Here is a 57671-nt window from a genome sequence, read left to right as displayed (position 1 = left end):
GCCGAGGGCCTCGCGCGCGGCGCCAACGCTGGTGGGGAGCGCACTGCAACGCTCCAGCCGGTCGCAGATCGCGGCGGCGATTCCCGCGGGCTCGAGCGAGACCGTATCGGAGAAGATCACGTGCCCGGCTTCGTCGCGCTTGCCGACAATATGCGGCGCGTCCGGCCGGTTGATGAAGATTGCGGCAGCTTGCGCTTCGACGAAGGATTTCTTCTCCTCGACGATGAGAAGCGTTTCCATGCCTTGCGCAAACTCTACAAGGCCGTCCGGCTCGAGCGGCCAGATGCAACCGGGCTTGTAGAGAGCGATGCCGAGCGCCTCGCACATCGCATCGTCGAGACCGAGCAGGTCCAGCGCCTGACGGACGTCGCCATAGCTCTTGCCCGCAGCGACAAGCCCGAGGCGCGGCGTCTTGCCGCGGATCGCGACACGATCGATGCTGTTGGCGCGAACGAAGGGCGCGATCAGGGGCATGCGGTGATCATTGACGATCTGTTCGTCGCGCAGCGGCGCGAAGGCCCGGCGCCGGGCGTGTATGCCTTCGGGCGGTGGTTCGGGGAGGGGAGGGAATGCCGGACTGAAGCCATCGAGATCGATGTCGAAGGTCCCGGCCTGTTCGACGACCTCATTGATGCATTTGACCGATATCCACGACCCGCTGTGGCGTGACATCGCATAGGCCAAGAGGCCGAACGCGATCAGCTCGCCCGGGTCCGACGGGTAAAGAATGGGAATGCTGCTGGCGACGATGGCCTGCTCGGACTGAAAGGCGACAGTCGAGGACTTGCCGGCATGATCGTCGCCGTAGAAAACGACCACCCCGCCATTTCGGTGAGCACCGGCGTAGTTTCCGTGCTTGAACGCATCGCCCGAACGGTCGACCCCTGGCCCCTTGCCATACCAGGCAGCAAACACGCCATCATAGCGCGCGCCCGGCACCTGGTCGAACTGCTGCGTCCCGGCGACAGCGGTCGCAGCGATGTCTTCGTTGACGCCGGGCTGGAAGACGATGCCATTTTTCTCGAGGCGGCCCTTGATCGACCAGAGCGTGGTATCGACCCCTCCGAGCGGCGATCCGCGGTAGCCGCTGATATAGCCTGCCGTGTTGAGCCCCGCCCGGCGGTCAAGTTCGGCCTGAGCGATGAGAACGCGTGCGATCGCCTGCGTTCCGCTCAGGAAGATTCGCCCTTTCGATTTGGTCCATTTGTCGTCGAGCGTTATCTTGCCGGACTGGTGCATCGTAGGGCCCTCTCCATTTTTGGCGGGATTGGGCGAGATGCTTCGCAATGTCTGTCAATTCTGCGACAAGATCAAATGATGGCGGATATTCGCAAAGCAGAATTTTGGCCGCCGTTAGGACGAGATACTGCGAATGCAATCGCTAGGTTCGATTGTGTCGTGACGGGCGGCACAAGAAATCGAGAAGATTAATCTATCACCCGCCCGAGTCGGCATCGCGCCTCCTTGTGGCCACTCCGGCGCGAATTTCGCACTCCCCAAAACAGCCGTTCGTAAAGATTTATATTGCCTTGCCGAGGATAGAAATGCTGCCTGTCGGCTTTCGATAACAGCACAAACCCTATCGATCATATTCTACCTTCGATCCCGATACGCGCCTTCTCGCGCAAGTTGTGGCGCAGGGTCCAGACCATATATAAATCTGGGCATATCGGCGAACTTCTGTATTAGCCTGCGCCTCTAGCCCTCGCAAATAATCCAAAAAGTCCTCCCGATTGTTCAGGGAGAATATGCGCGCTCGAAAGTCCAGTTCCTTCCCCGGTCGTCCCTGCGTGACCAGCAACGCACATTCCTTGTCAATGAACATAGCATCCACGAATGGCGCGTAGGCCGCAACAGCCTCAACATCGTTCATAAACCCCGCTGTCACGCCCTTTTTGCGCCCAGCTTTAACCTGGCCCGCGAGCGCAGCGAACATATACCCGCCGCGACATTCGCGCACAACTCTGACAAGGCTGTTGGCAGCTGGTCGAATTCCTTCACTCCCGAACTGGGGTGAAGAAGAAAGCGCTGCAATTCGGAAAGAAGGATCAATTGCTCGCGATCTTCGACCTCCTCTTGATCGCGAAGCAATTGGGCCTGGGTGATGACATGGCCCCACGACCAATGGAACAGATCGACCTTTCGAGTGAGTATGGGACTAATACTGAGCGGGTGATGCGTTGGTAGCGGCGTAAACTGATTCGAAAGCGTGATGACAGCGTCGATATTATTCGCCTTTGCGAGAGTGAGATAGGCCTCGATCTGATCGTTGGTAAGATTGGCATTGCCGACCTTCGCTTCCACCAAGGCGGTCCAAACCGATCGACCGGTTCGCATGATGACCAAACCATCGGGGCGGTTCTTTTCTTCACCAGGCGTCTTTTTGAACTCGACTTCGGTGAAGGTATCGATCTTGCCGCGCGGTCCGATCCGGACGCCGAGGCCGCCGAGCAGCGTATCCTCGGCGCTCGCGGTGTGGGGCGAGCGCCCGAGCCAGGTCGCGAACCGTCCGACGTCGCGAAGATAATTACGCTGCCTCTCCTTCGAGAACCGGCGCATGGTCATGTCGTCGATCAGCCGCTGACGCAGCGGGCTGATCGGGCCAATCTGAATAAGCTCGTTCATCGTTCGACTCCTCAGGTAAAGGAGCCGAAGGGTCTGCCTGCGGCAGCCCGCGTTCAATCAGGCGCGGCGTTCACTGGGCGGCTTTACATCGAGGCTAGCGCCAATCCGCGGAGCGGTTCGTGCATCGGCCAATAGCGTTGATTTCATATGTGGACCAGCGTTGGAACGGAACCCGTCCTCACAAGGACTACTGAATTGATTCTTATGCCTCATTGAGGTCGGCCGGGGTCCCGAACGGCGCCTATCGGGACCCCGGCTGGAACAAATTTCCGCGTTAGTTCAAGATGATGATTGTGCAAGGCCGGGGTTCCGCTTTCGATGCCTATCCACAAGTCTGAGCGACGATCATGCGGAAAATTGCGTCCGCAGTGGACTTTTCGTTTATCGGAAACGACGGTGGGGAGTATCGAATATGTCGTTGACCGGCCGGGCTTTGAAGATTCCGCGGCCGATCGGCGGCCATGCCTGCTCGGTGATGCGGTGGCTCAATGACGGCGCGTGCTGTGGCAATATGGCCGGACCGGAGGCCAGCTGTCGAGGGACTCGATGCGCCGTTTCTGAGACCGCCTCCGGCGCAGCCCGTTGAAAAGTCCGATTGGTGCGAGGCATATCGACATCGATCGGCTTCCGACAGCCGAATAATTGCGCATTTGGCGAGCGAGAGCCGTCCATTTCATTGCCAACACTTTGGCGTTTCCTTCATATTTTCGCGATTGCAGTTCACCGCCAAGTGAGGCACTTGGGCGCAAATATATGTAAGTTCAATGACGTGAGCTATCGCGAGATATGATCGAGATTATCCCACTATCAGGTATTGCCGAGGTGATGCCGGGTGACGATTTGCCGACAATCCTGTATGACGCGCTGGAACGCGGGGGCGTCGGACTTTGTCCGGGCGATATATTGGTCGTTACGCAAAAAATTATCTCCAAATCCGAGGGGCTCTTCGTTTCATTTTCGGAAATAGTGCCAGGCGAGGAGGCGCGGCGTCTTGCGTCGATCACAAGGAAAGATCCTCGTCTCGTTGAACTCGTGCTCACCGAATCCAGCGCTATCCTCCGTGCGGTTCCGAATGTTCTCATAGCTCGGCATCGCCTTGGACTGGTGATGGCTAATGCTGGTATCGACCAGTCGAACATTGGACCGGATCGAGAAGATAGCGCTCTTCTGCTGCCAGAGGATCCTGACGGCTCGGCAAAGCGTCTCGCCGCGGCGCTTGGCGCTAAAACGGGTGTTGCGCCGGCCGTTGTGATTTCCGATAGTTTCGGACGGCCTTGGCGATACGGCGTGGTCAACGTCGCGATTGGGGCAGCCGGGTTGCCTTCGCTGATCGATCGCCGTGGGGATCAGGATCGAGACGGTCGCATACTTGAAGTCACGCAGATCGCGCTTGCTGACATGATCGCAACTGCTGCGGGACTGGCGACGGGCGAAGGTGCCGAGAGCGTGCCTGCCGCGCTCGTTCGGGGCTATAAATGGAATGCTGAGATCTCACCGGCGACCGCATTAGTCCGGCCCTTAGAAGAGGATCTGTTTCAATGAGTCGGCGGGTTGCGGTGTTGACCGGCGGAGTCGGTGGCGCCAAGCTTGTATCTGGCTTGGCTCAGATTCTGCCTTCGGCGGATATCGTCGTCATCGTCAACACGGGTGACGATTTCAGGCATCTGGGCCTGTATGTCTCGCCCGATGTTGACACGCTGCTTTACACCCTGTCGGGTAAGGCAAATCGGACGCAAGGCTGGGGACGGGAAGGCGAAAGCTGGGCGTTTATGGCGGCGCTCAGAGAACTGGGTGGAGAGGATTGGTTTGCGCTAGGAGATGGCGATCTGGCCCTCCATGTACTGCGGTCCATGCATCTTGCGCGGGGCGGAGCACTGACCGGGATAACGCGGGATTTCGCGACCCGGTTCGGTATTGGATGTACGATTTTGCCGATGAGCGACGACCCGGTGGCGACATGTCTGGAAACCGACGAGGGCATGCTCGAATTCCAGCGCTATTTCGTCGAACGCCGCTGCGTACCCGAAGTAAGGCGAATCGTCTTTCGGGGCGCCGACGTGGCCAAACCGGCACCGGGCGTGACGGCGGCCATCGCCGATGCCGATGCGATTCTGATTGCGCCCTCCAACCCGTATCTTTCGGTGGATCCCATATTGGCGATTCCGGGCATTGGCGATGCCTTAATCAGTTCATCGGCTCCCGTCATCGCAGTGTCTCCGATCATCGGCGGCAAGGCGGTGAAGGGGCCGACGACAAAGCTCATGCGGGAGATGGAGATCGTGGTCGACAATGCTTCGATTGCCGCCCATTATGCAGGTTTGATTGATGGCCTGCTGATTGATGACGGTGACGATGCGCCAGAGGGCCTGGCAGTCATGCGGACAGCGACGCTGATGCGTTCGGTCGATGATCGCGCGCGCGTGGCCCAAGCAGCGTTGGCTCTTGCTGATGACATTGCGCGCGGATGAACCCGTCGCTACCGCGCGCTGGACCGCGCTCGTTCCGCTGAAGGGGGGCGACGAGCGCAAGTCGCGCCTCGCGGACCGTCTTTCGCTGGAGCAACGCTGCACCCTCAGCGATGCCATGGCCGATCATGTGCTGAAGTGCCTGTCTCTCATTCCTGCGATCGACCGGATCGTGATTCTGTCGCCGCGCACGCGTGTGCGCTTCGCCTGGCGCCCCGACCAGGGGCGAGGGTTGAATGGCGAACTCCAAGCTTTCCGCGCGGACGATCCGATAACGCCATTGCTCGTCATCCATGGCGACCTCCCATTACTCGATGTGCGGGAGGTGATCGCGCTTCTGGCGACAGCGGAGCGCACTGGACGTTCGCTGGCACCCGACCGGCACGGATGCGGGACCAACGCTCTGGCCCTGTTCGAACCAGGGCCGTTTCCCTTTGCCTTTGGCGAAGAAAGCATGCGCCTTCACATCGAGGTGCCGGGATCAATCGCGATCGTGGTGCGCCAAGGACTTGCGATGGATGTCGACAGCCCCGACGATCTTGATGCCGTTGGCAGAATTAAACCGCGACTGGCTCTCCTCTAAAAAGGGCCAGCCAAATTTTTGACATTCCGCCCGCCGATCGTCACCGCGAGCATGAGTCTCAAAACCCGAGGAACTGTTCCGCTCGCAGGGCGAGGCAGGTCTCATCAAGGCTGCGCACGACACTCAGTTGGGCATGAACATGGGGGAGTTCGTACCGAAAGAAATAGCGGCATGCAGCGTGCTTTCCGGCATAGAAGGCATCGGCGTGCGAGTTCGGAGCGGCATCGGCGACAAGGGCCTGCCAAAGCCATATCCATGCGATTACCGTCTGGCCGAAAGCATCGAGATACAGGGTTGCGTTTGCGAGCGCCAAATCGGGACTCGGGCATTCGAGGGCTGCCCGTGTCGCATCGAGAACGGCATCGAGTGCGACCCGCAACGCCGCAGCCTCGAAATCGAATCCGCCATGAGCATGGGCGGACTTGAGCGTTTGTTCGATCCGACCGACGAGCTCCGCGAGCGCCTCGCCGTCCTGCATTCCCACTTTCCGGCCGAGCAGGTCGAGACCATGGACCGCGAACGTTCCTTCGTGAATATGGTTGAGTCGATTGTCGCGATAGAAACGCTCGACCGGATATTCTCTGCTATAGCCGTAACCGCCGAGCACCTGGATGGCGAGTTTGTTCGCTTCTAGGCAATGTTCGGATGGCCAGGACTTGGCGATCGGTGTCAGCAATTCGAGCAGGAGATGCGCCTTTTCCCGTTCGGCCGGGTTTTCGGCAGTCTTTTCGATATCGACGAGGAGCGCGCAATAGGCGCAGAGCGCCAGGCCACCTTCGACTGCGACCTTTTGTGCCATCAACATTCGCTTTACGTCGGCATGCTCGATAATCGGTATCTGCGGAGACAGCGGGTCCTTGTTTCCGGGCTGGCGACCCTGAACCCGCGAACGCGCATAATCGAGCGAGTAGAGAAAGCCCGCCTGGCCTGACATGACTGAACCATGGCCAACCAGAAGGCGGGCCTCGTTCATCATATGGAACATATGTTTCAGGCCCGCATGCGGCTCCCCTACCAGCGTGCCTAGGCAATCTCCGCCTTCCCCGAGATTGAGAAGGCAGTTGGTCGTGCCGCGATGACCCATTTTGTGGTTTAGCCCGGCCAGCGCAATATTGTTCCACGCGCCGATCGAGCCATCGTCGTTCACGCGAAATTTTGGCACCAGGAATAGGGAGATGCCTTTTACGCCTGCCGGGCCGCCCGGAATCTTGGCTAGAACCATATGCACGATGTTCGCGCTGATTTCCTGATCGCCTCCCGAAATCCACATCTTGCTTCCGACCAGGCGATAGTTGCCGTCGCCCAACGGCTCGGCGCGTGTCCGGATGTCCGAAAGTGACGACCCCGCTTCGGGTTCCGATAGGCACATCGTGCCAAACCAGCGGCCTTCGAGCATGGGCGGAAGATAGAGACGCTTTTGTTCGTCGGAGCCAAATCTATCGAGCATATTGGCGTTGGCGATCGTCAAAAAAGCGTAATTGGCGATGCCGAGATTGGCACAGGCGAACATGCCATTGACGGCGATGTTGACAAGATGCGGCATCTGCGATCCGCCGAGCGCCTTGTCGAAGGCCGCGCCAAACAGGCCAGCGTCCGCATATGCCGCGAGTGCTTCGCCAACCTCTCGTGGCATTGCGACTTTCCCGTCGCGCATGACGGGTTCGTTGGCGTCAAGCATTGCCGCGCAGGGAAGATATTTCTCCTCCGCGATCGCTTGCGCCGCATCGAGTATCGCCGCGATGGTGGGGCGGTCGTAGGAGAGGTAGCGCGGGTAGGATAGAAGCCGCTGGAAATCCAGCATTTCCCACATAAGAAAATCCAGATCGCGGCGATTTACAATGTAAGACAAGGTTTTGGCCCACTCTTTCTTTCGCGGTCCTCGGCTCGCGGACTGCCGCTCCCCGCCCGTCCGCCATTTTCATTGTGCACCAATTTGCGGCAATGGGCGGCGCGCCATCGTCCCTATTGATTGCTGTCTGCCGCTCTCGGCGAGGTCGCAGCATATCGCCACTATGTCAAACGAAAACAAACTTGTTTGACTTTTTTCTGCCGACCGGTCATCATCAGATGAAATAGCGCGAAGCTTTGGCTTCATCCGGGCCTGCGCGAGTTGAGAGGGAATTCTGAAGCTATGAGTGATTACGGCAGCGCTGGAGAACATCCAATGGTGGATCTGACGCGTTTTGACGATGTGACCACCGTGTGGCGCTGTCCTCATACGTCCGTCCAAATTGGCGGAAAGGGGGACGAACATTACCATTTGGGTACGGTGATCCGGCTCGACGGCGAAGAGCATGCCCGCCGCCGCAAGGCGCTGGGTGTGTTGCTCGCGCGGCGCGGGCATGCTGTGTTCCGCGCGAAATGGCTCTACCCTACCGCCGACGCCGCTCTCGACAGGCTGCTCGCCGAAGCGGGGCCGGATGGCGCCGAAATAGAAGTTGTCACTTGGGGGCGGAGGATTAGTCAGCAACTCGCCGCTGCTGTCGCCGGCTATGACGCCGGCACGACCCCTGACGGCGCAAGCAAGTTGTTTGAAATGTCACAGGTGATGATCGCGGGCCGTCCATCGGTGCTCAAGGTCATTTCGGGTGGCATTGACGAAACGGATCCCGCCCATGTTGCAGGCCTCGAGGCGAAGCAGGCCATCATCGAGATGTTCCACAAGCCCGCTCTGCTCCGCCGTGAGGTCCTCGCGCGACGGGCTGAGGCGGGTGAGATCGACGCCACCGACTTGCCAATGGATTTTCTGATGCTTGCCGCACAGAAGATCGACCCGGCCTGGAATGATCCGACGCAGGTCGAGCGCGACGCGCTTTTGCTCATGGGCGCCGCCGTACATACCACGACGAATTCGCTGGTCTGGGCGTTGCAGGAAATATTCGCCTGGCTCAAACGCAATCCCGGTCGCGCCGACGATCTTCTCAACGAGAATTTTGTTCTGCGCCTGGCGCAGGAATCGCTGCGCCTCCATCCGGTTGTGCCCGGTCTTTCGCGGCTGGCGATGGAGAATATCGATTTGCCGAGCGGTGGTGTCTTGCCGGAAGGAACGGTGGCAATGCTGCGATCGGGCGAAGCCAGCGCCGATCCCGCGATATTCGGCGATGATGCGGGCGAATTCAACCCGGATCGTCCGTCGCCCAAGAAAATAAGCCGCTTTGGCCTCGCCTTCGGGCAGGGCACTCACATGTGCTGGGGCATGCCGCTCGTCATCGGCTCGGGCGGTATCGATGGCACGCTGGTCTATCTTCTCAAGAAACTGCTCGATGCCGGGGTTCGGCCGCTCGACGAAAAAAATGCGGCATTCGATCTCGACGGCGCGCGCGGTCGGCACGAATTTGGCCGCCCCGAATATCGGGTCCGCCTGACCGGCAAGCCGGTGACGTCCGCCGAACTGGCCACCGAATTGAGTCACTGAACCAAGCCGCACGAACACGAGAATAAGAGGAGTTAGGATGGCGGAACGTTTGGCGGGCGCGGCAAAGCTGCCGCGCGGCGAGCTGCAACGCTTTGAAATCGATGGTTTCCCTATCTGTGTTGCGCATGTCGAGTCAGGCCGGTTCCTGGCCGTTGCTGACACATGCTCGCACGAGGATCAGTCGCTGAGCGAAGGCTGGCTCGATGGATGCCAGATCGAATGCCCGCGCCATCATGCGATGTTCAGCATGGAAACTGGCGAGGCGCTGTCCTATCCCGCCGAAGAACCCATCGAAACCTTTACCGTGGCCGTCGATGGCGACGATTTGTTGATCGAGCGCGGAGCGGTCGCGGCATGAGACTGCAGGGAAAAAGGGCGCTCGTAACCGGCGCCGGTGGCGCCATCGGGGGTGCGATCGCGTCTAGGCTTGCGGCCGAAGGCGCGATGATCGTTGCGACCGATTTCGACCAATGGCGGGTTGACCAGCTCGCCAAAGATGTCCCGGGCGCGACTGGCATCGCGGCCGATCTTTCGACACCCGACGGCATCGCTGCGGTGGCCGATTTGGCCAGCGATATCGATATTCTGTCGGTCAATGCGGGCATCTCGGACGGCGGCGCGGCGCTCGATGAAATCTCGTCGGATACGTGGAACCGGGTGTTGACGCTTCATCTGGGATCGGCATTCGAACTTTCGCGGGCCGTGGTCCCGGGCATGCTCGCCAAGGGCGGCGGTGTGATGTTGTTCATGTCATCGGTCGCCGGTCTTCGGGGTGGACGCACAGGCATCGCCTATACGTCGGCAAAATGGGCGATGGTTGGCATGGCGCAGAATATCGCGGCGTCGCTTGGACCCGAAGGCATTCGCGCTTATGCGCTTTGCCCCGGCAATATTGCGGGATCGATCGGTTCCGCAAGCATCCAATTTACGCCGCGGGCGCTCGCGAACCGGGGGCGCGACCGGTTGAAGCCACCGCCAGGGCGTCCCGAAGATGTGGGGAATCTCGCCGCTTTTCTGGTGAGCGACGAAGCCAGGCACATGAACGGAGTCGCAATCCCCATCGACGGAGGCGCGCTTGCCTTCTGAGCCAACCGTTCCCGGCCTGTTCGACATGACCGGCAAGGTTTGTCTGGTCACCGGCGGGTCGCGCGGAATCGGCTTTGCCATCGCCAAGGCGCTGGGCGAAGCGGGCGCGCGAGTGGCGATCACGGCGCGCAAGGCCGACGAACTCGAACATGCCCAAGCCGAACTTTGCGCGCGCGGGATCGACACCTTCGCCTGTCAGAACGACGTGGGATGCGAAGCGGAGGCGGCCCCCCTCGTCACGCAGGTTGCGGACGCCCTGGGTCCGATCGATGTGCTGGTCAACAATGCTGGCGCTACCTGGGGCGAAGCCGCAGAAACAGTGGTCATGGACCGCTGGCGCAAAGTGATCGACGTCAATCTGAACGGGACCTGGGCGCTGACCCAGGCGGTGGCGACGCATTGCATGCTGCCGCGCACGACGGGGTCCGTCATCATGGTGGCATCGGTTGGGGGGCTGTTCGCCCAGCCGCCCGGTGCGGCACAGACCGCCGCTTATCACGCATCGAAAGCGGCGCAAATCAACCTCGCCCGCGCCCTTGCCGCCGAATGGGGCGGGCGCGGTGTGCGGGTCAATGCGCTTGCTCCGGGCTGGTTCGAGACACGCATGACCCAAGCGACGCTGGATGCCACGCGGGAAGAGCAGACGGCCCGCTTGCCGCTCGGCCGATTTGGTGACGTCGCCACCGATATAGCGGGTCCGGCGCTGTTTCTGGCGTCGGAGGCGTCGCGTTATGTCACGGGTCATGCGCTTGTCGTGGACGGCGGCATGACGGCCGTATTGTGATGGTGCTGCCATGAGCTTTCGCTACGCCGACGATAATGCCGAAGCCTATCGTTATCCCTTGACGATCGATCAGCTTCTGGAAAGCGCGCTGGCCACCGCGGCGACGCAGGAGATCGTCTATCGCGGTGATGTGCGCTTCAGCTACCGCGATTTCGCGGATCGGGTTTCCCGGCTCGCCGCCGGTTTGCGCGCAATTGGCGCGGAACCCGGTGTCACGGTGTCGATGCTCGACTGGGACAGCCACCGTTATCTGGAATGCTATTTCGCGGTGCCGATGCTCGGTGCGGTCCTGCATACCGTCAATGTGCGCCTGTCGGCGGACGAGATTCTCTACACACTGCAACACGCGCAGGTACAAATATTGATCGTGCATCCCGATTTTGCCGGGATGGTCGAGTCGATTGGCGACAAGCTGGGTGACTTCAGGATCGTGACCACGGCGGCGGACGGAGCGGACCCCGCCGCCAGCGATTATGAACGTCTGATATCCGCGTCGCGGCCGCATTGCTTTGACCCTGTCGATGAAGATGCCATCGCGAGCACCTTTTACACCACGGGGACGACCGGCCTGCCCAAAGCGGTCAGTTTCTCGCACCGCCAACTGGTGCTCCATACCCTGGCGACCGCGATCAAGCTCGCCAGCCAGGCCCCGTTCGGCATGGCGCTCGGCGATGTCTATATGCCGATCACGCCGATGTTCCACGGCCATGCGTGGGGAATGCCCTATGCGGCAACCCTGATGGGCCTGAAACAGGTTTATCCGGGGCGCTATGAGCCTGCCCGGTTGCTGGACCTGCGACAGTGTGAAGGCGTCACCTTCTCGCACTGTGTGCCGACCATTCTCCAGATGTTGATCGACGAAGCAAAGGTGCGTGGGGATGACCTGGGCGGATGGTCGATGGCGATCGGCGGAGCGGCGCTGACCCAGAATCTGCTGACCGAGGCCCGGGACGTCGGGCTCAACGTATTCGCTGGATTTGGCCTCTCCGAAGCGGCTCCCAACCTGACCCTGTCGCGGCCGTTGACCGGCGCGGCGGATTCAGAAGCGCGCTTGTGCTCGGCCGGTCTGCCCTTTCCGCTCGTTCAGGCACGATTGCTCGACACCGCAGGGAATTTTCTGCCGCACGATGGCGTCGCCGAAGGGGAGCTGGTGGTCCGCGCGCCTTGGCTGACCCAAAGCTATGGCGGCAATGCCGAAGCGTCGGCCGAACTGTGGCGCGGCGGATGGATGCACACCCAGGATGTCGCGACCATCGACACGCTTGGATATGTCCAGATCCGCGATCGACTGAAAGATGTGATCAAGACCGGCGGCGAATGGATTTCGTCGTTGATGCTCGAAAATCTCATCCAGGATATGGCCGAGGTGGACGAAGTGGCCGTGATCGCCGTTCCCGATGATCGCTGGGGCGAGCGGCCAGTTGCGGTCATTGTGCCCAGCGGTGATGCGCCGGTGCCGCTATCGGCGGTGCGTGCGCATCTCGATCCGATGGTCCATAGCGGGAAATTGAGCCGCTTCGCGCTTCCCGACCGGGTGGCGACGCGCGAGGAACTGCCCAAGACCAGCGTCGGGAAAATCGACAAGAAGCTGCTGCGCAAACAATATGCGGCCGAAGGGGTGAGCGAGTGAACGACGACCATGTGCGCCGACTGGGGCAGGGATTTTACTGGCAGGACCTAAGCGAGGGCGATCGCTTCGTCACATTTCGGCGGACGATCACCGAGACGGATCTGGTCAACTTCATTTCCGTCACCGGTATGCTGGAGGAATTGTTCATCGACGCCAGCCATGCCGGCGGTGCGATGGGCGGCCGCGTCGTTCCCGCCGCGCTGACCTATTCCTTGATCGAAGGCATGCTTCTTCAAACGATGATCCAGGGGACCGGAATGGCGTTGCTTGAAACGCATTCGAAGGCGCTCAAGCCGGTTCGCGTCGGTGATACCATTTACGCGCGCGTCGAGGTCACGAAGCTGAAGCCGACGTCAAAGGGCAATCGGGCGATCGTCGAATCCGCCGTCGATATACGCAATCAGGACGGTGATTCGGTGATGACCTATGTTGTGACGCGCATGCTTGCGGGGAGTCCGGCCGAAACTTGATCGGTTCGATGCATCCAGACGGCTACAGCCGCAGGATTGAGGGGAGAGAGAGCATGAAACCTGAAACATTATTTTCCCGGCCGTCCTTGGCTGGCCTAAAAAAAATGTGGTGCGGTATGATAGCGGCCTCGACTGCCCTTTTGGCGGTCGCCACGGACGCCCAGACCATCGACGGTCCGATCGTGGGCAAACCATCCTTGTCGCGCGGTTCATTGGCGCCGGTTCCCGACGACTATGTCGTTGAGGAATATTTCCTTTCGGGCAATGCGGAGTCTTTCGTCGAGGCTGCTCCGTTGACCAGCGACGGAAAATGGACGGTTCGACCGAACGCTACGCCGCGGGCGCCATTTGTGACGCGCCTGATCGTCGCGCGTCCTCCGGCCACGAAATTCAACGGGGCGGTGGTTGTCGAATGGCTCAATGTATCGGGGGGCGCCGACACATCGGCTGCCTGGGCCTATCTTCATCGCGAACTGACGCGAAGCGGATATGTCTGGGTGGGCGTATCGGCCCAGCGGGCGGGAATCGACGGCGGTGTTGCCGATGCGGAGGCGGTGCGTGCCTATCTCGCGCGACAGGCGCCCGCCGCGGCCAGCCACGCCCCGCCGGCCAAGCGCCCGCCGTCCGGCTTGACAGGCAAGCCGCTCAAGGAAAGCGACGAGATCCGTTATGGCAGGCTCGACCATCCGGGGGACGCCTATGCATATGACATCTTCACCCAGGCTGGCCGGGCCATTCGCGCCAGCGGCATATTGGGGTCGCTGAAAGCGCAAACGGTGCTCGCCACCGGCGCGTCGCAATCGGCCTCCTACCTTGTTACCTATATCAATGCGATCGATCCGTTGGCGCGTGTCTATGACGGCTATCTGGTGCAAGTTCGCAAGAAGACGTCGGCGCCGATCGACGGCGATGTATTTGCGGCGCTGCGCGCCGGCACGGGCACTTTCGCCCTGCCCTATGTACGCGTTCGTGACGACAGCCGCGTTTCGGTGCTGACCTATATTTCCGAACAGGATTTGATGGCGCCCGGCCTAGGCTATATCGAGGCCCGCCAGCCTGATAATGACCATATCCGGACCTGGGAAGTGGCCGGCACGTCGCACGGCGACATCTATGGCATGTCGGTAACGGCGATCGATACAGGAAAGGCCCCCATTGGCGAACTCGCAGCAGCTTATGCCAAGGCGGACATATTGGGAGGTCGGCAATTGGCAGCATCGATCAACGCCGCGCCGCAGGGCCATTATGTATTGCAAGCCGGTCTCTCGTCGTTGCGCCGATGGGTGATGGAAGGCGAGGCGCCTCCGATTGGGACAAAGCTGGCGACCGGCGAGGCTGCCGCACCCGCCCTGGTTCTCGACGCGCATGGCAACGCGACGGGCGGGGTCCGGACCCCGTGGGTCGATGTCCCGATTGCGACATATGCGGGGATCGGCGATCCGGGTCATGGCGCGCTTTCGATGATGGGATCGACTGAGGCGTTCGATGCGGCGCGTCTGGCGCAGATGTATCGCAACAAGGCAGATTATCTCACCCGTTTCGCCGCCGCGCTCGAAAAATCGATTGCGGCCGGCTTTATTCTGGCCGCCGATCGCGACGAAATTCTCGCCCTCGCTGCCGAAATATATCCCGCCGAATGACGCGCCGATCCTGGCTCGCGCTGATCGTCGTCACTGCCTGCTATTCAATGGCCATCGTGGATCGGCAGATATTCAATCTGCTGGTCGAACCGATGAAACGGGAATTCGGCGCCACGGATGTCCAGATCGGGTTCTTGTTGGGGCCGGCGTTTATGTTGAGCTATACCGCGCTTGGCATTCCGGCCGGGCTGGCGGCCGACCGGTTCAGTCGTCGCGGCCTGTTGCTCGGGGCCGGCACCTTGTGGAGCCTGGCTACGATCGGCGGCGCCTTTGCCAAAACCTATGACGCGCTGCTTTTGACCAGGATGATCGTTGGGGTGGCGGAGGCGTTCATGTTTCCCTCGGGTATGTCGCTGATTGCGGATCTGTTCGATCGCAAGCATCTGCCGATGGCGACCAGTTTCTTTTTGTTCGCGCCCTACGTCGGGGCCGGTCTTGCCATGATCATGGGCGGTGTCCTGCTCGGCGCGACGATCGATTTGGCGCCGCTCGAACTGTGGCCGCTTGGTTCTGTGCGCGGCTGGCAGATGACACTAGGTATCGTGGGTTTGCTGTGCCTTATTCCGGTCTTGGCGTTAACGCTGGTCCGGGAGCCGCCCCGTGCCTCCAGCGAGGCAGATATTCGTTTCGGATTTGTCGAAAGCTTTACCTATTTCATACGCGGCTGGCGCTTTTATGCGTTGTTTTTCTTCGGCATGGCAGGCTCGTCGCTCGTGCTAAACACCGTTCCGGCGTGGGCGCCGACTTTTCTTGTTCGCGAGTTCGGGATGAGCTCAACCGCAATCGGTCTTCAATATGGCGTTCTTGTTCTCGTACTCGGAATGATGGCGGGCATACTTGCCCCGCTGACGAACTTTTGGCTGTCCAAGCGCTTCGCGGATTCGACGATGCGAACCGTGCTCGTGGGGCCGGCGGTCGTCGTGGTATTTGCCTGCTTGCTGCTCGCCAGCGCGACGCAGTCCACGGCGTTGATCTGCCTGGCGATGATCACCTTTGGTTACAGCTTTCCTCTCAGCATGGCGGGCGCATCGCTTCAACTCGCCACGCCCTCGCGCCTGCGGGGTATCGCATCGGCCCTCTATTTCGTAATCGTCGGCTTGATCGGATTAGGGCTTGGCCCGATGCTGGTTCCATTTGTGTCAACGACATTGCTACACGATGGCGAACAGATAGGTGATGCGATGGCGATCGTTGCCATCGCTTTCAGCACGGTCGCACTGTTGCTGTTGTGGGGTGCCATCGCGGGATTTCGTACCGAGCGCGGACGGAGCGCTTAGGTCTTAGGATCACGCCTGTGATGGTGCATCATCGATGCAAGGATTGGACGCATGCACATGAGACAGATTGCACACGGGAGCGCTCGCACGGCAGTTTAAGACTTGCCGGAAGCACACGCCGCCGCCAGCCTTACTCATCCTATTTATTTTAATTCCAGATCCGGGGCTTCTGCCCGCCGGACGTCTTCCACGAAGGTTCTGCTTGCATAGATGAAAAGCAGGCCAGAGAGGGCCCAAAAAGTGGAAGCCGCCGCCAGAGAGTAACGGATCGCCTCATTTCCGAAGCGGGCCGCAAGGTGATCGCTGATTACCCCCACGATCAGTGGTCCAAGGCCGGCCCCGAGAGCAGTGACGAGCAGATGTTTAACCGCGGCAGCGACGCTTCTCATGGATGGTGGGACGAGAAACTGGACTACGGAGGCAATCGCGCCCTGTGATGACACGGCCAAGAAGGCGACTGCGCACCCGGTGGCCATCGCTATTGCTCCAGACTCGTTCAAGAAGGTGACCCAACCAAGGGGCGTTGCAAGGAGTAGGGCAATGGCGACCGTCCACAACATCCACCGCGGATCCTTGTGGCTCATTTTTTCAGCTAGATGGCCTACTACAAAAAGGCCGATTGCACCTGCAAGGCTGATCACGACCGCGAGAACCAAGCCGATCTGCGCAGGCGAAAGCTGGTAGGTTCGGGAGATGAAAGGTGCCGCCCAGAGCGCGACTCCGGCGCCAGCAAATGACCAAACACCATTCGCAAGGAGCAGCCGTCGATAAGCCCGCTGGGACCATAGGAAGTCAAGTGTCGCGCGAAAGCGTGGGCGCGTGGGCGTTTCCCCGGTCGCCGACGCTAGCATGTACGCTTTGGCCTTGGGGAGAAATAGATAGCTGGCGATTGCCACTAGGATGCCGGGTATGCCGATCACGATGTAGGTCAGCCGCCAGCCAATCGCCCCGCTGAGGAATCCGCCAAGCATGAAGGCGATAATCCCCCCGACGCTGCCGCTGATATAGAGTTTGCTCATCGCAGATGTCAGCTGGTTCTTCGGAAAGTGATCGGCAATCAATGCCTGCGAGGCGGGCAACATGCCGGCTTCTCCGGCTGCTACGCCCATGCGAAATAGGAGGAGATAGATGAAGCCGGGCGCCATACCGCAAAGTGCGGTCATGCCGGAGAAGGTGGCTAGCGAGAGACTGATTACGCCACGTCTGCTTATCCGGTCGGCTAGAACCGCCAAGGGCACGGCCAGCGCGGCATATAGGGTGGTGAAGGCTAGACCCGATAATAATCCCAGTTCAGTGTCGCTAAGCTGAAATTCGACCCGTATTGGTTCGAGCAGCATGCCTAGTATCTGTCGATCCAGATCGCTAAATGCCGTTGCCAATATGAGGATGACTAATATGCGGCGTCGTTGGCGGACCGCGTCAGAAGCTTGTAGGTTAACCGAGGATGGCAATTCAAACCTGTTCATTTATTTCGATCCAAAATTGGAGGGCGAAGCGAGCAAGATCGCCGACCAAGGTCCTTCGGCTGGCGGTTTTCCCTCTGTTCATATATTTAAGCTGTTCCGCTCAGGTTGATGTCAGCTCGCATCGTTTGGAATGCTCTTCGCCAGCCACGGAATGCGAAAGCTGGAAACATATAGACGATCAGCCTGAGCGAAAATTGGGTCGCCTGATAGCCGAAAAGCGGGCGCCGCCGCATCATTGGATAGCGGGTAGGAGCAATCATGGATCGGGGCCCCATGAGGTGTTTCGTGGTAGCCGTGGGCTTGCCGGCGCGCTCATCTAGGGATGTGCGGCCACCGGCCGCGTTTCGGGCGAGCCATGGTGCGTAACGGGGGGGAGGGGGTATTCGCCCCGCTCCAGCTTGCCGAGTAAATCTTCGAGTTCGTCGGGCCGGATCTGTACCTCGTCGAACAACTGGATCATTCGCACATGCATCAAAAGGTGCATCGTAAAATAGGCCAGTTCGACCACGCCGCGTTCGCTACCCATCCGTTCGACCATGCCGGCCCACATGGCGTCGTCGACGGTGCCGTCCCGAACGCCGCGAATGAAGGCGATGACCTGTCGGTCTGCTGCCGACAGTTCGCTTTCGCGGCCGTCGCGTAGCGCCCGAACAGTCGATGTCGGAATTCCCGACGCGATCGCGAACGGAACATGATTGGCGAGCAGGCCCCAATGCCCTGCATCGAAGGACAATACGAGATCGATGAATTCGTGGTCAGCCGCGGTGAAGGAGCCCGGTTTGCCTTGCTGCAGCATCGCAGGCTTGCCTGCCGCAGTCATCTGCGCGGCAAGGCGCGGACTGCACCACAGGCCGAAAAAGCCGCCCGCGATGCGATGCCGATATTCGAGTTGATATTTGTCCATGCGGACTTTTTCAAATCGCGCTTTGAAGTCGTCCCAGGCCGATTGCTCTTCCTCGGCGACATCTTCGCGGGCCGGAATTGCCGGGAACCGCAAGGCACCTGACCGCTCGGCGAGAATGTCCCAGTCATAGGGGTTGTCGGTTCGCTCGGACATTATCATGATCCTCCTTCAATGATGAAAAGCAGCGTCATTGGGCGGGCGGCGCGTCGCCCGTGTAGAACGCCCGTGCAAAGCGATTGAGGTGGAAATCCATGAAGCGGGCCGGCGACACATCGGCTGCCCGCGCGCGCGCGTTCATCTCGACTGACGAAGTAGCTGGCCACAGGTTCGTCGCGATCCGCCGATCGACCGTTTCGATCGCCGCCATACTCTCGGCGATGCTGAACGTGCAGTGCCCCGCGGCCTGAACGATGGCCGTGCGCACGAGCGTTGCGGGCGCGCGGCGGATATAGGCCTCGAGAGTCGCAGCGGGGGCGAGCGAATCGCCACTCGTATGGAGGAGCATGACCGGGTTTCGCGGCTTCGCCGTCACGCCCATCAGGCTATCCGCTTTGATTACGGCTGCAGGATTTGCGGTCTCTCGCGGCGCACGCCTGAGCATCTGCAGGTCGGCATCGAGATCAAGTCCGGCTATTTGGTAGAGTTGCCGAACGGCGTCGCGTTGCGCGGGATCTGCATTTTCTTCGAGAATCTTGCGATAATCGATGTCAGTGTTCCATGAGAGCGTGCCACCCGCGCTCTCTTCGAAATCGCGTCGAACGCGTACATGACCGCCGATCGTCGCGCCGAACTGGCTGACTAGCGTTTCGTACATCGCTTGCTGAATCTTGGGCAGATCACCGGCAGCGGGTTCGAGCGTATCGGTGCGACTCCAACTGGGGAGTTGCCCGATCGTGACTGCGAGCGCGATACGTGCGCGGCCTTCGGGGGTCGCCTGCGCCTTCTCCAGCATTTGGGTCCACGCCTGCGAAACCGGCGTGAGGTCGCGTGGCATGTCCTGAAGGCGAAGGTCGCTGCCCGGTGCGATGAGCGTCTTTGCCACGAAGGCGGAATCAAGCTTGGCATTGAACCAGCCCACCGATCCCGTGATGATGCACGCCGCGACACCGCCATCAATATGTTCGGGCGCCGCTTCGACGAGCGCAAGAGCGAGGCCCCCCGCTCCCGAATGGCCGAAGGAGATCACCCGCTTTGGCTTTCCGAATCTCTGCTCGAACAATCGCAACACCTCGAGCTGACGCTTGATGCGCGCAGGATTGTCGACGGCGGTGCCGCGATTTCCCGCATCGCCCCGCGTCGATCCAGCCCCTGCATAGCCGAGTTCATGCATTCGCTTGTACAGCGGAGAATCCGGCCGCGCCGCGAAATCAAGGTCGAGGATCAGGACACCGTTCCAGTTTGCCGGTTTTGCGATGCGATAGGCGCCGCCATCGGCATCAAGCGCTCCCGCGACCTCGTCCAGCGCAGATAGGCCCTGCCCTGAAACGGGCGATGCAAGAGAGATCAACGCCGCGGCGGTCAGCAGGACGATTTTGTTCCGAGACATAAAGAATCTCCTGATCTAGGCGGGAATGATCGGCAGAGTGATCGACGAACCGTGGACCTGATTTCGATGGATGCTCATCACCGGCGGCGGATCGATCTCCGGCGAGACGGCGATGGCGGTCTCGCTGCCGGTAATGGTGACGCGAAACCGATGTCCCTTTTGCAGGATGTACGAGATGGGAGTCATCGTGATGGCGAGTTCGGCGGGTTTTCCCGGGGCCATATCCGCGCGATCAGCGAGGCGACAGGTTGGCCATGGCAGTCCCATGAAGTCGTAAGGCGGCTCTCCGGTCTTGCGGCAGGATGCACGCAAGGCGCCTTCGGAGACATAGGTCGACGCGCCATCGGGACCGACGTCCTGAAGCTTGACGAAATAGTCGCAATCCTTCGCTGTCGACGATGTCCATAGCGTCGCCACCGGGTGGCCGGTAATTTCCAGATCCTCGAGCAGCGGATCGCTGGTATAGGTCAGTCCCTGAGCGTCGAAACCGGAATGATCCGCAGGCGTCTGACCGGGGCCGGCCGGGTCGGTGGGCAGATTGGGTCGGGTAGGACCGTAGGCGAGGTCGAACCTGACCGGCTGATCGTCCCGACCTTCGCTCGCATTGGGCCGTTCCAGAGCGAGCCTTCCGTCGTTGATCGACGCCACCGTGCCGCTCTTGCCTTCGCGGAAAAAAAAGTCGGTGCGTGTTTCGCCCGGAAGTGGCCATTTCTGGAGGCCACGCCATTTCGTTCCCGCGCGGCTGTGCGAATTCGGCACCGATGAGTGAATCGGGGGATCGTCCATGATCCCGTTCGGCACATCCTTCAGCCAATAATCAAAGAAGCGCAGCCCCTCGGTCGCCCACAGATCAAAGGCTTCCGGCGGAACCCCGCGCCCGCCCCACGGGCCGACCATCATCTTTTTCGGACCGGCCTTTTGGTTGATGTACCAAGCGAGCTGATCAACCATGACTCCCGCGAACCATCCGACACGATGATAAACTGCGACGCCCGATTTCGAGAGATCGTCCGCAAATATTCCGCCGTGGCGCTCCATCCAGTTCCGGTGGCCCGTGACCGGGTCGGAGCTGTCGCGTGCGGGCAGCGCTCCGGCGGTCGCCCGATAACTGTTGCCAGCCTTATGTTCCGCGATCGCAGCGTTGAGAAGCGACTGGTCGGCGTCGGCATCGACTGCTCCGTTTTTGGGATCGAGGTCGAGTTGGCTTACATGCGCACCGAAATTATTGAAGGAACTTCGATGTATCCCGCCGGTATGGACGATCCAGTACCAGTCGAACGGGGATACTTCTGGCATGATGGCCTTGAGGTGTGGCGGCCTGGTCCCGGCCACGCGCAACTGCATCTCGCCCTCATAGGATGCACCGAACATCCCGATTTTGCTATTGCTCCACGACTGTTCGGCGAGCCATTCCGTGATATCGTATCCATCCGTGGCGTCGAGCGGATCGCTGAGTTCGTCGCGTGTGCCGAAGGATGCGCCGGTTCCCCGCCTGTCCACGGAAACGACGACATATCCGTGCTTGAGGAAGCGGGGCACATCGGTAAGGTCGGAATCGATCGTCGTGCGCAGCGAACTGTCGGGCTTTACGGTCGCGCGCTGATAGCGTTTGGGCTCCCATATGACCGGCAGACGCTCAGCATGAAGTTTCCCGCCGAGAGTCGGGCGGAATATATCGATTGCCAGGCGTGTTCCGTCGCGCACCGCTACATACTGCGACGTTCGCTGCCAACCGTCATATCGTTCTGACGAATAGCCCCGATAGACGCCGAAAGCGGATTCCCGCGAAGAGGATGCCATCGCGGAGGCCGCGGCAGTGCCGGCACTCGCCACGAATATGCCGGCCGCAGCGGCTTTCAGTGCCTTGCGGCGGTCATATCGCTCTCTGGTCACAAAATCTTCGATACTCGGCATAGCGGGTTCCCTTTCGGATTATTGTGGATCACCATCGGGTTGTTTGAACCGCAATTCGCCGCGAACTCACCCATGTTGCGTTCCGACGGAGTCGGGCCGCCTTTGTGGGCGGCCCGAGCAATCGGTTCAAAAACGATAGGAAAATCCGGCGTAGAACATGCGCGGCTCATTATAGTTCGACAGCACACAGTCACAGGCCGCGGTCGAATCGAGCACGGCGATCGCACCTTTGAAGTTCGTCAGATTGGTGACGGCTGCAAAGATGCCGAAGTCGGCGCTCGTCCAGGGGAGATCGCTCCAGTCGAACCGCAGATCGACAAGTGTGCGCCTGGGCGTGAGCACGTCCTTGCGCTCCAGTCCGCGCATCCAGTTCGAGTCCTGTGCGGCATAAGGCGAGGAGTGGGTGATGTTGGCCGTCAGTCGAGCACCCTGAGCACCCTCGCCCAGAAAGCCGAGATGAAGCACCGGCGTTAAAGTCCAACGGACTTTGGGAGCTTGCGCAAACAGGTCCGGCTTGTAGGTCTGTGTGATTCCGTTCGCTACGACAGTCCCCGCCGCATGATCGATAGTCACCGGCACGACCGCGGGATTCGCCACGCCGGCGCAGCCTGCCCTGAAGCCTTCCCGCGCGCAGGTCGAGACCTCGAGCCATGTGTCGAATTTTGCATCCATATAGGCGACCGAACCACTAAGCTCGAACCAGTCGGACGGTTTGAAATTCGCTTCGAATTCTAGGCCCTTGATGGTAGCTTGGGCTACATTCTGGGTGATACCGACATAGGCCCCGTCGATAAGGCCGAAGGTGCCGCGCTGGATGTCGTCATACTTGCTCTTGAAGCCGACGAGCGTCGCGCTCCACGGCATATCCGCGATCCGGCCGCTGGCGCGCAGTCCCAGCTCTATGTCTTTCACGGTTTCCGGTCCATAGGCATAGTTCGGATCACTGGTCGCCACGCGATTGACGCCGCCCCCTCGATAGCCCTTGCGATGCGATGCCCACACCAACACATCATCCGTGATGCTCCAGTCCGCCGAGAGCGTGTAGCTGTTGCCCGTGTTTTTTGGCGTCTCGGTCCGAGTCACGGTCGCCCCGCGCAACGGATCGGCACCGAAGGGCGAAAGGTTGATCGCAACGCCATCGAATGTTCGGGTGACGACAGGACCGCCCGTGGATTCGGTGATGATGGGCTTGTCCCAATTGCGGCGGAGGCCGCCCGTCAGCCGTACATCCTTCACGATCTCGAAGGTAGCTTGCCCATAAACAGCGTAGCTCTTCGACGTTGATCGCGTCATCGTGAGACACGGTGTTCCGGCAACATCGAACGCTGTGCAACTCGCTGCAGGGACGGCTGTTGAATTGCCGGCGATGACGAATTGCGACGGACCAAGCCAGGGCGCTTTGCGTGCGGAGCGATAGTAAAGTCCCCCCTGCAGCGACAGCCGGCTGTCGAACAGCTCAGCTTGCAGTTGGGTCTCGTTCGTAATCGTGGTCGGACCTTTCTGGCGGCAATCATCAGGCGAAACACCCTGAATGCAAATGCCGCCCCGGTTGCCCATGTTGTCGGCAATGGGGTATTCGCTCGCATCCGGATTGAGCCCGCTATTCGGGCCATAAGAGGATGATGTAATGCCTGTAATATTCTTGAAGGTCAGATTGTCGGTGATGTTCCAGCGGACGATGTTCGACAATCCGAAATATCGTTGATCGGTGGCCTGGGCACTGCTGGCGAATGTCGTCCGCGGTCCCAATGCCTGCTGTCTTTGATAGCCTGCGAGCGCGAGCTGGTAGAATGTCTGACCCGGTGGCGGCGTGAGTCCCGAAAAATAGCTAAACCGCGCGGCGGTTGCCGGATTGTCGGCGGGAATGACCCGAAGGTTCGGCAGGTAATCATAAACGCCCGATGTGATATAACCGGTGCCGTTCATCTGGTTTCGAGTATAGGCAACAACCGTCGAAATCTCCAGGCCATCTACCGGCGTCAATAGGCTGGATAGCCGCAGGCTCGTCGTGTCGATATTGTCTACGTCGGTCGAGCCGGCACCAACTTGGCTGTAGAAAAGGCGCGTGAAACCTTCCCGTTTGCGCATTTGGCCAGCGACCCGGACACTCCAGATATCGGGAATGACAGGAATCGTTACCGCGCCTTCGATCGCAAAATAATCGTGCGAACCGGCTTGGCCGCTGACGTAACCTTCGAATTCATTGCCTGGGCGGTGCGGCGTGAATAGTATCACGCCGCCGGTCGCGGTTTCGCCGAAGAGTGTTCCTTGGGGACCCTTGAGAACCTGTATGCTTTCCAGATCGAAGAATTGGGGCTCGAACTGCGGAACTTCGGCGAAATAGGAGATGACACTCCGCGTGCCGGTTTGCGCACGGATGGCCGGCGAGAAAGTCTGTCGCGATCCTCCCGACGTGGTTATGACGAGTGCCGGATCGAGCCTATCCAACGTTTCCGCATTGGTGATAGACTTTTCCGTCAACTCGGCTTGCGAAGCGATGGTGATTGATACGGGGACGTCCTGAAGCGATTCTTCGCGTCGCCGCGCCGTAACAACGATCGCGGCGTCACCGGAATCGTCGGTGGCTGCGTCGCTTGCCTCTGCGGTCGGCGCGGACTGTGCGAACGCGATGCCGGGTGCCAGGGCCATCAGGCTCGAGCCGGCAAGTCCCCAGCGCATCGCACGTACGAATGTCGTATTCTTCATGATCCTCTCCCTCCGAATTTTCTGACGCGCGGCGTTGCCGTCTTCGCCTTATCCTGATCCATATCGCCCTCGGCGCGTCGCCCCGCTCTGTCTGCTGAGCGGCTATGGCACCGAGCGCCGGTGTCGGTTATTTCTGTTCCCTTTGATGCCCCCGATCTCGGTGCGGCGCCTTCCATTTAGGATTGGCTATCCCCGCCTGTCGATAAAGGTCGTACAATCCTGATTGCTTTTTTTCGAATCGGACCCTAAAACCATGCACATGATTATCCTAGAATTGTCGGGGTGTTGTCAAGCCGGGTTTGCTGTGGGTCCGGCGGTCAAGAAATCGGGCGGCCGGCTTGACCGTCGAGGCGGGGTGCACGGTACCCCATGATGTGACGTTCGACGCGAGCGCACGAAACCGGCCATCTGGCCGTAATAGAGGAGAGAATTGTGGTTGATCTGGTCAGTCTGGAAAAGCGTATCGCTGAGCTGGAGGCTCGCGAACAAATCAAGGAACTGGTGGCGCGCTACGGCTTCACGGTCGATAATCGCGACATGGACGGCATCGCCGACTGCTTCACGGAGAATGCGCGCGTGTTGTCGAATGACGGACGCCACGCGTCGGTCGGCAAGGAGGATTGCGTCAATCAATATCATCACCGGTTTTCGTTTCTTGGCCCCACCAACCATTTCACGCACAATCATGTAATCTGGTTCGACAAGGCCGATCCGACCAAGGCTTATGGCCAGCTCAATGCGCATGGCGAAGTGTTTCGCAATGGCCAGGCGATGATGAGCGCGCTGCGCTATGATGACGAATATCGCCTCGATCCCGATGGGAAATGGCGCTTCGAACTGCGCCTGATGACCTATTTCTATTATCTGCGGTTTGATGAGATCCAGACCTATCTCGGCGATCCGATGCGCGTACGCGCCTATTCGGAACCCCAGGCGGCCGACTGGCCCGAAGGCATCGACACCTACAAGAAATATTATGAAGAACATGAACGCAGCGCGGTAGCCGACTGACCGCCGGGCGGCCGACAAGATACTGTCTCGTCGGCCGTCCGACACACCTTATCGGGAGCGCAAGGCGATGGATATCAAGATCAAGGGCAAGGTGGCGATCGTCACCGGGGCCAGCCGGGGCCTGGGCTTCGCGGCTGCCCAGGCATTGGCGGACGAGGGCGCGAAGATTCTGGCCACGGGGCGTTCGGTTTCCGAATTGGAGGCGCTCGCGAAAACGCGGCCGGGGGCGATTGTCCCGGTCCCGTGCGATATGCGGGATATCGCCGCGGTCGAGGCGCTGCCGGCGCGGGCGGTTTCCGAATTCGGCAGGCTGGATATTGTCGTCAACAATGCCGGGATCGCGCCTGCCGGCGCGTTTCTGGAGCAAACACATGAATCACTTTCGGAACTGATGGTTGTGAACGTCATCGCGCCAGCGATGCTTTCGAAGGCCGCCGGCGCGATCATGGTCGAACAGCGCAGCGGCAAGATCATCAATATCGCATCGATTTCCGGCATCCGCGGCAAGGCCGTGCTCGTCGGCTATTCGGCGTCGAAGGGCGCCGTGCTTCAAATGACCAAGGCCCTCGCGGCCGAATGGGCACGCCATAATATTCAAGTCAACGCCATCGCGCCGGGCGGCTTCGCAACCGAAGCGCAGGCGGCGGTGGTGAACAATCCGGACGTCCTGAAAAAGCGCGTTCGCAAGATCCCCGCGAGCCGGATGGCCATGCCCGACGAAATGGGGGCGATGGTCTGCTATCTGGCGTCGCCGCTTTCCGACTTCGTTACCGGTGCCGTGATGGTGATCGACGGCGGCGAGACCGCCAAGATTTGAGCGGCGGCCAACACACAAGGACAATTTATGAGAAATCCCGCGCGCGCCGCCGTCATCGTCGATGCCGTCCGTACACCGATCGGACGCGGGCATGCAGAAAAAGGCATGTTCCGCGACATCCACCCGGCCGATCTTCTTGGCCGGACTTTTGTCGAAGTGATCAGCCGCGCAGGCGTCGATGCGAGCGAGGTCGAGAATGTCATCGCGGGCTGCGCCCATCAGGTTGCGCAGCAAGCGAGCGGCATCACACGCACCGCCTGGTTGATGAAAGGGTTGCCCATTGAAGCCGGCGCCACCACGGTCGATGTGCGATGCGGCTCGGGGCAGCAGGCGGTCAACTATGCCGCCTTGTCGATCGAAGCCGGAATAAATGACGTTGTCGTCGCGGGCGGCGTCGAGCACATGGGGCGGGTCGGGTTCCGGGCGAATGAAGGCGCGCAAGCGACCTATGGCGCTGCCTTTCCCCCCGAACTTTTCGCGCATTACCCAATCGTCGCGCAAGGCGAGGGTGCAGAAATGATCTGCGATCAATGGGCAATTCCCCGCGCCGATCTTGATGCCTATGCGGTGCGTTCGAACCAGCTTGCGCATGCCGCGATAACCGCGGGCGCCTTCCGGCGCGAAATATTGCCGATCGACACCGACGCCGGCGTGATGACCGCTGATCAGGGCATCCGTCCCGAAACGTCGCTCGACACGCTGGCGGGATTGAAGCCGGCCTTTCGTGAAAGCGGGCGCCTGACGGCGGGCAATTCCTCGCAGATGTCCGACGGCGCTGCCGCCCTGCTGCTGATGAGCGACGAAAAGGCTGCGGCGCTGGGCGCGACGCCGCGCGCGCGCGTGATCGATCAGGTCGTGATCGGGGTCGATCCGGTATCGATGCTGACCGGTCCAATTCCTTCGACCCGCAGATTGCTGGAGCGCAATGGCCTGACAATCGCCGATATCGATGCTTTCGAGGTGAACGAAGCGTTTGCGTCGGTGGTGTTGGCGTGGGAACGCGAACTCAAGCCGGACATGGACCGCGTCAACCAGCGCGGTGGGGCCATTGCCCTAGGGCATCCGCTCGGCTCGACCGGGGCGCGGCTTATGACGACCCTGCTGCATATATTGGAGGATTCCGACGGCGAACTGGGAATTGTGACGATGTGTTGCGGCGGCGGCGTCGGTACCGCGACCCTGATCCAGCGCATTTGAAAACGGCATACGAAGGTGGCCGGATTTTCCTTTGACAAAACTATGCGTATAGTTATCCTAGTTTGTGAAAGCACGGCTGTGACGGTGCAGGAGAGGTGAAGCGTAAATGAAATTCGGAATTCTAACGACGCCTGTATGGGGCAAGGAAACCGATCCGCAGATCCAGTTCGCGGCCCACAAGGAAGTGGTGCAAACGGCCGAACAGCTGGGATTCAGCGCGATGGTGGCGGGTCAGCACTTCCTGGGCGGCGAACTGCGCTATTATCAGCCGGTTCCCTATCTGACCTATCTGTCGCAATTCGCGCCGACGATGGATGTGGTGATTGGCATCATTCTGTTGTCGCTGGTCAACCCGGTCGAGACCGCCGAACAGGTGGCGACCATGGACGCCGTCACCGGCGGCAAGGCCGTCCTGGGCGTAGGCCTGGGCTATTCGGACCATGAGTTCCGCGCCTTCGGCATTCCCAAGGAAACGCGGGTCAAACGGTTCGAAGAAGGGCTGGAACTGATCAAGCAATTGTGGTCGGGCGATGAGGTCAATTTTCATGGCCAGAACTTCGTCGTCGAGGGCCAGGTGCCTGCGGTGCTGCCGGTACGGCGGCCGCGCCCGCCGATCTGGATCGGCGGGCAGGGCGAAAAGGCGATACGCCGCGCTGCCCGGACAAGCGACGCATGGTACGCCCCCCCCTTTCCGACGCATGAAGGGCTGGCGCGCTTGCGTGAGGTCTTCCTCGAAGAGCGCGAGATTGCGGGGTTGCCGATCGATGGTGATTTCCCGTTGCGGCGCGAATTGCTGATTGCGGACTCGCGCGATGAGGCCCGCGAACTGGCGAAGGCGCGCAGCGAGCTTCGGTTCAAGACCTATCTGAAATGGGGTCTTGGCGATCGGCTGGACAAGGACGCGGGCAAGGGCGGCTTCGGCTCGCAGTCCGACGAGGATATCGATTCGCGCTTCATCCTGGGCACCGCCGAGCAATGCGCCGAGGAACTGGATCGGCTGCGCCGCGACCTTGGCATGACGCATTTCATGTTCAAACCGCAATGGCCGGGACTGCCGCACGAAGAGGCGATGAAGCAGATTGAACTGTTCGGCACACGGGTAATCCCGCTTGTGCAGCAAGCCGAACGGCGTTGCGGAGACGATCAATGAAGAGCGTAAAACTGGGCACCGGTCTGGCCTTCTGGGGTGACTCGATCCGTCCGGCGATCGAGATGGTCGAACGCGCGGACATCGATTATCTGTGCTGCGACCATCTTGCCGAACTGACGATGTCGATCCTCAGCAAGCAGAAATCGAAAAATCCCGATCTGGGATATACGACTGACATCATCCCCTTTCTGCGCGGCGTCGTGGTGAAATGCCGCGAACGGGGCATTCGGATCATTTCCAACGCGGGCGGGGCAAATCCCGAATCCTGCGGCCGCCAGGTCGTCGCGCTGTGCCAGGAGCTGGGGTTATATGGGACCAAGGTCGCCGTGGTTACCGGCGATGACATCATGGACCGGATCGACGAACTGCTCGCAGACGGCATTGCGCTGGAGAACATCGATACCGGCCGGCCGCTTTCCGATGTCCGCGACCGCGTCACCCAGGCGAATGTCTATATCGGTTGCGAGGGCATCGTCGAGGCACTTGAACAGGGCGCCGACATCGTCATCTGCGGCCGCGTGACCGATGCCGCGCTTTATCTTGGGCCGATGCGCCACGAACTCGGCTGGGCTGCGGACGACTGGGCCATGCTAGGCGCGGGCACCGGGATCGCCCATTGTGTCGAATGCGGCGGTCAAGCCACGGGCGGCCTCTATTCGGGCGGCTGGCAGGACATGCCGCGGCTACCCTCGCTGGGCTATCCCGTGACGACGGTTTTCGAAAATGGCGAAGCCATCATGTCGAAGTCGCCTCAGACCGGCGGCAGTGTCACCGTGGGGACGGTCAGCGAGCAGCTCGTGTACGAAGTCCTTGACCCAGCCAACTACCTCACCGCCGATTCCACGGCGGATGTCAGCCAGATCAAGCTCGACCAGGTCGGGGCGGACCAGGTGCGGATTTCCAATATCGGGGGCAAGCCCGCCCCCGCAACGCTGAAGGTCAACATGGGGTATCGCGCCGGTTTCGTTGGCGAGGCGCAGTTCACCTACACCTGGCCCGACGCAGTGAAAAAGGCGAAAGCGGGCCTCGAATTTCTTGCCGAACGGCTCCAGCAGGTGGGTTTCAGCGCCGAGGAAGAGCGCGTCGAATATATCGGCGTCAATTCGATGTGGGGGCCGGAATCGGTGCCCGACCCTGATGACGCCGAGCTGCCCGAAGTCGTGGTGCGCTACGCCGCGCGCTGCATGACAAAGGACGATGCCCGAAAGGTCTTCACCGAAAGCGTTCCCCTTTACAACAACGGTCCGGCGGGGGCGAGCGGCATCGGCACCCGGCCGCCGATCAAGGAATTGTTCGGCATCTGGCCGTGCATGATCCCGCGCGAGTTCATCACCCAGTCGGTGGAGATCACGGAGGTGCAACCATGAGCCGGGTGTGGGATTTGGCGCATGGCCGGTCGGGCGACAAGGGCGATGTGTGCAACATCGGCCTGATCGCGCGGAGCCCGGAGGCATATGAGACGCTCTGCCGCGAGGTCACCGCCGAACGGGTCAAGGCGCATTTTGGCGAACTCATCAAAGGCGCCGTCGAGCGTTACGAACTGCCCAACATCAGGGCGCTGAATTTTGTCTGCCGCGGGGCTCTGAACGGCGGCGGCACATTGTCGCTGCGGTCCGATCATCTGGGCAAGGTGATGTACACCTGGCTGCTTCGCATGGAAATCGGGGACGTTTGATGGCTGCATCGTCGGAAGAAATCACCGCGCTGCGCGACACGATGCGCGAGTTCGGCCGCAAGGAAATCCGGCCGCATATCCGCGCGCTGGAACTTGCGGGCGAATTTCCGCGCGACATTTACCGCCAGCTCGGCGCGCTGGGGGCCTTTGGCGTGATGTTGCCGGAGGATGTCGGCGGTTCGGCAATGGGGTTCGAGGCTCTGGCGGTCGTCTCCGAGGAACTGGCCTATGCCTATCCCCCCCTCAGCGCCGGCATGAACCTCCAGGCCGCGACCGTCCCGCTGACCATCCGCAACTGGGGTCGCCAGGACCAGATCGATCATTATGTGCCGCGCCTCGTCACGGCCGAACTGCTGGGCGCGAACGGCATGACCGAGCCTGACGGCGGCACCGATTTTCTGGGGGCCATGCGGACGACCGCCGTAAGGGACGGTGACGAGTATATTATCAACGGCCAGAAGATGTGGATCACCAACGCGAACGTCGCCGATGTCGTGATCGTCTATTGCAAGACCGATGCCGCTGCCAAGCATCGCGGCGTCTCCGCCTTCCTCGTCGATACCGCGACCCTCGGATTCGAGGCAAGCCGGGTCAAATGTCGCACGCTCGGCAACCTGATGCCGACCAACGGCCTGACGTTCACCGACATGCGCGTTCCGGCCAGTGCGATGCTGGGCCAGGAAGGCGAAGGGTTCAAGATCGCGATGACCGCGATGGATTTTGGCCGGCTCACGGTCGCCGCGCGGTCGCTTGGCCTGGCGCGGGCCTGCCTTGATGTCGCCGTCGAATATGCCGATCTGCGTACCTCCTTCGGCGAAAAAATCGGTAGTTATCAGATGATCAAGCACCAGATCGCCGACATGGTGGTCGAAGTCGCAGCGGCCACCGAGCTGGTCTATAAGGCCGCGCGCCTTTACGATGCAGGGAACATTGCGACCCGCGAAAGTTCGATCGCCAAATATTATGTCGGCGAAGTATGCAACCGGGCCGCGCAGGCGACGGTCGAGATTTTCGGCGGCTATGCCTTTTCGGACGAACTGCCGATCTCGATCTACCTCAATTTTGCCAAGCTGTGGCAGACCGGCGAGGGGTCGGCTAACTTGCAACGTATCCTGATCGCCGACGATGCCCTTGGCTGGAAGCCGATGGACCGTCACCGCTCGGCGGTGCGCAATGCGTAAGGTTACCGGGGCGGAGGATGACGTCGTCCGGCTGTTCAATCCCCAGTCGATTGCGGTCATCGGCGCCTCTTCCAAGCCCGGCGCATTGAGCTGGTGGCCGCTTCATCTGGTCGGCACCAAAGGCTTTCAGGGCAAGATATATCCGGTCAACCCGACGCGCGACGAGATTGAGGGCCACCGCAGCTATCCCTCACTCGGCGCGGTTCCCGGCCCGGTCGATCTTGCGGTGATCGCACTCAACGCCGAGCGGACGCCGGACGCGATCCGCGAATGTGCCGCCGCCGGCGTCAAGTCGGTCGTCCTGCCGACCCAGGGTTTTGGAGAAACGGGGTCTGAGGGCGCCGCGATCGAGCGCGAAATGGTCGCGGTCGCGCGTGCCCACGGGATGCGCATCGTCGGACCCAACACCGACGGCATAGCGAATCTTGCCACCGGCGCGATCGGGTCGATCCAGCCGCTTTTCGAGGAGGGTATAACGCCCGGTCCAGTGGGCCTGGTGACGCAAAGCGGCGCGACTGCGAGTTCCCTGCTGGTGCGGCTAAAACAGGCCGGCATCGGCTGCAAGCTGTATGCGAGCGCGGGCAATGAGATCGACCTGGGGTTAGTCGATTATATGTCGGTGATGGTCCAAGACCCGGACATCAAGATCATCCTGTCCTTTGTCGAGGCGCTGCGCGAGCCGCGGAAATTCGTGAAGGTCGCCGAGATGGCGGCCGAGCTTGGCAAGCCGATCGTGCTGATCAAGGTCGGACGTAGCGAGGAAGGCGCCCGCCGCGCCGCGGCGCATACCGGCGCTCTTGCCGGCGCGGATTCCCTGTATGATGCGCTTTTTGCCTCGTGCGGCGTATTGCGCGTCAGCGAACTGAGCGAACTGGTTGCGGTCGCCAAGCTGTTCCTGACCCAAGGGGCGCCGAAAATTCCCGGGATCGGTATCATTTCGGTATCGGGCGGTCAGGCCGGGGCATTGGCCGACAAGGCCAGCGCGATCGGGGTGCCCGTGCCCGCGATCAGCCAGGCGGCCGAAGACCGGCTTACGGCTGCGCTGCAGTTTGGCAAGGGTTTCAATCCCTGCGACCTGACGGGAGAAATCGCGCGCGATCCGTCTCTGGCGCTTAAGGTGTACGACGGTTTTTCCAGCGAAGAGGCGATCGGCACGATCGTCTATGCCCGCAAACATCTGACCGCCGATGCGGGTGTCGGCGCCGCGCAATTGCTGGGCGACCGTGTGACCCAGGCGGATGCCGCTCCGCTCGCAATCTATGCGATGGACGGGTCGGTCTGGGGCCGCGAGGCGGAAATCTACATCGATCGCGGAATACCTGTTTTCGACAATTTGAACGATCTTTACACCGCCATTGACCGGCTGGCGGCATGGTCGGCCTTCCGGCGTGCGCCCGATGTTCCGACCCCGCCGCAGCCGAACGGCGCCGTCCATGATTTTCGCGGGGTGGTCGCGGACGAGGACGCAAAGCGGCTGCTGCTGGAGACCGGACTTGCGATGCCCGCGGAGCATTTCGCCGCCGATCGGGATGCGGCGGTTGCGGCAGCGAAAGCCATCGGTTTCCCGGTGGTGATGAAGATCGTCAGCGCCCGTATTCCGCATAAGACCGAGGCCGGGGGGGTCGCGCTCGGGCTGCGTACCGATGACGAGGTCGCGGCTGCGTTCGACGCCATGATGGCCAGCGCACGCGCCTATCTGGGCGACGCTGACGCCGATGGCGTTCTGGTTCAGGAACAGATCGAGGGCGCGACCGAAGTCATTCTGGGAATGAAGGTCGATCCGGCCATGGGCGCGTTTGTCCTCGTCGGCCTGGGCGGCATTTTCACCGAACTGCTCCAGGATGTCGCGGTGCGGGTTGCGCCCGTCGATGCGCGCAGGGCGCGTGACATGATCGAATCGCTGCGCGGTGTTGGACTGCTGCGCGGTTTCCGCGGCGCCGCGCCGCGTGATATCGATGCGCTCGTCGATGCGATCGTTCGCTTTTCCTCATTTGGCGCGGCGCAGGCGCATTGGCTGGCCGAAGCCGACCTCAATCCCGTGCTGGTGCTGGAAGACGGCAAGGGCGTTCGGCTGGTCGATGCGCTGTTCGTAGGAAAGGATGCGCAATGAGCGGCTGGCAGAATATCCTGGTCGAACGTGACGGCAATCTGGGCCGCATCACGCTCAACCGGCCGCAGGCGCGCAATCCGCTTGACAATGTGACGGCGAAGGAAATTCTCCGCGCGATGGAGCAGCATTTTGCGGATGATGCCGTCCGTTCGATCGTCATCACCGGCGCCGGAGACGCCTTTTGTGCCGGCGGCGACCTGCGCCAGATGAACCAGTTTCGCGACATGCCTGCGGCCGAGGCGCTGGACTGGCCCTCTGCGATCGTCGCGGCGCACAAGCGGATGCTGACCGCCGAAAAGCCGGTGATTGCCGCCGTCAACGGGCCCGCGTCGGCAGGGGGCATGGGCCTGGCCGGCATGTGCGATGTCGTCCTGGCGACGCAATCGGCGACCTTTGCCATGCCCGAGGCAAAGATCGGCCTGTTCCCCATGATCATCGTCGCGCAGCTTAGCCGGTCGATCCCGCGCAAGCTGCTGCTGGAAATGATGATGACAGGCGATGCGATCGACGCCGCCGAAGCGCACAGGGTAGGCTTCGTCAATCGCGTCGCAACCGACCTGCCGGATCTGGAAGCCCTGGTTCAGAGCTATGCGAAGCGGTTCGCGCGCGTCAGTCCGACTGCCGTTGCGTTGGGGCGGCGTACCTTCACGCTGTTGAGTGATATGCCGGCATCGCAGGCGCTCGATGCTGCGCAATTCTTCAATCTTCCCTTTTTCCTGGGTGACGATCTGCGCGAAGGCGCGAACGCATTTCTCGAAAAGCGCTTACCCGAATGGCCGCCATATCGCTCCGGCGACAATTGACGATGGCCGAAGGCTCGCCAGTGAGCGGCGCTGCGGATGCTGTCCCGTGGCTGCCCGCAGGGAAGGCCAGGCTCGAACGCTGGCTTGCCGACACACACGTCGCCGAGGGTGAGGTTACCGACGTTCGCATCTTGACAGGCGGCACCCAGAATCTGCTCGTGCGATTTCAGTGCGGCGCGCGAAATCTGGTGTTGCGGCGACCGCCGCTCGATCGCGCCGGCGGCGACAGGACGATCCGCCGCGAACATGCCGTGCTGACGGCGCTTTCGGGCACTGATGTTCCGCACCCCCGACTGTGCGGCCTGTGCGAGGATGTCTCGATTCTGGGTGGCATTTTCCTGGTCACTGACGAGGTGGATGGATTCAACGCCACCGTGACCATGCCGGGGCGGGCGACAACCGATCCCGCCTTTCGCCGCCGGATGGGGCTGGCGCTGGTCGATGGCCTGGCCGAACTGGCGAAAATCCCGGCACATGGCGACGCCTTGCAGTCGCTTGGCAGCGCCGAAGGCTTTATTGGCCGTCAGGTTGGCCGATGGGCGTCGCAGCTTGAGGGATATTCCAGCATCGATGCCTGGTCGGGACCTGCGGCACTGGGGCCGGTCGCGGCAGTGGGAGCCTGGCTCGAGACCAATCCACCCGGCGATTTTCAGCCCGGGTTGATGCACGGCGACTATCATATCGCCAATGTGATGTTTCGCGCCGAGCACGGCGGACTGGCCGCCATCCTCGATTGGGAACTCGCCGCGCTGGGCGATCCGATGCTGGATCTGGGGCGATTGCTCATCGCCTGGCCGAACGAACGCAACGAGGGTCTGTTGAGCCTGAAGGTCGAACCGTGGGACGGCTTCCCTCGCCGCGAGGACCTGATCGCTCATTATGCCGAGCGCACGGGCCGTTCGTTGGTCAGCCTGACCTGGTTCGAGGTGCTGGCGTGTTACAAATTCGCAATCGTTCTGGAAGGGACGCACGCCAGGGCGCAGGCCGGACTAGCCGACCCCGCCACCGGCAAACGCCTCCACCAATCGGCGCGCGGGATGATCGCCAGAGCGATCGATACGATAGATAGGAACTGACAATGAGCTGGGATTTTGAGACTGACCCGGAATTCGCGGCCCAGCTCGATTGGATATCCGCCTTTGTACGTGACGAAGTGGAGCCGCTGGATCATATCCTCGACAATCCCTTTGACGTGAAAAACCCGCGAAATCGCGAACTCGTTCTGCCGTTGCAAGCCGAGGTGAAGAAGCGCGGGCTGTGGGCCTGTCACCTTGGGCCTGAACTGGGAGGACAGGGATTTGGCCAGGTCAAGCTGGCGCTGATGAACGAAATTCTGGGCGTTGGGCGGTTCGCTCCACTGGTTTTCGGATCGCAAGCGCCCGACTCGGGCAACGCGGAAATTCTGGCGCGCTTCGGTACCCTCGCGCAAAAGGCGCGCTATCTTGAGCCGCTGCTAGAAAATGAGATCGTCTCCTGCTTTTCGATGACGGAACCGCAGGGCGGCGCCGATCCCTTGCAGATCGCCACGACGGCGGCTCGTGACGGTGAATCCTGGATCATCAATGGCGAAAAATGGTTTTCGACCAATGCAAAAACCGCCGAATTCTTCATCGTCATGGCCAAAAGCGAATTCGACGCGCCGCCCCACCAAAGCATCTCCACGATCATCGTCCCTGCCGAAACGCCGGGAATCGAAATCGTCCGAAGCGTGGGCTATGGCACGCTTCCGGCAACCCATGGCTATGTTCGATATCATGATGTCCGGGTGCCGTTCGACCATATGCTCGGTGACCCGGGGCAAGGATTTTTCGTCGCGCAGACGCGGCTTGGCGGGGGGCGCATCCACCATGCGATGCGCACCATCGCCAAGGCACGGCGCGCGCTGGAATTCATGCAGCGTCGCGCGGTGTCGCGCACGACCAAGGGCAGTCTTCTCGCGCACAAGCAACTCGTTCAGGAAAAGATAGCCGAAAGCTGGATTCAGCTTACCCAGTTCCGTCTCCTGGTGCTGCACACCGCCTGGCTGATCGACAAGCATCAGGACTATAAGGCCGTTCGCAAGGACATCGCCGCGGTGAAGGCTGCCATGCCCCGGGTTCTGCACGACATTGCTTCGCGCGCGCTGCATCTCCACGGCGCAATCGGCGTGTCGCACGAGATGCCCTTCGCCCAGTGGCTTCTCGAATCCTATGGCATGGGACTTGCTGATGGTCCGACTGAGGTGCACCTGCTTACAATTGCAAAGGAACTGGTGCGCGGTATCGAACCCGACCCGATCTTCCCCGATTATCACCTGCCGCGCGCGGCGGCGGCCGCACGCGGCAAATACCCGGAAAGCCGTCGGTGAATGTTGAAGGGCATGCCGCGCTCGTCACTGGGGGCGCCTCGGGCCTCGGGCGCGCAACGGCCGAGCTATTAGCCAAGCGCGGGGCGAAGATCGTGATTGTGGACTTGCCACAATCAGCGGGTCAAGACGTCGCGAAGGCGTTGGGCGGTGTTTTTGTCCCCGCCGACGTGACGGACGAAGCGCAGATGCGTACCGCCCTCGACGCGGCCGATTCGCTGGGCGCTCTGCGCGCCGTCGTGCATTGCGCCGGCCGCGGCGCGACATTGCGTGTTCTCGATCGCGATGGAATGGCCGCTTCGCTCGAAATTTATGAATCAATCGTGCGCATCAATCTGACGGGTACTTTTAATGTTTTGCGTCTGGCCGCAGAACGGATGGCAAAGGTCGAACCAGTGGACGGCGAACGCGGCGCATTGGTGTTAACCGCATCGATTGCAGCTTACGAAGGCCAGATCGGGCAAATTCCATACGCATCGTCCAAGGCCGGCATCGTCGGGATGACGCTGGTCGCGGCGCGCGACCTGGCACAAAGATTGATTCGCGTGGCGGCGATCGCGCCCGGGATCTTCGATACGCCGATCCTCGACCGTTTGCCAATTGAAATCAAAGACAAGTTAGGCGCCGCTGTTCCTCATCCAGCACGGTTGGGCAGGGCCCAGGAATTTGCGGCTCTCGCGGTGCATATTGTCGAAAATGCGATGATCAATGGTGAGACCATCCGTCTCGATGGCGCTGTTCGAATGCCGCCCCGCTGACATGATAGAACAGACCGTTTTCGTCGCAACGCTGGCCTCGACCGCTCCGGCGCTTCATCCGGACAAAAATTACGCTCGTACCAATCCGTTGGAATGGACGAGGAAGTCACGAGATGAGTGAAAATAGTCGCGCGATTTGTCCTGCCGTCGGACGCTTGCGACTGGCTATTTCACAACCAAAAAATCTTGCAACCATTAGGAGGCCTGCATGAGCGATACGAGTGAGCTTCTGACCGCAAGCGCCACGCGGCTATTCGAAACGCGTCTCACCGAGGAGGCAGTGCGTGCTAGCCGTCGCGGCGATTTCACCGCAGACGGGTGGGCCGCGGTTGAGGACGCAGGATTGCCGCTAGCTCTTCTATCCGAAGGGGAGGGCGGCTATGGCATCGCCATGGCAGAGGCACTCGATCTGGTGCGGATTAGCGGTTATTTCGGGTCGCCGCTGCCGCTCGCAGAGACCATGCTCGCCAACCTGTTTCTCGCGCGCGCTGGCTTGCCCCTGGCCGAGGGACCGGCGACGATCGCGTCGTTTGATTGCGCGGGCAAAGCGCAGCAAGTGCCCTGGGCTCGCCACGCGCAGACTATCGTCGGCATCCGGGAAGGAACAATAGTCCGCTTGTCGGCGGATCAGCTTTCGGTCAGGCCTGATTTCAGCGCCTGCGGACTGCCGCGCGATGCGGTGTTTCTCGTCCATTCTGACGCCGAGGCAACGGCGCCGTCGCCGATGGACGTGCGCGAAGCCGGCGCGTTAGCACGCATTCTCGAAATGGCCGGCGCTTTGCGCCGTGTCGCCGAATTGACACTTGCCTACGCAAATGAGCGAGTGCAGTTCGGCCGTCCGATAGCCAAGCAGCAGGCGATACAGCAGCAACTGGCAACTCTGGCGAGCCAGGCGGCCGCGGCGGACGCCGCTGCGGATTTTGCGGCGCTGGCATTTGGAGGCGGGCATGCGTCGTCCGCCATCGCTGCTGCGAAAAGCCGGGCGGGAGAGGCGGTTGGGATCGGCGCGGCAATCGCGCATCAGGTTCACGGCGCCATCGGCTTCACCGAGGAGCATCGCCTGCACCTTTATACCCGTGCCTTGTGGGCGTGGCGCGACGAATTCGGAAACGAAGCCTATTGGGAAACGCAGCTGGGGGACACGGTGCTATCAGCCGGGGCAGACGCTTTCTGGCCACACCTGACCGGCATCCAAGTCCATGCGACGGAGGCATAAGATGCGATTGAAATTTCCTCCCGCACCGCAGTCGAACGCGGCCGAGGAACTCCGCGCGGAGGTGCGTGCATTTCTTGCAGAGGAACTGGCCGGTGTTTCTGCCCTGATAAAGGCGCGATCATGGAATGGTTTCGATGCCGCGTTCTCACGAAAAGTGGGCGAGCGGGGTTGGATCGGCATGACTTGGCCCAAACGCTATGGCGGGCACGAGCGCCGCAATTCGGAACGTTATGTAGTACTGGAGGAAATGCTGTCTGCCGGCGCCCCCGTCGCAGCGCATTGGATTGCGGATCGTCAATCTGGTCCACTGTTGCTCAAATTCGGTACTGAAGAGCAGAAACAGACAGTCCTGCCGCGAATCGCCGCAGGTGAGGGCTTCGCCTGCATCGGCATGAGCGAGCCCGATGCGGGTTCTGACCTCGCGTCGATCCGCACCCGCGCGGAACTCATTGACGGCGGCTTCCGCATCAATGGCACGAAATTATGGACCACGCTGGCTCATCATGCGCACTACATGGTTCTTTTTTGCCGGACGAGCGGGACACCGGCGGATCGGCACAACGGTACGAGCCAATTGCTGATCGACCTGTCGGCCCCGGGGATCACGATCCGCCCGATCGTCGACCTAGCTGGGGAACATCATTTTAATGAGGTCCACTTCGAGGATGTGCAGGTCCCCGATACAGCGTTGATCGGCACGATGGGTCAGGGGTGGCATCAGGTGATGAGTGAATTGGCCTACGAGCGCAGCGGACCGGAGCGATATCTTTCCTCGATGGCGCTGTTGGTCGAATTGATCCGGGCGCTCGGTTCATCGCCTGCCCGTGAGGCCAGGATCGCGATTGGTCGTCTGTCCGCTCATCTGCTTGTGCTGCGTCATATGTCCCGCTCGGTGGCATGGATGCTCGAAAAGGGGGAGGATGCGGCGCTGCACGCTACAATCGTCAAAGATCTCGGCGCTTTATTCGAACAGGAAATTCCCGACGTCGCTCGGCGGCTGGTCAGTGCCGAGCCAGACGATCCGGCAACACAGAGTTTTTGCACGGTCCTCGCTTATACCGTCGCCAATGTACCTGCCTTTTCGCTTCGTGGCGGCACCCGCGAAATTTTGCGTGGCATTATCGCGCGCGGGCTGGGCCTACGTTAGCTGTTCGCCGTTTCTTCCCAAGTTTCGGCACGGTCGATGTCGGAGCGTAGCGATCTTGCCGCAATGTAGAAGAACACTGCCGCAACCGGGAACAGCACACTGAGCGAGGCCAGAGTATAGCGCACTGCCTGGTCTCCATACGACACCGCCAGAACATCGTTGAAAATCCCAACGACCAGCGGGGCGGTTCCAGCGCCGATTGCCGTCACCACAACATGTTTGATTGCAACCGCGATGCTGCGCATGTGAGGCGGTACAAGCATCTGGACCGTCGATGCCACAGAGCCCTGGGTGGACACCGACACGAAAGCGAGAAGGCTGCCACCCAACCACGCCAGCGCGCCGTTTTGGGACAGGAAGGTGAGGCACGCGAGAGGCGCCGAGACAAGCGAGGAGATCGCCACGATCCACAGTGGCCAGCGCACATCCCGCCTGTCCATACGCTGCGCGAGCGTGCCGATAACGGACAGGCCAATTGCACCAATGACGCCGATGACAAGTGCCATGATCATGCCGATCTGAGCCGGCGGAAATTTATAGATACGCCCGATGAAGATGGCGGTCCACATGGCAATCCCGGCGCTGGCGAAAGCCCAGATGGCGTTGGCCAGAGTAAGATAGCGATAGGTTGCCTGCGACCAGAGAAAGCGGGCGCTGACCTTTAGGGGCACGACGTTGGTCCCTAACCGCGACGCCCGCACGTGCGACGTCGCCGCGTTGTTCTGGGGCAAGACGAAATAGGCGGCAAAAGCCAGCAGAACGCCGGGTAGCCCTACGACGACAAACGTCAAACGCCAGCCCAGCCATTGGCCTAGAAAGCCGCCGAGCAGAAAGCCGCAGGTCGTGCCGATGCTTTGGCTGAAATAGAGCCAGCTCATCGCCGAAGTCAGTTGCGAGCGACCATAGATATCACCCACCATCGCCTGGGATGCGGGCACATTGCCGGCCTCGCCGATCGCTATGCCCATCCGCAGGATGATCAACAACAGAAAACCTGGTGCGAGGCCGGATAGCGCCGTCATCATCGAGAAGGCTGCGAGGCACCATACTATGACCAAACGTCGGCTTATGCGGTCGGATACGACCGCCAAAGGAAGCGCGCAGAATGCGTAAAGCAAGAAGAATGATGGCCCCGTGAGTATGCCGAGCTGTGTGTCGCTCAGCTGAAAACTCCGTTTTATCTGTTCGAGGAGGAGAGGCAGGATTTGCCGGTCGACCGAACTCATGGCCGTACCGAGGATCAGGATAAGCAATATCCAGCGGCGCCCCCGCGCGGAAATGGCCGTGGCCGGTGCGCTTTCGGCGCCGACGGTGTCCGCCCGATTCGACGTTTCATTGACTGGGTTCATGACGACGACGCGCGCCGCCGCGTTTGCTGATCGCGTTTCATCCAAGCATCCTCTCGATTTGGCCGCCACTAAAAAACAGAACAAGCTGACCGTCAAGAGCAATCGCCTTATGGCGCGAATTTGCTGTTGCGGTATTTCTAAGGACATGGGGATAGCGAATTAAAACTGGGCAACTCTGGATGGAATCCCTGCGTAAGCTATCGTGAACCGAGTTAGAAAAAAGCAATCATATCTGCTTTTTTACTTTTGCTTTCATCGCAGCAGTGTTAGGGTGGCCCCGCCGGGAAACATCGGCATGTGAACGGTCGGGAGAGGCTAGGCAATCGCGGGCGGACGTTTCGACGCCGACCTGTTGTGTGCTCTTCACTCCCTCTGCCCGTTCGCCTGATTCCACTGGGAGGGAAGGAACAGTTATGATTACGACGCGAAGTCTGCTCGGAGCTTTGTTGCTCACGACCGCCGCTTCCCCGTTTTCAGCCGTTGCCGTGCATGCGCAAGAGGCGCTCAATACCGCATCGGCGAGCGATCCGAGCGGTGTGGGCATTGACGATATTGTCGTGACTGCGGAACGGCGCGAGACAAGGCTGCAGGAGACGCCGATCGCGGTGTCCGTCGTCGGTGGCGATGCCTTGCAAAGCAAAAATATCACCAGCGTGACCGACCTCGCGGGCGAACTGCCGAACGTCAATATCAATAGCCAGGCTGGCATGACAACGATCGCGGTGCGCGGGCTTGGCTTGCAGTCGACGCGGCCGGCCGATGATCCGCGCGTCGCATTTTACGTCGATGAGGTTTATGTTCCGCGGCCGTTCGCGCAATCTGCTGCGCTTTTCGATATCGAGCGCGTCGAGGTCGCTCGCGGTCCGCAGGGAACGCTGTTCGGTCGCAACGCAACGGGCGGCGCCTTCAGTGTCGCCAGTCGCGCGCCGACGACCAGCCTGTCGGGCTATGCGAATATCACGGTAGGCAACTATGGTTTGATCCAGGCCGACGGTGCGATCAGCGGTCCCGTGTCGGATACGGTGACCGTGCGCCTGGCAGGCCAGAAGGTGGATCGGGGAGGGTTCGGTAAGAACCTGTTTACCGGAAAGGACGTCAACGACTTCAATGTCTTTTCGACGCGCGGCACGGTACAGTGGGAACCGAGCGCGATCTTCCGCGCCAAGCTGATCGGGTATTACAGCCGTGAGGATGACGCGGCCTATGTGCCGCATATATTCGGCACCGTGACTCCAGGCGCGTTGCTGGCCGGGCAGGTACAGGGCAGCCAGACGATTATTGGCAATTTCCGTGATGTCGCCACCGACATCACGCCGACGAACGACACCAAGCTCTTTGGGGTGACCGGCAACTTCGAGCTGGACGTGTCGGACACCATTTCACTGAAAACGATCATGGCCTATCAGAAGAGCGAACATTCCTCGGTTTACGACACCGACGGCACAACATCCTATCTGAACAATGTTTTCTTGAACGAAATTTCCGATGCCTATTCGGCCGAATTTCAGGTGAACGGCGATTTCGATCGGTTCAAATTTACTGCCGGCCTTTATTGGTTCTACGAGGATGAATTTGCCGAGAATCGCGCCGTTTTAAACGCCGCGCTTTTCGGTCGTCCGTTCCAGCCGGTTCAGGGGATCTGGTCTTTCGCGACGCTGAAAACCGACGCTTGGGCGGCGTTTGCACAAGGGACATATGATTTGACCGACCGGTTGTCGATTACGGCCGGTATCCGGTACAGCGACGAAACCCGCCGCGCGCTTAATGACTCGCGGCAGAGCGACTTTGTGCGGCCCTTCCCGCCCCTGTTGCCGATCATTAATGCAGCGGGTTTTCCGCGGAATCTGAAAGTCGGATTCACCTCGGTTGATCCGAAGGTGTCGCTAAATTACAAGCTCACCGACGATATTTTCGCCTACGCCTCGTTCACCACCGGATTCAAGAGCGGCGGCTTCAACTATGGCAGCGTCGGCAACCCGTTTCTGCCGGAAAATATCGAGGCTTATGAGGCGGGCCTAAAGACGTCGTGGTTCGACAATCGACTCATCGCCAATTTCAGCCTGTTCCGTTACGATTACACGAACATTCAGACGCAAGTGCAGTTCTTCACCCCAGTGACATCGCTTGTCGTGCTCAACGCAGCGGGTGCGCGAAATCAGGGGCTTGAAGTGGAGATAACGGCTGCGCCGGCGCAAGGCCTTCGCCTCGACGCGTCCTTGTCGCTGCTCGATGCGGAATATACCGAATTCATTACCGGCGATGGCTCGCGGCCGGCGCTGGGCCTGCTCGACCTGAAGGGTTTCACGATCCCGCAATCGCCCGATTACATGATCAATCTGGGTGCCGCATATACGCTTCCGGTCGGGGACGGGGATCTGACCCTTCGCGGTGAATATCGGCGTACCGGACGGACATATTACACGCCGTTCAACCTGGACCGCGATTCGCAGGCGCCGCATGACATCGCGAATGCCTTCCTAACCTATGACAGCGATCGCTGGACGGCCGGCCTATGGGTACGCAACCTGACCGACAAATTCGTCAAGCAGGGCCTGTCGCTCGGATCGGGCCTGCTTGGCGGCGGCGGCGGCTATTCGACCGGGTCGATCGCGCCGCCTCGCACCTATGGCGCGACATTCGGCGTCAAATTCTGATTTGCCGGGCGGCGGGCCGCCGAGACCCGCCGCTCAACATATTACGAAGGAGAGACGAGATGGCAGTCGAATTTAATCCGATTCGTGTGGAGTTTCCCGTGACCGTGCATGGGCGTGCCCACACGCTCGTTGCCCGAGTGGTGCTGCCGGAGCCCGAAGCGGCCGCCCGCCTCTCGCGTCCGGTCTGGTTCTTCTGCATGCATGGCGCCACCGTCGATTGGCGTTACTGGTGCACACGCGTCGAAGGCTATGGCGACGAATATGATTCCAGCGCCTTTTTCGCCGCGCGGGGATTCGGGACGGTGGCGATCGATGTCTTTACCGTTGGCGAAAGTCCCTATGATGGCGACGCGCGCGAAATCAGCTGGGACGACCTTGCCTCCGTTCATCATCAGGCGGTGACGCAGCTGCGCGACCGCCTGGCGCGCGGCGAACTGGTCGAGGGGTTCGCCCCGGTCGCCAATGCCGCTGTCCTGGGAATCGGACATTCGAACGGGGTGCCGCTGGCCGTAATTCAGCAAAGCCGGCACGGCAGCTTCGAAGCTATCGCGCCGATGGCTCTGTCGGTCGGACCGTTCGGCGGATTCGGTGCCCGCATTTCGTTCGAGGAAGGTGGGCGTCCGCCGGTCGGCAGCGATGTCATGATCAATGCGCACGGCATGGTACAATTGCCGCGGCGCAAAACCCGCTTCCCGAACCATCTCGATGATGTTCCGCAGGACGTTGTCGATGCCAAAACCAACCTGTCTTTCCCGCCCTGCTCGATGGAAATGGTGACCGGCACACCCGCGATGCCGCATGCGGCCGAGGTCGAATGTCCGGTGTTCATCGCCTTTGGAGAGATCGACACGACCGACGACCTGATGGGCGAGCGCCGATATTACAGCAAGGCGGAAGACGTCACCGTTTGGATCCAGCCGGGCATGGCCCATTATCATAATTTCGCCGGGACGCGAAAAGAGTTGTGGCTGGCATTGAGCATCTGGGCGCAGACGCGGGCCAATGCGGCTTCGGGCGAAGCGCAGGATGCGCTAAGTGCCTCGGCCGGTCAGGCGGCAGCCGCCTGACCGGCTTGGCGGTCGCCGCTTCGGCGATAAGCGTGAATCAGCGTTTTCAGGCCGCGACGGGCATTGCGAGACCATCCGCGATGGGATGCAGTGATGCATCCCGGAAATCCATGAAACACCACCCCCGACGCAAGGAGCGGATCATGAAACGTCTCGACGGCAAGGTTGCCATCATTACCGGAGGAGCCGGTGCGATCGGGAGCGCGACGGTCGAACGGTTTGTCGCGGAGGGCGCGCGCGTCGCTGTCGCTGACAATCGCATCGAATTGGCCCGCGATGTTGCGTCCCGTTTCGGGGACAAGGCTTTTGCGGTCCATCTCGACGCGGCCGATGCGGATTCGGTGAAGCAGGCCATCGATGTCTCGGTTGCCCATTTCGATGACGGTCTGGACATCCTTTTCAATACGATCGCGCTGACAACAAGCGAGTTCATGCGCAAGGATACGACGGCTGTCGATGTCCCGCTGGAGGTTTGGGACCAGGCCATGCGCGTGAATGCGACGGGCCTGTTCCTCGCCTGCCGGTTCGCCATACCCTATATGATCGCGAGGGGCGGAGGATCGATCATCAACACCTCGGCCGGCTCGGCGCTGGCCGGGGATCTCACCCGGATCGCCTATGGATCGTCCAAGGCCGCGGTCATCGCGATGAGCGAACATATCGCCGTGCAATACGGCCGCGATGGCATCCGCTGCAATATCATCTGCCCCGGAGTGATTTTCACCGAAGAGCGCAGTAAGCCTATCGCCGATCTGATCGAGACGATGAAGGAGCATATCCTGACGCCGCGGTTCGGACGGCCGCCCGACATGGCCGCGCTCGCAACCTATTTCGCCGCCGATGAATCTGCGTATGTTACGGGCCAGACAATCTGTTGTGACGGCGGCCAGCTTATTCATCAACCGCATGTCGCCGATACGCGCAAGCTGATCGCGAGAGGCGTTCCGGGCTGATGGAGCTGCGTTCGATCGAACAGCGGCTGGCTGCCTTGTGCGACAAGCAGGAACTGCTCGAGCTGAATCTGCGCTATTGTCGCGCCGTCGATCGATGCGACCTCGACCTCCTCCTGTCGTGCTTCCACGATGACGCCATCGACGATCATGGGACCTTCAAGGGATCGCCGGCGGATGTTTTTCCGGGGATACTTGATCGGATGCGAACGATGCCGCCCGCGCAGCATATTCTCGACAACGCGCTGTTCACCCTCGATGGCGATATCGCCTGGGGCGAACTGTACATGTCGGTGCGCCTTTCGGACGCTGACGCGGGATCGCTGCCCGATTCCTTTGGTCGGAATCTCGACCGTTACGAACGGCGCGACGGAGAATGGCGGATTGCCGAGCGCCGCGTGATTATCGAACGCTTTTTTCCCGATCGCGATGTCGATCGCACGAAATTCCTCACCGGCCGCAAGGACCGGCAAGATCCTTCCTATCAGATGAGGCAATGAACCATGACCACCGCCATCGACCGCCTTGCACCCGATGAAGCCGCCGTCCTGACTCTGGTTGAAGCGGTCGTGACGTGCATCGACCGTCACGACTTCATCACGCTCGAGGGATTATACGCCGACACACTGGTTCGCGATTATACCTCGCTCAACGGCGGAAAGCCGGAGGTCACGACAAATGTGGCATTGATGACGCGCTGGGCAAAGCATCTGCCGGGATTTGACCGAACCCGACATTCGCTGTCGAACCGCGTCGCGACGGTTTCCGGTGACACCGCCGTGGTCGATGTCGATGTCGTCGCCGATCACTGGATCGATGACCTGCTGTGGACCGTGCGCGGCCGTCATATCTATCAGCTGGGCCGCGCCGGTGGCGCATGGAAAGTGACAGGCCAGACCTTTGTGTTGCAGGGCGAAGAGGGGAGCCGCGACGCGGCAAAACGCGCCGGCGCTGCGGCCGCGCTTCGCCCTAACGCCTATATCCTTCGGCAGCAGGCACGGGCCGCGGTGATGCAGTTGCTGACCGGCTTTGAAGACAAGGACATGGATCGCGTCAACAGCGTCTGGGCCGACGATGCGGTGCAGGAAATGCCTTATGCGCCCGAAGGCTTTTCCAAAGCCGTGGTTGGACGCGAGGCGCTGGTTAAAAATTACGCACCGTTTCCGACGAAATGCGAACGGGCCAGGATGACCGATGGCATTTGCTTTCACGACACACAGGATCCGTCGACGGTGGTCGTAGAATATACCGGCCATGTAAAATGGGTAGGCAAGGACGAGCCCTATATCCAGAATTATATCGCCGTTTTTGAAGTCGATAAGGGCAAGATCAAGCTGTTTCGCCAATATTTCGATTCAATTCTGTTCGACGCCGCGGTGGGCAAGCGAAAAAGCTGAAGCCGAAAATCGTTCGATCGTCGCTGTCACGGCGCCGGATTATTGCCAGCGAAATATGCGCCGCAGATTCGCCCCTAGAATAAGCCGCTTTTCGGCGTCTCCGATTTCGCAAGACTCGGTCATGTAGCGGACGCTTTCGTCATAGGTGACCACGCCGGTCACCCGCGTCCAGTCCGAACCCCACATCAGCCTTTCGGTGCCATAGGCACCCATGATGGCATGGAGTGCGGGCCAGATATCGGGGTACGGAAAGTCCATCATCGAAAGCGTCGGCGCGCCGGTGAGCTTGACCGCGACGTTGGGCCGGCTTGCAAGCGCGAGCAATTCGGGCAGGCGCTGGAACCGATCGTCATCGGCTTCCTGCAGGGGCGGCTGCTTCATCCCCAGATGATCGATGACGAACTGAAGATCGGGGAAACGCTCGGCGATCGGCCCCAGCATCGGCAGCGATCCCGATATGTTCATGCAAATCGGGACGCCATGGTCCTGCGCTGCCGCGAACAACCGGTCGTGGGCGCCTCCCTCGATACGCGCGCGCAAGGTTTCGCTGACCGCCAGTATGCGCAGCCCCAGCGTCAGCGGGTTATCGCTCCATAACGCCACCGCATCGTCGACGTCGTCGCGTGACGGGTCGATACGGCCAACCACCCTGAAGCGATCAGGATATCGGCCGGCGGCGGCCAGCGAATACCCATCATCCCAGCCATAATGCGATGTGGCGACAAGGATGGTCGCATCCACGCCGACAGTATCCATCGCGGCAATCATCGTTTCGCCGTCGCAATGCGAATCATGCTTGGCGATTTTCGCGGCCATTTCCGGGGACATATTGCCCCACGCCGCGCCAAAGTTCGCATCCCAGGGCCATTCAGGCGAATCCTTGGAGCCCACGATATGTACCTGGGCATCAATGATTTCCATGTCGTCCTCCGTTCGTCTGGCTCGAGCGGCTATTCGATGCCGGTGATGCGGATGCCGGAACCCGGCACCTTGTAACGACGATTGAGGGCAATCAGGACAGAGGTTAACGCTTCTGCAGCGGCGGAATTCGCCAGTGGCCCCGAATGCCATCCCTTCATTCCCGCATCGTTCACGAGCGCAATGACCTGATCTGCGTCATCGGCGTCGTCGGCGCTGACCAGCACGTCACAGTCCATCACATGATCAAGGTCGCGCAGATGATGCGCCGAAATATTCTGAAAGGCGGCGACCACCGTGACCATGTCGCCCAGCCGTTCTTGCAGCGCCACAGCGGCGGAGCCTCCTTCGGGAAGCTGGACAACCGAAACGCGGGGGGGCTTGAGCGGCGCGGTGACATCGACAAGGATCTTGCCGGCCAGTTCGGTGGCGACTTCCATGGCCGTTTCCTGCTGCGCGGCATAGGGCACGGTCAGCACCACCAGATCGGCGGCCGCGGCCGCGGCGCCATTGGTCATGCCGCTTATCGGCCCGGTTGCCAGTTCGGCGTTCAGTTCCGATGCCGCCGCTTCGGCGCGCTCGGCAGAGCGGCTGCCGATTAGCACGCGGTGGCCTGCGTAACCCCACCGAAGCGCCAGTCCGCTTCCCTCTTTGCCGGCGCCGCCGAGGATTGCGATCGTGCGCGGATTGGGGGTCATACGATAGTCTCCGGCTGAACGGCCGCACGCTTGCGGACGGGATTTAAAACGATCGGGGAAAGCGCGGGGGCACCTAGTGCGCGCGCTGCGTGTCGGCGCGATACCGACCCATATAGGGTCGTGCGTTGGCGCGGCGTCCGCCCGATGGACCGGATCAGCGCCTCCATCCGGGCAGGACTCATTTCCTGTCCATGGGTCGCGCCAGCGGCCGCAGAGATGCTTTCGTTCATCAATGTTCCGCCAAGGTCGTTGGCACCGGCATTGAGGCAGGCGCGGGCGCCGTCCGGGCCGAGTTTGACCCACGAAACCTGGATATTGGGAATGAGCGGGTGCAATGCCAGACGCGCAACCGCGTGCACCAGGATCGCTTCGCGCGCGGTTGGGCCACGCCGTGCCTTGCCTTGTCGATAGAGCGGGGCTTCGTCATGAACGAAGGGCAGCGGAACGAACTCCGTGAACCCGCCGGTTGCAGCCTGCAGCGCCCGAATATGCAGCAGGTGCCGCGCCCAATGGACGGGGGCGTCGAGATGGCCGAACATCATCGTGGCGGTGGTGCGCAGGCCTGCACGATGCGCCGCGGCTACCGTATCGAGCCACAAGCCCGTCGTGAGCTTGTCGGGACAGAGCGCAGCACGAACCTCGTCATCCAGAATTTCGGCAGCCGTTCCCGGTAGGCTGCCCAGTCCGGCATCGCGCAACCGCACCAAATAGTCGGCGACCGGCAGGCCCAGCGTTTCCGCGCCATGATTGACCTCCAGCGGGGAAAAAGCATGGACGTGAAGGCCGGGCGCGGCCTCGCGTACCGTCTTGAGCAACTGCAAATAGGTGTCGCCGGTGTAGGACGGGTGGATACCCCCCTGCATGCACACTTCGGTCCCGCCGCGCGCCCAGGCCTCTGCCGCGCGGCGCCCGACTTCGGCAAGATCAAGGTCATAGGGCGAGCCGCGGAGCGACGTTCGCCCGCGGCCCTTGGAAAAGGCGCAAAAGCTGCACGCATATTGGCAGACGTTGGTATAGTTGATGTTGCGGGTCACGACATAGGTCACGGTGTCGCCACAGGTCCGCGCGCGCAAAGCATCCGCCGCATCGCAAACCTGGTCGAATTCCCGGCCGCGCGCGCTGAACAGCGCGATCAGCGCGGCCTCGTTGGGTGCGGTGCCATCAGTGATCGCCGCCAGAGCGTCGGTGACCGATTTGCGGACGCCGCTGTGGGCTACTCTTGCCGGCGCATTGAATGGCGTCTGGCTTCCCACGCTCCAGGCATCGGGGCGCGCCAGACCGTCCGCGTCGGCCTGATGCAATACGGCGGGGCGCATGGCCGGATCGATCCAGAGCTCGGCACGCTTCGCATAAGCGGGATAGATGGTCATCCGTTTCGTCAATATTCTGCCCGCCGCTTCGCTGTCATGGCGAAGTCGGTCGCGTTCGGGCCACGGCGCTTCGGGATTTACGTGATCGGGCGTCACTGGCGAGACACCGCCCCAGTCGTTGATCCCGGCATCGAGCAGTCGGCCAAGCGTCCCCGGACTAAGGTTCGGAGGCGCCTGAATCGACATGTCAGGGCCAAAGATCAAGCGCGCCGATGCGATCGTCCATAGCAAGTCCTCAAGGCTCGGCTCCGGCGCGTCCGCCATTCGCGTGCCGGGCTTGGCGCGAAAGTTCTGGACGATGATTTCCTGAATATGGCCATAGCGCGCGTGGAGTGAGCGAAGCGCAAAAAGTGCATCAAGCCGCTCGCTGCGCGTTTCGCCGATGCCGATGAGAATGCCGCTGGTGAAGGGAATATGCGCCCGTCCGGCATCGGCAATTGTCGCCAGCCGGGCGGCGGGATGCTTGTCGGGCGATCCATAGTGCGGTCCACCACGCTCGCAAAGGCGCGACGACAGTGATTCCAGCATAAGCCCCTGTGATGCAGAAACGGCCCGTAGTCCGAGCATTTCCTCATAGCTCACCACGCCGGCATTGACATGCGGCAGCAGGCCCGTCTGCTCGACTACGAGGCGGCACGCCGCCATCAGATAGTCGATCGTCGTAGTATAGCCCAGCGCATTCAATTCATCACGTGCCGCCGCGAAGCGGCGTTCGGGCTTGTCGCCGAGCGTGAACAATGCCTCGCGACAATCGAGATCGCGTCCCTCTTCGGCGATGGAAAGTATCTCGTCGGGCGTCAGATAATTTCTTTGTCCCTTTCGTGGCGGATGCGCGAATGTGCAATAATGACAGACATTTCGGCACAGTTTGGTCAGCGGAATAAAGACCTTTGGGGAATAGGTCTGGATTGACCCATGACCAAATTCTCGCAACCGATCTGATTTTTGGAGCAGCGGCGGCAGTTCGCTCTCGAGAAGTTCGGCGCGAAGATCGGCGACGGTCGGTTCGAGAAATGAAGCCCGATCTTGAGGATTTACCCGCATCGCCGACTACCCCATCGGGACGCGTTTGAATTCATACATATGATTATCATAGAACCGTTTTGCCATTCCTTCGCATATTTGGCAAGGTGGCAATATAACTCGGTTGAGAAACGACGCGATCTAGCAGGACGCGGAAACGCTCGGCTTGCGGGATCGGCGCCATGAATGGAGCGCTGTCGTCCGCCGGCTCAATGCCACAGCACGATCTCGTCCATCAGCGCGGGGTGGCGCGCTTCCACGTAGCGAGCGTAATCAACCATGTGTTCGCGCATCAGCCGTTCTGCGCGCGCGCCGTCACCAGCCGAAATGGCGTCGGCGATATTGTCATGAGCATCGACGACGTCGCCTCTCCGCTCGGGCGGGAACAACAGGCCAGAAACGCGATCGTGGAAGATATCCTCCATGGCATGACTGATCAGATTGAGTATGCGGTTGCCCGACATCGACGCGACCATGCGATGGAATGTTTCGCTAGACCGGAGATAGGCGCTGTCGTCCCCCGTTTCGGTCTTGGTTTCGGAAAGCTGCTGTAGCATCTTGACCGGACGCCTCTCTGCGGCCAGTCGCGCCATCATCGGTTCAAGAACAAGTCGGGCATCAATGACCTCACGGAATGTCATTCCGCCCGCTTGAAAAAACATCGTTGCCATGCGCCCGAAGTCGCCGGTTGTGGTGCCCACGACAACCGGCCCGCCGCCCGGGCCCGCCTTTATCCGGATAATTCCGTGGATTTCCAGAATCCGTAGTGCCTCGCGAAGCGAACCGCGACCAACGTCGAAATCTTCCAGCATCTGCGCCTCACCCGGCAACTGGTTCCCAGGCTTCAACCCGCCCTCGCAGATTTGCGTCAGTATCTCGCGGGCAACCGCCTCCGCAATTTTCGATCCCCGTTTCTTATTCGTCGTCATTATGAATCCATTCCCCTGCGGCAATCGCATTACGATCAGATGCTTTTGAATTCCATGCAAGCGAAACCGCTTGCGGTCGAATCCGACCCTTGGAATGCCACAGTTGCAATGCCGCCGTCTGCTAGGGAAAACGATCAATCATGATGATTTCTCGTAAGCGAATAATCAGAAAATCCACCTATTTTGCAAATTGGACGGATCGAAGAACGCGTTATTGGCGCGCAGAGCGGTCCACTGAGCGTTGAACCTGGTGAGCGGTGGTTCGGGTTTCCGGTTTGTCGGCACCCCAGGCCCTTTTCGCGGTCTGCTCAGGTAGCGTTGATGCGTTCGAGGTATAGGAAGCGCCTGATATTGTAGACGAGGTTGGCAAGACCGATCTTCGTCTCTGCCCTTTTGATGCCGTCAGTGCGAACGAACAGGCCCATGCGCGATTTCTGATCGGCGAACACATGCTCGACGCGGGATCGGATCACGGATTTTCTGGCATTGGAACGCCGGGTCCGAGGCGGCATGTCGCGATGCGGCGGCTTCTTGTGATGGACCCTGGAGACGAAGCCATAGCGCTCCATGAAGCGCTCATTTGCTCTTGGGCGATAGGCGGTATCTGCCCAGACATCTGAACCGGTGTTGCTGCGGTCGAGCAGCCCCTCTCGCAAGTGAGCGCCACCATGCGCGCTGGCGTCGGTTGCTTTCCAGCATCGGATCAGCCGGAACCGGCGATTGATGGATATGTGATTCTTGTAACCGAATGCCGGGATGGCCAGGTCCATCGTCGGCATCGAGCCGTCATCCCTCGGCTTCGCTTTGGTGAACTTCAGCGTCCAGCGGGCGTCACGATCCTTGTGACAGAGCTTCGCCGGCTTGTCCTTCCAGTGCTCCGGGATGCGACCGGCCTTGATCGCAGCCTTTTCGGCACTGGTGTTGCGTTGGCGCGGCGCGGCTACCAGTGAAGCGTCGAGGATCTGCCCTGACATCGCGATATAGCCCGCGCCCCGCAGCATCGCATCGAACCGCTCGAACAGCGTTGCGATCGCCCCGACCTTCGTCAGCCGTTCGCGGAACAGCCAGATCGTCTTGGCGTCGGGAACGCGATCCGACAGCCCCAGACCCAGAAAGCGCATGAATGAAAGCCGGTCGTTGATCAGATATTCCATACGTTCATCCGAAAGAGTGTTGATCGTCTGGATCACCAGCACCTTGAACATCAGCACCGGATCGATCGGCGGGCGCCCACCCTTGCGGCCATCCGAATAAGCGAGCGCCCGTTCCAGATCAGGCCGGAACTGCTCAAGGTCCACCGCACGGGAAAAGCCTTCCAGTTGATCCCCAAGGTCACTCAGCCGGGAAAGCCGATCCTCAACATCGAAAAATCCCCGCTGATCCAAGCCATGCTCCCTCTCCAATCCGTCAGATCGGTAGAATCAGATCATTGCGCCCAGCGCCATAGGTTTTTCGAACCATCCAATTTATTGACCTTCCAATAAGAACTTGACGGTCATTTGTGATTGTAATCTAAGGAGCCGCTAAAATGTCGCGTCCGATGATCCGCAAAGGCGGAAAAGGAAACCCTTTCAAAGCAGTGGAGTAATCGATGCCTGAAAAAGTCGGCCTATTTATCATCTTCTGGGCCGCACCTGACAAAGCGAGGGCGCTAATGGAGGAAGTCCAATCTATGGCCGAAGTAGTCAACCGCGAGAGGGGAACTTTGGTTTATGCCTTTCACAAGGTTTCCAGCGAACGTGGGGAAGGCGTTGCGGTTTATGAACTCTATGAAAACGCCGACGCACAGCGTATTCATGGCGAATCTGACGCTATCAATGCCTTGCGGGGTCGGCTTCCCGAGTTGCTGGGGGCACCTCCCGAGCGATACCAGCTTATTCCTGTAACAGGCGCGAAGGGACTGCCTTTCTGACAATGTCGAAAAATGAGACAAGAAAACTGCGGACCCACGGTGTGACCCGACAAGCTATCAAAAGCGCGACCACGCGGGCTAGGATAATCGATGCTACCGTGCGCTGTCTTGTCAAATATGGATATGCGCGCACTACCACTTTGAAGGTTGCTGAGGAAGCCGACGTTTCACGCGGCGCGATGATGCATCACTTCGAGAATGCTGCGGCGCTGATATATGCGACGGCGGAGGAACTGCATCAGCGCCGCCTCAAGTCGCACGTGCGCCGCGCGAAGGAATTCGACCACCAGCAGACTTCCAAGATCGTCCATCAGAGCTGGGACCAGTTCACGTCGCCTAACTTCACCGCATTTCTCGAATTGGCGATGGCGGCGCGCACCGATCAGAATCTCGCATCGATATTGTTGCCGCTCCAGCGCGAATATTCCGAACGCTGGTATCGTCAAGCTATTGAACTTTATCCGGAATGGGAAGACGCAACAGAAGAGTTTGATCTTGCCTTTTCGCTGTCGCAGATAACGCTGCAGGGCATGGCTCTAGCGCTCGTCACCGAAAGCATGAGCCAGAAAATGATCGAACCCGTCCTCAGAAACCTAGAAAAACAGATCTTGAATCTCCGCGCGACTAGCGCAGCCCGACGCGCCGATCCTCCAGCCTCGCCAAACATTGAGCCGGCAACTGTCGCAGTCTCCAGAAAATCATCTCGCGATAAAACTTGATGTCGCCAGCTCGTGGTGCCGTCGAAGTGGTGAGCTGGATTTTCTGACCGTGAAACTTAAGTGACGTTGCTCTGCCACCTGAATTTTGGACTAATTGCGGTTAGAGTTTTTGGCCTTAAAGAATGCGAATTCTGACCTATCGCAACAGGATTTCATTTCCGTCGCAGGATCGGCGACGAGTGGATATATATGAGCGGGCCGGTCCCCACGTGCACTATGGCTACGGCAGGCTTGAGCCGCTGCTTTCTGCTCGCGCCCAGCCGAATCCGGTTAGCCGCAGCACCATTGGCATGGCAGATCTAGGCGTCGCTTGGTGTCGCGCTCCACCTTATGCCGTTCACCCCCACAAACAGGACAGAGGCACCGCCGCCAGATTGTCGCCGATCTGCGGGCCTGTCAGAAGTTTTGTGCGCGAGTGAGGATCAGCGTGCAATAGGCACCCCCTTCGTGGGGTGATCGGCGTGCAAAAAGGACCCCTTCATCCCGGGGATTTAGGTGGCCGACTGGTTTTGATCAGTTGGCGAGAACGGGATGTTGATAGTGGAGACAGTGGTTCGGATTCGGCGTGAGCATGCAGCGGGTAAGGCGATCAAGGCGATCGCGCGCGATCTTCGGTTGTCGCGGAAGGTAGTCCGCAAGGCGATCCGGTCGCCGGACGCGGCATTCAACTATCAGCGCAAAGTCCAGCCGCTGCCGCGGATCGGCCCCTACCAGGACCGGCTCGATGTGCTGCTCGAGGAGAACGAGGGCCGCGGCCGCCGCGATCGGCTGCGGATGACGCGTATCCATGACCTGCTGGTGCGCGAGGGGTTCGAAGGGTCTTATGATGCGGTGCGCCGCTATGCGGCGCGTTGGCGTGCTGCGCGGCGGAAGGATGCGGGCGAAGGCGCACCGGCGTTCATCCCGATGACCTTCCAGCCCGGCGAGGCCTACCAGTTCGACTGGAGCCACGAGGATGTAGAGATCGCCGGCAAGCCGATGCGGGTGAAGGTGGCGCATGTTCGCCTCTGCGCCTCGCGTGCACCCTATGTCCGGGCCTATCCGCGCGAGGGTCAGGAGATGCTGTTCGACGCTCATGCGCGGGCGTTCGCTTTCTTCGGCGGTGTGCNGAGATCGCCGGCAAGCCGATGCGGGTGAAGGTGGCGCATGTTCGCCTCTGCGCCTCGCGTGCACCCTATGTCCGGGCCTATCCGCGCGAGGGTCAGGAGATGCTGTTCGACGCTCATGCGCGGGCGTTCGCTTTCTTCGGCGGTGTGCCGCGACGCGGCATCTACGATAATATGAAGACGGCGGTGACGGCCGTGTTCACCGGCAAGGAGCGTGTGTTCAACCGCCGCTTCCTGATCATGACCGATCATTACATGGTCGAGCCGACCGCCTGCTCGCCGGCGGCGGGATGGGAGAAGGGCCAGGTCGNGCAAGGAGCGTGTGTTCAACCGCCGCTTCCTGATCATGACCGATCATTACATGGTCGAGCCGACCGCCTGCTCGCCGGCGGCGGGATGGGAGAAGGGCCAGGTCGAGCAGCAGGTCCAGACGATCCGAGGCCGCTTCTTCCAGCCGCGGCTCCGGTTCGCCAGCCTCGCCGAGCTCAACGGGTGGCTGGAGGCCGAGTGCCGACGCTGGGCCGAGCATCATGCCCATCCCGAACGCGGGGATATTACCGTCGCCGAGGCGTTGGATATGGAGCGACCGGCGCTGCAGCCGATCCTGGCGCCGTTCGACGGCTTCCATGAGAGCGAGCATGCGGTCACCGGCACCTGCCTCATCAGCTTCGATCGTAACCGCTACTCGGTCATGTCGACGGCCGCACGCCGGACCGTCCAGGTGCGCGCCTATGCCGATCGCATCGTCATACGTTGCGGCGAGGCGATCGTCGGGGAGCATGAGCGCCACTTCGGTCGGAACCGCACCATATACGATCCCTGGCATTATCTGCCGGTCCTCGCGCACAAGCCCGGCGCGCTGCGTAACGGCGCCCCGTTCCAGGACTGGGATCTGCCGCCCGCGCTGCATCGATTACGGCGAAGGCTCGGTACCGGGGACGAGGCGGATCGCAGGTTCGTGCGGGTCCTCTCGGCGGTGCTCACCGATGGCCTGGAACCGGTTGAGGCTGCCGTGCGCGAAGCGCTGGCAAGCGGCACGGCCAGCGACGAGCTGATCCTCAACATCCTCTCCCGGCGCCGCGAGCCGGCGATGCCCCACAGCATCGTTACCTCGGAAGACCGGATGCTGCGGCATCCTCCGCTTGCCGACTGCGCGCGCTATGATCTGCTGCGAGGCTATGATGCAGCGGCATGATATGATCGGCACGATGCGCGGCCTCGGGCTCAAGGGCATGGCGGCTGCGTTCGACGAGGCCGTCACCACCGGCCTCCAGCGCAAGCGCACCACCATGGAGATACTGACCGATCTGCTTCGCGCCGAGGCGACCCACCGGGATGCCGCTTCCATCCGTTATCGCATGACGGCCGCCAGGCTGCCCGTGGTGAAGGACCTGGAGCGGTTCAGCTTCGAGGGCACGCCGATCAATGAGGAGCTGATCCGCTCCCTTCATGACGGTTCCTTCCTCCCGCCTCGCCGCAATATCGTGCTGGTCGGCGGCACGGGGACAGGAAAGACCCACCTCGCCATCGCGATCACCGCCAATGTCGTGCGAAGGGGCGCTCGCGCCCGCTACTTCAACACCGTCGATCTGGTGACACGCCTCGAAGAGGAGACCCGGATCGGCAAGGGCGGGACCCTGGCGGCGCAGCTGTCGCGGC

Annotated in this window: 46 protein-coding genes and 3 pseudogenes (1 of these 49 only partly in view); 35 read left to right on the top strand and 14 right to left on the bottom strand. The window is 60.8% G+C overall.

The window, feature by feature from the left end:
- A protein-coding gene (locus CD928_RS14190) for an indolepyruvate ferredoxin oxidoreductase family protein (RefSeq protein WP_095387746.1) crosses the window boundary here: on the bottom strand, positions 1–1239 show its start. It extends 2253 nt beyond the left edge of the window; only the first 1239 of its 3492 coding nucleotides appear in the window; the start codon lies at positions 1237–1239; the stop codon falls past the left edge of the window.
- Between the two features lie 645 nt (positions 1240–1884).
- Positions 1885–2625: a hypothetical protein gene (locus CD928_RS23850; RefSeq protein ID WP_255247176.1), complete on the bottom strand. Its 741-nt coding sequence runs from the start codon at positions 2623–2625 to the stop codon at positions 1885–1887.
- Positions 2626–3411: 786 nt separating this feature from the next.
- On the opposite strand from CD928_RS23850, the gene cofE reads away from it, so the two are divergent.
- Genes cofE through cofC form a run of 3 tightly spaced genes read left to right on the top strand, consistent with a single transcriptional unit; the run spans position 3412 to position 5673 of the window.
- Positions 3412–4167: a coenzyme F420-0:L-glutamate ligase gene (gene cofE, locus CD928_RS14180; protein WP_095387745.1), complete on the top strand. Its 756-nt coding sequence runs from the start codon at positions 3412–3414 to the stop codon at positions 4165–4167.
- Positions 4164–5093 carry a 2-phospho-L-lactate transferase gene (cofD, locus tag CD928_RS14175; RefSeq protein ID WP_095387744.1) on the top strand — a complete coding sequence of 310 codons (930 nt, stop codon included), beginning with the start codon at positions 4164–4166 and terminating at the stop codon, positions 5091–5093. The genes cofE and cofD overlap by 4 nt, the downstream gene beginning before the upstream one ends.
- On the top strand, positions 5074–5673 hold the full coding sequence (gene cofC, locus CD928_RS14170) for a 2-phospho-L-lactate guanylyltransferase (RefSeq protein ID WP_095388068.1): 600 nt from the start codon (positions 5074–5076) through the stop codon (positions 5671–5673). Before cofD ends, cofC begins: the two co-directional genes overlap by 20 nt.
- A gap of 58 nt (positions 5674–5731) precedes the next feature.
- Here the strand turns inward: cofC and CD928_RS14165 are convergent, their stop codons facing one another.
- The gene (locus tag CD928_RS14165) at positions 5732–7522 is read right to left on the bottom strand and encodes an acyl-CoA dehydrogenase (protein ID WP_095387743.1); all 1791 of its coding nucleotides are present in this window, start codon (positions 7520–7522) and stop codon (positions 5732–5734) included.
- A 282-nt stretch (positions 7523–7804) separates the two neighbouring features.
- On the opposite strand from CD928_RS14165, the gene CD928_RS14160 reads away from it, so the two are divergent.
- From CD928_RS14160 to CD928_RS14125, 8 genes are read left to right on the top strand one after another with little or no spacing between them, the layout of a single operon-like run.
- The gene (locus CD928_RS14160) at positions 7805–9088 is read left to right on the top strand and encodes a cytochrome P450 (protein ID WP_095387742.1); all 1284 of its coding nucleotides are present in this window, start codon (positions 7805–7807) and stop codon (positions 9086–9088) included.
- A gap of 37 nt (positions 9089–9125) precedes the next feature.
- A complete protein-coding gene (locus CD928_RS14155) occupies positions 9126–9446 on the top strand; it encodes a non-heme iron oxygenase ferredoxin subunit (protein WP_095387741.1) in 321 nt (106 codons plus the stop codon).
- Positions 9443–10174, top strand: coding sequence for an SDR family NAD(P)-dependent oxidoreductase (locus tag CD928_RS14150; RefSeq protein ID WP_176473590.1), 732 nt, complete (start codon positions 9443–9445; stop codon positions 10172–10174). Before CD928_RS14155 ends, CD928_RS14150 begins: the two co-directional genes overlap by 4 nt.
- On the top strand, positions 10164–10958 hold the full coding sequence (locus CD928_RS14145) for an SDR family oxidoreductase (protein WP_255247175.1): 795 nt from the start codon (positions 10164–10166) through the stop codon (positions 10956–10958). The genes CD928_RS14150 and CD928_RS14145 overlap by 11 nt, the downstream gene beginning before the upstream one ends.
- 10 nt (positions 10959–10968) lie before the next feature.
- The gene (locus tag CD928_RS14140; RefSeq protein ID WP_095387738.1) at positions 10969–12588 is read left to right on the top strand and encodes a fatty acid--CoA ligase; all 1620 of its coding nucleotides are present in this window, start codon (positions 10969–10971) and stop codon (positions 12586–12588) included.
- Positions 12585–13058, top strand: a complete 474-nt coding sequence (locus CD928_RS14135; RefSeq protein WP_095387737.1) for a MaoC family dehydratase N-terminal domain-containing protein — start codon at positions 12585–12587, stop codon at positions 13056–13058. Before CD928_RS14140 ends, CD928_RS14135 begins: the two co-directional genes overlap by 4 nt.
- A gap of 53 nt (positions 13059–13111) precedes the next feature.
- Positions 13112–14698 (top strand): alpha/beta hydrolase domain-containing protein, encoded by a 1587-nt coding sequence (locus CD928_RS14130; protein WP_176473589.1) that lies wholly within the window; start codon positions 13112–13114, stop codon positions 14696–14698.
- Positions 14695–15975 (top strand): MFS transporter, encoded by a 1281-nt coding sequence (locus CD928_RS14125; RefSeq protein ID WP_095387735.1) that lies wholly within the window; start codon positions 14695–14697, stop codon positions 15973–15975. The genes CD928_RS14130 and CD928_RS14125 overlap by 4 nt, the downstream gene beginning before the upstream one ends.
- A 143-nt stretch (positions 15976–16118) precedes the next feature.
- Here the strand turns inward: CD928_RS14125 and CD928_RS14120 are convergent, their stop codons facing one another.
- From CD928_RS14120 to CD928_RS14100, 5 genes are all read right to left on the bottom strand, one after another.
- Positions 16119–17441 (bottom strand): MFS transporter, encoded by a 1323-nt coding sequence (locus CD928_RS14120; protein ID WP_095387734.1) that lies wholly within the window; start codon positions 17439–17441, stop codon positions 16119–16121.
- Positions 17442–17757: 316 nt separating this feature from the next.
- Positions 17758–18498 (bottom strand): hypothetical protein, encoded by a 741-nt coding sequence (locus CD928_RS14115; RefSeq protein ID WP_095387733.1) that lies wholly within the window; start codon positions 18496–18498, stop codon positions 17758–17760.
- Between the two features lie 34 nt (positions 18499–18532).
- Positions 18533–19891 carry a hypothetical protein gene (locus CD928_RS14110; protein WP_095387732.1) on the bottom strand — a complete coding sequence of 453 codons (1359 nt, stop codon included), beginning with the start codon at positions 19889–19891 and terminating at the stop codon, positions 18533–18535.
- Positions 19892–19906: 15 nt separating this feature from the next.
- Positions 19907–21805 carry a CocE/NonD family hydrolase gene (locus tag CD928_RS14105; RefSeq protein ID WP_095387731.1) on the bottom strand — a complete coding sequence of 633 codons (1899 nt, stop codon included), beginning with the start codon at positions 21803–21805 and terminating at the stop codon, positions 19907–19909.
- A 126-nt stretch (positions 21806–21931) separates the two neighbouring features.
- Positions 21932–24511, bottom strand: a complete 2580-nt coding sequence (locus CD928_RS14100; RefSeq protein ID WP_095387730.1) for a TonB-dependent receptor — start codon at positions 24509–24511, stop codon at positions 21932–21934.
- 432 nt (positions 24512–24943) lie between these two features.
- On the opposite strand from CD928_RS14100, the gene CD928_RS14095 reads away from it, so the two are divergent.
- The 14 genes from CD928_RS14095 to CD928_RS14030 all read left to right on the top strand — a co-directional run bounded on the left by CD928_RS14095 (position 24944) and on the right by CD928_RS14030 (position 39920).
- Positions 24944–25522 (top strand): nuclear transport factor 2 family protein, encoded by a 579-nt coding sequence (locus CD928_RS14095; RefSeq protein ID WP_176473588.1) that lies wholly within the window; start codon positions 24944–24946, stop codon positions 25520–25522.
- A gap of 67 nt (positions 25523–25589) precedes the next feature.
- The gene (locus CD928_RS14090) at positions 25590–26339 is read left to right on the top strand and encodes an SDR family NAD(P)-dependent oxidoreductase (protein WP_095387728.1); all 750 of its coding nucleotides are present in this window, start codon (positions 25590–25592) and stop codon (positions 26337–26339) included.
- Positions 26340–26366: 27 nt separating this feature from the next.
- Positions 26367–27536: a thiolase family protein gene (locus CD928_RS14085; protein ID WP_095387727.1), complete on the top strand. Its 1170-nt coding sequence runs from the start codon at positions 26367–26369 to the stop codon at positions 27534–27536.
- Positions 27537–27642: 106 nt separating this feature from the next.
- Complete coding sequence (locus CD928_RS14080) at positions 27643–28686, top strand: LLM class flavin-dependent oxidoreductase (RefSeq protein ID WP_095387726.1); 1044 nt, start codon at positions 27643–27645, stop codon at positions 28684–28686.
- Positions 28683–30053, top strand: coding sequence for an acyclic terpene utilization AtuA family protein (locus tag CD928_RS14075; RefSeq protein ID WP_095387725.1), 1371 nt, complete (start codon positions 28683–28685; stop codon positions 30051–30053). Before CD928_RS14080 ends, CD928_RS14075 begins: the two co-directional genes overlap by 4 nt.
- Positions 30050–30361, top strand: coding sequence for a hypothetical protein (locus CD928_RS14070; protein ID WP_095387724.1), 312 nt, complete (start codon positions 30050–30052; stop codon positions 30359–30361). The genes CD928_RS14075 and CD928_RS14070 overlap by 4 nt, the downstream gene beginning before the upstream one ends.
- Positions 30361–31542 (top strand): acyl-CoA dehydrogenase family protein, encoded by a 1182-nt coding sequence (locus CD928_RS14065; protein ID WP_095387723.1) that lies wholly within the window; start codon positions 30361–30363, stop codon positions 31540–31542. The genes CD928_RS14070 and CD928_RS14065 overlap by 1 nt, the downstream gene beginning before the upstream one ends.
- A complete protein-coding gene (locus CD928_RS14060; RefSeq protein WP_095387722.1) occupies positions 31487–33652 on the top strand; it encodes an acetate--CoA ligase family protein in 2166 nt (721 codons plus the stop codon). The genes CD928_RS14065 and CD928_RS14060 overlap by 56 nt, the downstream gene beginning before the upstream one ends.
- Positions 33649–34455: an enoyl-CoA hydratase/isomerase family protein gene (locus CD928_RS14055; protein ID WP_095387721.1), complete on the top strand. Its 807-nt coding sequence runs from the start codon at positions 33649–33651 to the stop codon at positions 34453–34455. The genes CD928_RS14060 and CD928_RS14055 overlap by 4 nt, the downstream gene beginning before the upstream one ends.
- 20 nt (positions 34456–34475) lie before the next feature.
- Positions 34476–35531 (top strand): phosphotransferase family protein, encoded by a 1056-nt coding sequence (locus CD928_RS14050; RefSeq protein ID WP_176473586.1) that lies wholly within the window; start codon positions 34476–34478, stop codon positions 35529–35531.
- A gap of 2 nt (positions 35532–35533) precedes the next feature.
- Entirely contained in the window at positions 35534–36802 is a 1269-nt protein-coding gene (locus CD928_RS14045; RefSeq protein ID WP_095387719.1) for an acyl-CoA dehydrogenase family protein, read from the top strand.
- The gene (locus CD928_RS14040; RefSeq protein ID WP_095387718.1) at positions 36799–37557 is read left to right on the top strand and encodes an SDR family NAD(P)-dependent oxidoreductase; all 759 of its coding nucleotides are present in this window, start codon (positions 36799–36801) and stop codon (positions 37555–37557) included. Before CD928_RS14045 ends, CD928_RS14040 begins: the two co-directional genes overlap by 4 nt.
- 208 nt (positions 37558–37765) lie before the next feature.
- Positions 37766–38773, top strand: a complete 1008-nt coding sequence (locus tag CD928_RS14035) for an acyl-CoA dehydrogenase family protein (RefSeq protein ID WP_095387717.1) — start codon at positions 37766–37768, stop codon at positions 38771–38773.
- Position 38774: 1 nt separating this feature from the next.
- Positions 38775–39920, top strand: coding sequence for an acyl-CoA dehydrogenase family protein (locus CD928_RS14030; RefSeq protein ID WP_095387716.1), 1146 nt, complete (start codon positions 38775–38777; stop codon positions 39918–39920).
- On the opposite strand, the gene CD928_RS14025 is transcribed toward CD928_RS14030, so the two are convergent.
- The gene (locus CD928_RS14025; protein WP_176473585.1) at positions 39917–41365 is read right to left on the bottom strand and encodes an MFS transporter; all 1449 of its coding nucleotides are present in this window, start codon (positions 41363–41365) and stop codon (positions 39917–39919) included. The two genes, CD928_RS14030 and CD928_RS14025, sit on opposite strands and share 4 nt — an antisense overlap.
- 317 nt (positions 41366–41682) lie before the next feature.
- Between CD928_RS14025 and CD928_RS14020 the strand changes: the two genes are divergently transcribed.
- The 4 genes from CD928_RS14020 (at position 41683) to CD928_RS14000 (ending at position 47337) form a co-directional block, all read left to right on the top strand.
- Entirely contained in the window at positions 41683–43923 is a 2241-nt protein-coding gene (locus tag CD928_RS14020; RefSeq protein ID WP_095387714.1) for a TonB-dependent receptor, read from the top strand.
- A gap of 1210 nt (positions 43924–45133) precedes the next feature.
- The gene (locus CD928_RS14010; RefSeq protein ID WP_095387712.1) at positions 45134–45943 is read left to right on the top strand and encodes an SDR family NAD(P)-dependent oxidoreductase; all 810 of its coding nucleotides are present in this window, start codon (positions 45134–45136) and stop codon (positions 45941–45943) included.
- Positions 45943–46440, top strand: coding sequence for a nuclear transport factor 2 family protein (locus CD928_RS14005; RefSeq protein ID WP_095387711.1), 498 nt, complete (start codon positions 45943–45945; stop codon positions 46438–46440). The genes CD928_RS14010 and CD928_RS14005 overlap by 1 nt, the downstream gene beginning before the upstream one ends.
- Positions 46441–46443: 3 nt before the next feature.
- Positions 46444–47337 (top strand): nuclear transport factor 2 family protein, encoded by an 894-nt coding sequence (locus CD928_RS14000; protein WP_095387710.1) that lies wholly within the window; start codon positions 46444–46446, stop codon positions 47335–47337.
- Between the two features lie 39 nt (positions 47338–47376).
- Here the strand turns inward: CD928_RS14000 and CD928_RS13995 are convergent, their stop codons facing one another.
- From CD928_RS13995 to CD928_RS13975, 5 genes are all read right to left on the bottom strand, one after another.
- Positions 47377–48258 carry an amidohydrolase gene (locus tag CD928_RS13995; protein WP_095387709.1) on the bottom strand — a complete coding sequence of 294 codons (882 nt, stop codon included), beginning with the start codon at positions 48256–48258 and terminating at the stop codon, positions 47377–47379.
- A 29-nt stretch (positions 48259–48287) separates the two neighbouring features.
- Positions 48288–48953 (bottom strand): NADPH-dependent F420 reductase, encoded by a 666-nt coding sequence (gene npdG / locus CD928_RS13990; protein ID WP_095387708.1) that lies wholly within the window; start codon positions 48951–48953, stop codon positions 48288–48290.
- Complete coding sequence (cofH, locus tag CD928_RS13985) at positions 48950–51367, bottom strand: 5-amino-6-(D-ribitylamino)uracil--L-tyrosine 4-hydroxyphenyl transferase CofH (protein WP_095387707.1); 2418 nt, start codon at positions 51365–51367, stop codon at positions 48950–48952. Before cofH ends, npdG begins: the two co-directional genes overlap by 4 nt.
- A 188-nt stretch (positions 51368–51555) precedes the next feature.
- The gene (locus tag CD928_RS13980) at positions 51556–52275 is read right to left on the bottom strand and encodes a FadR/GntR family transcriptional regulator (protein WP_217983766.1); all 720 of its coding nucleotides are present in this window, start codon (positions 52273–52275) and stop codon (positions 51556–51558) included.
- 308 nt (positions 52276–52583) lie between these two features.
- On the bottom strand, positions 52584–53660 hold the full coding sequence (locus CD928_RS13975; RefSeq protein ID WP_095387705.1) for an IS5 family transposase: 1077 nt from the start codon (positions 53658–53660) through the stop codon (positions 52584–52586).
- Between the two features lie 206 nt (positions 53661–53866).
- Here CD928_RS13975 and CD928_RS13970 point away from each other — a divergent pair, with 206 nt between their 5' ends.
- The 6 genes and pseudogenes from CD928_RS13970 to CD928_RS13945 all read left to right on the top strand — a co-directional run.
- On the top strand, positions 53867–54187 hold the full coding sequence (locus tag CD928_RS13970; RefSeq protein WP_095387704.1) for a putative quinol monooxygenase: 321 nt from the start codon (positions 53867–53869) through the stop codon (positions 54185–54187).
- 2 nt (positions 54188–54189) lie between these two features.
- The gene (locus CD928_RS13965) at positions 54190–54906 is read left to right on the top strand and encodes a TetR/AcrR family transcriptional regulator (RefSeq protein WP_095387703.1); all 717 of its coding nucleotides are present in this window, start codon (positions 54190–54192) and stop codon (positions 54904–54906) included.
- Between the two features lie 531 nt (positions 54907–55437).
- Positions 55438–56013: pseudogene (gene istA / locus CD928_RS13960) on the top strand (IS21 family transposase); the annotation flags it as partial.
- Between the two features lie 26 nt (positions 56014–56039).
- Positions 56040–56321: pseudogene (locus CD928_RS13955) on the top strand (IS21 family transposase); the annotation flags it as partial.
- A 4-nt stretch (positions 56322–56325) separates the two neighbouring features.
- A pseudogene (locus CD928_RS13950) lies at positions 56326–57207 on the top strand (IS21 family transposase); the annotation flags it as partial.
- Positions 57194–57671: ATP-binding protein (locus tag CD928_RS13945; protein ID WP_095387702.1), on the top strand; the 478-nt coding region annotated here is incomplete at its 3' end. The pseudogene CD928_RS13950 and the gene CD928_RS13945, both read left to right, overlap by 14 nt.

Source organism: Sphingopyxis sp. GW247-27LB (assembly GCF_002277025.1).
GTDB lineage: Bacteria > Pseudomonadota > Alphaproteobacteria > Sphingomonadales > Sphingomonadaceae > Sphingopyxis.
Note: the sequence above shows the minus strand (reverse complement) of the source record. Positions and strands in the feature narration are given on the sequence as shown.

Excerpts from the sequence above, each read along its gene's own strand:
- CD928_RS23850 (WP_255247176.1), bottom strand. The coding sequence starts at position 2,625 with ATGAACGAGCTTATTCAGATTGGCCCGATCAGCCCGCTGCGTCAGCGG.
- cofE (WP_095387745.1), top strand. The coding sequence starts at position 3,412 with ATGATCGAGATTATCCCACTATCAGGTATTGCCGAGGTGATGCCGGGT.
- cofD (WP_095387744.1), top strand. The coding sequence starts at position 4,164 with ATGAGTCGGCGGGTTGCGGTGTTGACCGGCGGAGTCGGTGGCGCCAAG.
- cofC (WP_095388068.1), top strand. The coding sequence starts at position 5,074 with ATGACATTGCGCGCGGATGAACCCGTCGCTACCGCGCGCTGGACCGCG.
- CD928_RS14160 (WP_095387742.1), top strand. The coding sequence starts at position 7,805 with ATGAGTGATTACGGCAGCGCTGGAGAACATCCAATGGTGGATCTGACG.
- CD928_RS14155 (WP_095387741.1), top strand. The coding sequence starts at position 9,126 with ATGGCGGAACGTTTGGCGGGCGCGGCAAAGCTGCCGCGCGGCGAGCTG.
- CD928_RS14150 (WP_176473590.1), top strand. The coding sequence starts at position 9,443 with ATGAGACTGCAGGGAAAAAGGGCGCTCGTAACCGGCGCCGGTGGCGCC.
- CD928_RS14140 (WP_095387738.1), top strand. The coding sequence starts at position 10,969 with ATGAGCTTTCGCTACGCCGACGATAATGCCGAAGCCTATCGTTATCCC.
- CD928_RS14130 (WP_176473589.1), top strand. The coding sequence starts at position 13,112 with ATGAAACCTGAAACATTATTTTCCCGGCCGTCCTTGGCTGGCCTAAAA.
- CD928_RS14125 (WP_095387735.1), top strand. The coding sequence starts at position 14,695 with ATGACGCGCCGATCCTGGCTCGCGCTGATCGTCGTCACTGCCTGCTAT.
- CD928_RS14120 (WP_095387734.1), bottom strand. The coding sequence starts at position 17,441 with ATGAACAGGTTTGAATTGCCATCCTCGGTTAACCTACAAGCTTCTGAC.
- CD928_RS14115 (WP_095387733.1), bottom strand. The coding sequence starts at position 18,498 with ATGTCCGAGCGAACCGACAACCCCTATGACTGGGACATTCTCGCCGAG.
- CD928_RS14110 (WP_095387732.1), bottom strand. The coding sequence starts at position 19,891 with ATGTCTCGGAACAAAATCGTCCTGCTGACCGCCGCGGCGTTGATCTCT.
- CD928_RS14105 (WP_095387731.1), bottom strand. The coding sequence starts at position 21,805 with ATGCCGAGTATCGAAGATTTTGTGACCAGAGAGCGATATGACCGCCGC.
- CD928_RS14100 (WP_095387730.1), bottom strand. The coding sequence starts at position 24,511 with ATGAAGAATACGACATTCGTACGTGCGATGCGCTGGGGACTTGCCGGC.
- CD928_RS14090 (WP_095387728.1), top strand. The coding sequence starts at position 25,590 with ATGGATATCAAGATCAAGGGCAAGGTGGCGATCGTCACCGGGGCCAGC.
- CD928_RS14085 (WP_095387727.1), top strand. The coding sequence starts at position 26,367 with ATGAGAAATCCCGCGCGCGCCGCCGTCATCGTCGATGCCGTCCGTACA.
- CD928_RS14080 (WP_095387726.1), top strand. The coding sequence starts at position 27,643 with ATGAAATTCGGAATTCTAACGACGCCTGTATGGGGCAAGGAAACCGAT.
- CD928_RS14075 (WP_095387725.1), top strand. The coding sequence starts at position 28,683 with ATGAAGAGCGTAAAACTGGGCACCGGTCTGGCCTTCTGGGGTGACTCG.
- CD928_RS14070 (WP_095387724.1), top strand. The coding sequence starts at position 30,050 with ATGAGCCGGGTGTGGGATTTGGCGCATGGCCGGTCGGGCGACAAGGGC.
- CD928_RS14065 (WP_095387723.1), top strand. The coding sequence starts at position 30,361 with ATGGCTGCATCGTCGGAAGAAATCACCGCGCTGCGCGACACGATGCGC.
- CD928_RS14060 (WP_095387722.1), top strand. The coding sequence starts at position 31,487 with ATGCCCTTGGCTGGAAGCCGATGGACCGTCACCGCTCGGCGGTGCGCA.
- CD928_RS14055 (WP_095387721.1), top strand. The coding sequence starts at position 33,649 with ATGAGCGGCTGGCAGAATATCCTGGTCGAACGTGACGGCAATCTGGGC.
- CD928_RS14045 (WP_095387719.1), top strand. The coding sequence starts at position 35,534 with ATGAGCTGGGATTTTGAGACTGACCCGGAATTCGCGGCCCAGCTCGAT.
- CD928_RS14035 (WP_095387717.1), top strand. The coding sequence starts at position 37,766 with ATGAGCGATACGAGTGAGCTTCTGACCGCAAGCGCCACGCGGCTATTC.
- CD928_RS14030 (WP_095387716.1), top strand. The coding sequence starts at position 38,775 with ATGCGATTGAAATTTCCTCCCGCACCGCAGTCGAACGCGGCCGAGGAA.
- CD928_RS14020 (WP_095387714.1), top strand. The coding sequence starts at position 41,683 with ATGATTACGACGCGAAGTCTGCTCGGAGCTTTGTTGCTCACGACCGCC.
- CD928_RS14010 (WP_095387712.1), top strand. The coding sequence starts at position 45,134 with ATGAAACGTCTCGACGGCAAGGTTGCCATCATTACCGGAGGAGCCGGT.
- CD928_RS14005 (WP_095387711.1), top strand. The coding sequence starts at position 45,943 with ATGGAGCTGCGTTCGATCGAACAGCGGCTGGCTGCCTTGTGCGACAAG.
- CD928_RS14000 (WP_095387710.1), top strand. The coding sequence starts at position 46,444 with ATGACCACCGCCATCGACCGCCTTGCACCCGATGAAGCCGCCGTCCTG.
- CD928_RS13995 (WP_095387709.1), bottom strand. The coding sequence starts at position 48,258 with ATGGAAATCATTGATGCCCAGGTACATATCGTGGGCTCCAAGGATTCG.
- npdG (WP_095387708.1), bottom strand. The coding sequence starts at position 48,953 with ATGACCCCCAATCCGCGCACGATCGCAATCCTCGGCGGCGCCGGCAAA.
- cofH (WP_095387707.1), bottom strand. The coding sequence starts at position 51,367 with ATGCGGGTAAATCCTCAAGATCGGGCTTCATTTCTCGAACCGACCGTC.
- CD928_RS13980 (WP_217983766.1), bottom strand. The coding sequence starts at position 52,275 with ATGACGACGAATAAGAAACGGGGATCGAAAATTGCGGAGGCGGTTGCC.
- CD928_RS13970 (WP_095387704.1), top strand. The coding sequence starts at position 53,867 with ATGCCTGAAAAAGTCGGCCTATTTATCATCTTCTGGGCCGCACCTGAC.
- CD928_RS13965 (WP_095387703.1), top strand. The coding sequence starts at position 54,190 with ATGTCGAAAAATGAGACAAGAAAACTGCGGACCCACGGTGTGACCCGA.